The organism is Mixta mediterraneensis (assembly GCF_030283135.1).
Classification (GTDB): domain Bacteria; phylum Pseudomonadota; class Gammaproteobacteria; order Enterobacterales; family Enterobacteriaceae; genus Pantoea; species Pantoea mediterraneensis.
In genome coordinates this window covers 1-57,671 of sequence record NZ_JASUAZ010000021.1, presented here as the reverse complement: position 1 = coordinate 57,671, position 57,671 = coordinate 1, and the positions used below count along the sequence as shown (strand labels likewise).

Below are 57,671 nucleotides of genomic sequence, written 5' to 3'. Positions count from 1 at the left end.
TCAGATTAAATACCTGCGGTGCCGGATGATCATGTTCTGGCGCACCCACCAGCGTCATGTTGCCGTCGCGTTTTAGCAGGGCGATGAAGGGGTTCAGATCGTGCTGAGCCGCCACGGTGTTAAGGATAAAATCGAAACTGTTATTGTGCTGCGCCATTTGATCGGCATCTTTCGAGATCACCACTTCATCGGCACCTAAACGTTTACCATCTTCAATTTTTGACGGCGAGGTAGTGAACAGAACGACATGTGCCCCCATCGCGTGAGCTAATTTCACGCCCATATGACCTAAGCCGCCCAGCCCGACAATACCGACTTTTTTACCCGGACCGACATTCCAGTGACGCAGCGGTGAATACGTGGTAATGCCTGCACACAGTAACGGTGCGACTCCCGCCAGTTCCAGGTTTTCTGGAATGCGCAGCACAAAGTTTTCATCCACAACCATTGCGGTGGAGTAGCCACCATACGTGATAGCACCGGTTTCGCGATCTTCACCGTTATAGGTGCCGACAAAACCGTTTTCACAATACTGCTCCAGACCTTCCTGGCAGCCTAGACAGCTACGGCAGGAATCAACCATACAGCCAACGCCAACCAGATCACCTACTTTATATTTCTGAGTATGTGCACCGACTGCGGTGACGCGTCCGACAATTTCATGGCCTGGTACAACTGGAAAAATGGTATTTTTCCATTCGTTGCGCGCCTGATGCAAGTCAGAGTGGCAAACGCCACAATACAAAACGTCGAGTTGCACATCATGTGCACGGAGTTCGCGCGGTTTGTAATCGAACGGTGCAAGTTTGGATTTCGCATCCTGAGCAGCGTACGCATGCGTGATATTCATGGTGTCTCCAGTTTCGATGTGTCGTGAGTGTTTTGAAAGGCATGCAGCAGGACAAATCCGCTGCAAACAGAGCGACGCGAAGGGCGTGCCAAAGATGAACCGCTTAAGCATAGTCAGGGAAGCCTGGGGCGTATATGCCTATACATGTCTGAATCTTGCCTGATTCTGCATTTCTCTGGCTGATTGGGCAGCCAAAAAATAAGGCCCGCATAAAGCGGGCCGGACAGGATTATTTCTTCAACAAGGGCTTAAGGAAACGTGCGGTGTGGGATTTCTTACACTCAGCCACCGTTTCCGGTGTGCCGGCAACTAGAATTTCGCCACCACCACTGCCACCTTCTGGACCAAGATCGACTATCCAGTCTGCCGTTTTGATAACGTCCAGGTTGTGCTCAATCACCACGATGGTATTACCCTGATCGCGTAACTGATGTAGCACTTCCAGTAGCTGCTGAATATCGGCAAAGTGCAGGCCGGTGGTGGGTTCATCAAGGATATACAGCGTCTGGCCCGTACCACGTTTTGACAGCTCGCGCGCCAGCTTCACGCGCTGTGCCTCACCGCCGGAAAGCGTGGTCGCTGACTGTCCCAGGCGGATATATGACAGGCCAACATCCATCAGCGTTTGTAACTTACGCGCCAGCGCCGGAACAGCATCGAAGAATTTACGCGCTTCTTCAATGGTCATCTCCAGCACTTCGTGGATACTTTTGCCTTTGTATTTAATTTCCAGCGTTTCGCGGTTATAGCGTTTTCCTTTGCACTGGTCGCAGGGCACATAAATATCGGGCAGAAAGTGCATCTCAACCTTCAACACGCCATCGCCCTGGCAGGCTTCACAGCGACCGCCGCGTACGTTAAAACTGAACCGGCCCGGATTGTAGCCACGTGAACGTGATTCCGGCACGCCGGCAAACAGTTCACGTACCGGCGTAAAAATACCGGTATAGGTTGCCGGGTTAGAGCGTGGAGTACGCCCAATCGGGCTTTGATCAATATCGATAACTTTATCGAAATGCTCCAGACCGTTAACTTCACGATAAGGCGCTGGCTCGGCGATGGTTGCGCCGTTGAGCGCACGCTGGGCAATCGGGAACAGCGTATCGTTAATCAGCGTTGATTTACCTGAACCGGACACACCGGTAATACAGGTAAACAGACCGACCGGCAGCGTTAACGTCACGTCTTTCAGGTTATTACCGCGCGCACCGGTAACTTTCAGCACTCTGGCGGGATCGCCTTTTACCCGCTCTTGCGGTACGGAAATTTCACGCTTGCCGCTCAGAAACTGGCCGGTAAGAGATTTTTCCTCCGCCATGATTTCATCAACCGTACCCTCAGCCACTATCTGACCGCCATGCACGCCTGCGCCAGGACCAATATCGATCACGTGGTCAGCAGCACGAATCGCATCTTCATCATGCTCAACCACAATGACTGTATTACCAAGATCGCGCAGGTGGATCAGCGTACCGAGCAGGCGTTCATTATCACGCTGATGTAAACCGATGGATGGCTCATCCAGCACATACATCACGCCGACTAACCCGGCGCCAATCTGACTTGCCAGACGGATACGCTGTGCTTCACCACCGGACAGCGTTTCCGCTGAACGCGACATGGATAAATAATTCAGGCCGACATTTACCAAAAAACTCAGACGATCGCTGATCTCTTTCAGAACTTTTTCAGCGATTTTGGCGCGCTGGCCGCTTAGCTTCAGATTCTCGAAAAAAGACATGGCGTGGCCAATGCTCATTTCGGAGATGGTCGGCAGTGTGGTGTTTTCAACGTAAACGTGTCGGGCTTCGCGACGCAAACGCGTGCCCTCGCAGCTGGCGCAGGCACGATTGCTGATAAACTTCGCGAGTTCTTCACGCACTGCTGATGACTCGGTCTCTTTATAGCGGCGTTCCATATTATTCAGCACGCCTTCAAACGGATGACGGCGCACCGAGGTATCACCACGATCGTTGATATATTTGAATTCGATACTCTCTTTGCCAGAACCGTACAAAATGACTTTTTGCACGCTGTCTTTCAGGCTACTGAATGGCGCTTCAATGTCGAAACTGAGATGTTCGGCCAGTGAGCGCAGCATCTGGAAATAATAGAAGTTACGGCGATCCCAGCCGCGAATTGCCCCGCCTGCCAGCGACAGCTCGGCATTTTGTATCACCCGATCGGGATCAAAATACTGCTGTACGCCTAAGCCATCACAGGTTGGGCAAGCTCCGGCTGGGTTGTTAAAGGAGAACAGCCGTGGTTCCAGTTCACTCATGCTGTAACCACAAACCGGGCAGGCGAAGTTAGCCGAGAACAGCAGCTCTTCCGTTGCAATGTCATCCATATCGGCGACGATTGCGGTGCCGCCAGACAGCTCCAGCGCCGTTTCAAACGATTCTGCCAGACGTGTTGCCAGATCTTCACGCACTTTGAAGCGGTCAATGACCACTTCAATAGTGTGTTTTTTTTGCAGTTCAAGCTTCGGTGGATCGGAGAGATCGCACACTTCACCATCAATACGCGCACGGATATAACCCTGTGTCGCCAGGTTTTCCAGTGTTTTGTTATGCTCACCTTTACGATCTTTCACCACTGGTGCCAACAGCATCAGGCGGCGACCTTCAGGCTGGGCCAGCACCTGATCAACCATCTGACTGACTGTCTGTGCTGCCAGTGCAACGTCATGATCCGGGCAGCGGGGTTCGCCCACACGAGCAAACAGCAGGCGCAGATAATCATGAATTTCAGTGATCGTGCCGACGGTTGAGCGCGGGTTGTGTGACGTAGATTTCTGCTCAATAGAGATGGCTGGCGACAGCCCTTCTATATGATCGACGTCCGGTTTCTCCATTAAGGAAAGAAACTGGCGCGCATAGGCAGAGAGCGACTCCACATAGCGGCGTTGGCCTTCCGCATACAGCGTATCAAACGCCAAAGAGGATTTACCGGAACCTGAAAGGCCGGTTACCACAATGAGTTTGTCACGCGGGATGATCAGGTTGATGTTTTTCAAATTATGGGTGCGGGCACCACGAACTTCGATCTTATCCATTCACCTTTCCCGGATTAGAAGCACTCTCCGTGCCTTGCCGACACGGTCAGAATAAACGCATCATTATGGCACAAAAAATAGCCTGAATAAATATCCAGTACTTCTTTGCTTTTTGGCGAAGCAATGTTCAAAATTGGAAGCCTGCTCGAAAGTGGGAACAGCATTCAGGACGTGTTAGAATTAACCGTTTAGACTTTTAGCATTAACTCATCGGGAGACAGCAACATGGCCAGTCGTGGCGTTAACAAAGTGATTCTTGTCGGGAATCTGGGTCAGGATCCGGAAGTGCGTTATATGCCAAATGGTGGCGCTGTTGCCAACATTACGCTGGCTACGTCGGAAAGCTGGCGTGACAAACAAACCGGTGAAAACAAAGAAGTTACTGAATGGCATCGTGTCGTGCTGTTTGGCAAGCTGGCTGAAGTGGCCGGTGAATATCTGCGTAAAGGTTCGCAGGTTTATATTGAAGGTCAGTTGCGCACCCGTAAATGGCAGGATCAAGGCGGCCAGGATCGTTACACCACCGAAGTTGTCGTTAACGTTGGCGGCACCATGCAAATGCTGGGTGGACGCCAGGGCGGTAATGCAGGCGCACCAGCAGGGGGGGGCCAGCAGAACAACAATAACGGTTGGGGGCAACCTCAGCAGCCGCAGGGCGGCAATAATCAGTTCAGCGGCGGCGCGCAGTCACGTCCGCAACCGCAGAGCGCACCGGCAAGTAATAATAACGAGCCGCCAATGGATTTTGACGACGATATCCCGTTTTGATCCTTGTGTACGCATAGTCATTCCCTCTGCTAAAAGGCCCGGTCAGCCGGGCCTTTTCTGTTAATACCCTTCCGCCAAAATTCAGCAGCTCAGCACAGGTCGCTCGTCGCCGCATAATGCGTCAATGGCTGTTCTGTTTACCCTTCACCCTGTTGTTTGAACAACTCTTCAGCGCTGGTCCAGGTGCCGATGCCCATCGGCTGTTATGATCAGAGCTTGCCCCCAGATTTAACAGGGGTATCGACACAGTAAGCGGTTGCGCAAACATATATGGCAAACACAACGTAACGAAGAGGGACGACATGCAGGCGTTGCGGTCATTTCTCTGCGAAAACGATCGCGCCCAGTTTCAGCAATTAACGACATTACCGGCTGCAGGGCGCTATCAGGCCATCATTTCCCGCTATACGTTTGAATTGTATACTCCTAAATCACTTGATAATGGCGCTAATGAATCGGGCATGCAGCGCTGTCGCCATCTGCTACAGGCAATTCCTTCGTCATTTCGCCACACTGTGCGGGTTTCTCTATAAAGGAAGAAAAAATGTTTGCTGGCGTAATGTTTGCCCTTACCGCAGGTTTGATGTGGGGATTGATTTTTGTCGGCCCGCTGCTGGTGCCGGATTATCCCGGCACGCTTCAGTCTGCGGGGCGTTATGTGGCATTTGGCTTGATTGCATTGCCGCTGGCCTGGCACGATCGCCAACGCCTGCGCAAACTGGCCTCTGCCGATTGGCGTGAAGCGCTGAAACTCTCTCTGGTCGGAAATTTGCTCTATTACGCTTTTCTTGCCAGTGCGATCCAGCGTACCGGTGCGCCAGTATCAACCATGATTATCGGCACATTACCCGTGGTTATCGCAGTGACAGCCAACTGGCGTTACGGTCACCTTGAAGGGCGACTTTCCTGGCGACGCTTAATTCCTGCATTAATTGTTATCGCGGCGGGGTTGTTATGCGTAAACGTGGCAGAGTTACATGGAAAGGAAGCAGGCTTTGCATTCGGTCGCTACCTGACAGGCATTGCACTGGCGATCATGGCCGTCGTGTGCTGGACATGGTATCCGCTGCGTAATGCTCGCTGGTTGCGTACGCATCCACAGCTCAGGCCATCAACCTGGGCCACAGCGCAGGGTGTAGTCACATTGCCGCTGGCGTTAATCATGTATGGCTTCGTCAGTGTACAACTCACCTGGCAACGCCCCGACTTTGATTTACCTTTCGGCCCTCATCCCGGCGTATTTGTTCCACTGATGCTGACCATTGGCTTACTGTGCTCATGGCTGGGAACCTTATGCTGGAATGCTGCCAGTCAGCGTTTGCCAACCGTATTAATGGGGCCATTAATTGTCTTTGAAATCCTGTTTGGGCTGTTATGGACATTCCTTTGGCGCCAGAGCTGGCCGCCGTTGCTAACCATAACGGGCATTTTTTGTCTGATGGTGGGCGTGATTTGGGCCATGCGTATTAAGCCTGAAGCGCAGGTGGCTGAAATTAAGATCTGAGCATTCGCGCTGGCGTAATAAAACCTGACAGCGCGACTCGCTGATTTTGCTGAATTTTAAGAATTTACCGCCTCTCTTTTCCGCCTGTAGCGGCGAATTTTTCACCTTTTTTCTGTTCTTTATGCGGTTTCTTCATATTCTTCGCGCTGCGAAAACCTTTGCAGGGTGGGTTTTAAGCCTGTCTAAAATTTCTGTCGGGGATGTTTTGCAGCTGACAGGTGCTTTAAAACCTCTCTTTTAATCATTGGTAGGGTAAAAATTTAGCAGCCAGCAAGGCTGAATCCGCTCCCTTTGTCCCTGTTTAACTCTCGCTGCTGCCTTTTTACGGTTTTCTGAGCTTGATAAAACAGCGGGTTAAACCAGTTTTTATTTCAGTTAAAAGAGAATTACGTCAATAAACTGCCGCTTCGTTTTTAATTAAAGGTTAATTTCCAGAATCTGATGTGAATATTTTTAGCGCATAAATTCCGCTTAACGCATTAAAGTGATAAGCATCTATAAACTGTTCTTTTTGGATTATTCCTGGTGAAGTCTGTAACTTAACAGCTAGCGGTGGGTGAATTTTCGGCAATATAAAATTCGTGTAGATCCAGGCTAAACTGAGAAAAAACAAATGCTGTTTTTTTAACTTGTTTAAGTCAGCTTAACAGAATTGTCTGTGTTTAGTTCCGTTGATTAGCAGGGCTGATTAAATATTTAAGAAGCACCAATCTCATCGAAATGAGATTGGGCGGGGGGAAAGTTGCGTAGGAAGCGAGACTTTTGCTGTTGCGAATCAATTTTACCGCAAAAAAAGAAGCTTAACCGCAAAACCATTCATTAGTAATTAATGGTGCGGAAAGAGTAGCCACAAATGTCCTGTTAAATGATCTTCATCTCTTCTGGTAAGAACAAATCTCAGCTTTAAGTCCAGTAAAAGCGGTAGCATTGAGTTTAACGATTTTCTGTTCCTGACGGATAATGATAAACGCTACGGCTAATATCCAGTAAACGGCAGCTGCGGCGGGTTCCGATGTCAAAAGTACTCTGTAAAAAGTTGACGGCCTGACGCTTTTCATTGGTGGTAAAGAAGTTTTTCAATACGCTTTGTAGCATCTCCTTATCTGAGTGGAGCACCTGTAGTTCGCGGGTAAGATTCTGTAGTTTCTCTTCCAGCTCCTTGATCTTTCTTCCTTCTTTTGACGACAGCCCAGAAAACTTCTTCTTCCAGCTATAGAAGGTTGCTTCAGAGATGCCAAGCTCTTCACAAATCTCCCTGACTTTAACGCCTGATTCAGAAGCTTTAATGGCATTTGTGATTTGATCTTCGCTATATCGTGACTTTCTCATAAATGCGCTTACCTTTCTTATCGATTAATGGATGAGAATGACTTTAATAAATCCTGGCACTGCAAGTATTCTATTAATACAGTATTAAAGTGCTCGAATTGAATTGCGAAGGTTAAATTAAGATATTTGGAAGAAATATCATCATGGGATAAATCTTATTTTATTCCGATCGGCTTAGCACGCCTTCCTGGAGAAGGGATTTTGATATAGATTCATCACATCCCAAATACGAAAAAAATACTACGTACATTGGATATTTAGTATAACGAGCTTGATTAATATGCTGATTAAGTCTCTTAAAATACTGCGGTCATTTCAGCTTGAAATCGTTTCCACATCAAGTTATTCGCACCAAATATAATAAGAATTATCCTGAAATGATTCTCCGAAACATGCTCTTATTCTCATTTTTCGGACCAGTTTGGTTTGAAACTTTTAATTTTCGCCAGGTCCACTGAGCGCTTATTAATTCGTTACAGGGACGTTGTACCGAAGCGGTTGTAGTTCAGTAATGCTAAGGAAGAATCGATGAAATTGAGCGTAATGTCTAATGCCGCCTGGATGATGTCTGAGAAAATCATCTCTGTATTTGGCGTCATATTTGTGACTTCTTACGTGGCTAAATCATTTGGCCCAACAGTGTTTGGTCAAATGGCGTTCTCAACCTCTTTATTTGCAATGGTGCAAACCGTTGCGATATTCGGTACTGAAACCATTCTTTTTAAACGCGTCAGTAAAAACGCGTCTAAAGGGCTGCGCCTGATGACCATTGCGCGCACGCTGCGGATGGTTTTATTGCTTCTGACTTCCGTTCCCGTGCTGATCTGGGTCTGGTACAACATGCAGGAAAATTTCCTGGCATTTGCACTGGCCTCATTTGTTGCGTCCGTTTTCGTCACACAAGACACTTTTAGCGTTTATAACAATGCGCGCCTTGCCTCGCGGCTAAACACCATTGCTAATGCCGTTGGCATGTTGCTGAGCTTTACGATCAGTTTTGTTATCGCCTGGCTGCGTCTCAATCCGCTGTGGCTGACGCTGTCTATTGTGGCGGTAACGCTCGTGCCATACGTCATCAAGCGCTACAACTTTTATCGTGAGCATCAGGATCAGATGCCACCACGCGAAAAGCGTACCGCCTATCTGCGCTATTTAATGTACGCCGGCCTGCCATTAGCGATCTCCAGCATCTTTATTTCGGTGCAGGTTAAAAACGCACAAATGTTCCTGGCGGGCATTGCATCAGCACGTGATCTCGGCCTGTTCGCCGCTGCAAATACCATTTCGGCTTCGTGGATTTTCATCCCCGTAGCGCTGATTACGTCGTGCTTTAGCGAGATATTCAGAGAGCGCGGTGATGTCGCTATTAAGCTGGCAGCACGGCTGAACGGCTATGTCATGGGTGTGTCATTGATGATGCTGCTAATCATTTCGCTATTCGGCGAGCGGATCATCATTGCTTTATACGGTTCGGAATACACACAGTCAGGAAGTCTCATTACGTTGCTGTCGATTGCGACCAGCTTTTCGGCTATGGGGACTGTAGCCTATCGCTACATGGTAAAAGAAGGGGGTTTTAACTATTTGTTGAGGAAAATCATCTGTTTGATGGTCATCAGCGTGCCGCTTTCCTGGTGGTTAATCCAGGGCTACGGCATCATGGGGGCCGCGTGGAGCGTTTTCCTGTCAGAACTCTTGTCCCTTACCGTAATGAATTACTTCTTCAAGAACGGCGTCATTCAGAAGATTCAAGTTTCCTCACTCAACTACAAAACCTACAAATGAGGTCCGATATGCTCAAGTTGAAAGAAGAACTCAGAAGAAGTGTGCAGTATTTTATCAAGAAGATGCCCTGGTCTTATCAGGACCGCATCTACTACTTTCACAAGTTCAGAAAGCTGCCCAATCTTCGTCAGCCGAAGGTGTTCAACGAAAAGGTGCTTTACCGCAAATTTGTCTATGGCGATTACCAAAACTATGGTCGATTGTCAGATAAGTTTTGCGTACGCGAATTTATCGCTGAGAAGATTGGCAGTGAATACCTGATCCCGTTGGTACATGAAACCACTGATCCGACCACCCTGAACAGTTTGCCTTGCTGGAAGGGGACGGTGATCAAACCGAACCATGCGTCTAATATGGTGGAAATTCTGCTTGAGGAGCCGGACACGCTACGTAAGCAGCAGATCATTCATGACTGCTATCGCTGGTTAAAAACCGATTTTGCGAACGAAGCGCGTGAAATTCATTATCGCTACATCAAGCCGCGCATTCTGGTGGAGCAGTACATCGGTGATGGCAAAAGCGCGCCTGTTGACTACAAGTTCCACATGTTCAACAAGCGCGATGGCAAATTTGAATATGTGTTACAGGTTATCTACAACCGTTGCCAGCCGCTGCTGTCAATGAATTTCTATGTGAATAACCTGACTGAAGCCTTTCATACGATTCGCGATACCGGACTGGATATTTCCAGCGTTATGCCGTCGCTGCAACATGCGCTTGATATGAGCAAGAAGCTGGCCAGTGATTTCGATTATGTGCGCGTTGACTGGTATATCCATGAAGAGCATATTTATTTCGGCGAGCTGACGTTTACTCCTGGCGCAGGTTTGGTGACAGGCTTAGATCGGGGGCTAAATCAGATAATGGGAGATATGTGGATTCAGGACTGCCGCGGAACACAGAGACCGGGCGTCACAGTACAGGATGTTAATATCCCTGCCATGTTGAAGAAAATTTAAACGTACACAGCAATATAAAAAACCCCGCCTGGCGGGGTTTTTTATTGGAAATTTTTAGGGCATTGGCCAGTCAGCAGGTGCCTGGCTCATCACCTGAATAAAGGCATTCTTCGAGATTTCCATAAAATTGTGCACATTTTCCATGCTCAGAGTAATCCCCATCAGGCCGGTTACAAACCAGCAGGTCATACCTAAGCCGATGCCGCCACACATAAAGGCCATAACATGGTGACTGTCCTGACGGAGTTTGTTTTTCAGCGTGCTGGCAAAAAACATCATTACGGCGCTCAGCAATTCCCAACGCATTACAATAAGACTGGTAGTTAACGTAGCCATCGGCTCGACCTCAATAAATCAGTAATGATCCCTGACAATCTGCGGACATCACCGGCGGAGGAAAAGCATGCCAGGTAGTGCTTTTTCTCCGTCAACCCAAGGTCATAATGTGACTTGTATCACATTATATCATCCGATTTTAATTTTTGAACAAAATTTGTATCTGGTATGGTAGAAAAAACTGCTGGAAGATTGAGCGGAATGCGGCGGGTGAAAAAAGAGAAGGAAAACAAAAGACAAGGCGCGCCCATAAGGACGCACGGCTATTTAACGAACGGGGCAGCACTCACCGGTAGTGCGTTGGGTAAAACTGGCGATATTTTCGCTGCAATCAAAGCTTAGCAGACGGGGACGCGCAATAGTCTGACGGCGCATCGTATGACGATAGGCTGTCGGCGTTTGTGAAAACTGACGACGAAACACGCGTGAGAAGGTTTGCTGCGAGTCGTAACCATACTGCATCGCAATATCAAATACCGGACGTTGCGTCTGGCTCAGCGCTTCAGCGGCCAGCGTCAGGCGACGCTCGCGAATATATCCACCCAGCGTTTGTTTCGTCACAGTACGGAACATACGTTGCAGGTGCCATTTCGAATAACCCGATTTTGCTGCCACTTCATCAATGGACAAACTCTTGTCCAGATTTTGGTCAATCCAGTGCGTCAGGGTATGAATTATCTCTTCTTGCATCATGGTCTCATCCTTCTGGTGATGATTTTCCCCGTCGTGCTTCATGTCTTATGCCAGTAAGCGCGCTGCTTTCCTGAAATATGAACGCGTTGGGGAGAATGATGGATTCGTTGTTCTGATGGGGAACGAGTATAATTCCTCAAGTTAACTTGAGGTAAAGAGCCAAATGAAAAAAGATCGCAACTACCCAAAACCGGTTTTAACGCCGGGCGAAGTGGCGCGACGCAGTGGCGTCGCCGTATCCGCACTGCATTTCTATGAAACTAAAGGGCTTATTTTCAGTACGCGCAACGGAGGTAATCAGCGACGTTACAGCCGCGATGTGCTGCGACGTGTGGCGATCATCAAGATTGCACAACGCATTGGCATTCCGCTGGCTACGGTGAGCGACAGCCTGGAACACATTCCCGCCAATAAACGCATGTCAACTCACGAATGGGATGCGCTGACCCAGCACTGGCGTGAGGAGCTGGATAAACGTATCGAAACCCTGACTCGCTTGCGCAACGATTTAGATGGCTGCATTGGCTGTGGCTGTCTTTCAATGCGTGATTGTCCGTTACGCAATCCCGGTGACCGTCTGGGGCAACAAGGCTCAGGTGCGGTATTGCTCGACCCTGAACAGGGAGACAAGCTGCCCGAGCCTGAGTGACGTCTATAATTGGCTGACACAACCTAACAGGGCATCACGATGATTACCGTTCACCACCTTGAACATTCGCGCTCGCATCGCGTGCTGTGGCTACTGGAAGAGCTGGAAGTGCCTTATCAAATCAAGCGCTACCAGCGCGAATCCACCCTGCTGGCACCTGACGCATTAAAAAAAGTTCATCCTTTGGGCAAATCGCCGGTAATCACCGACGGAAACCGGGTTATTGCTGAATCGGGCGCGATCCTTGAGTACCTTGAGGGTAAATATGACGCAGAATATCGGCTGAAACTTTCTGACGAAGAGGAGATGCTGCAGTCTCGTTACTGGTTGCATTATGCTGAAGGATCGCTGATGCCTCTGCTGGTGATGAAACTGATTTTTGGCCGACTCGGGCAGGCACCGGTGCCCTGGCTGCTTCGTCCGGTTGGTGGCGCGCTGGGGAAAGGCATACAAAAATCCTGGCTGGATAAACAGCTAAAACCGCATACGCAGATGATTGAACAACATCTTGCTACGCATCAATGGTTTGCTGGAAAACGTTTTAGTATCGCTGATATTCAAATGAGTTTTCCGCTGCTGGCGTTAAACCAGCGCGCCGGATTACAGCATATGCCCGCCACGCAAAAATGGCTGGAAACCGTGAAGCAGCGTGCCGCCTGGCAGCGCGCCATCCAGCAGGGTGGCGATATTAACCTGCCTGGCTGAATCTTTTTTTGCGTTGCGCGACAATCGTTTCACACCGTTGCGCAACGCCTCCTCATGATAAGAAAAGTCTATTACTTCAAAGGCCAGGCGTTGCGTAGAGTTTGTTGCGCAACGGAGCACAGACGCTGGCGAAGCTCCCCGGTGAAATATTTATCCTGAACAATGCCCATCAGGCAGTTGAAAATATGCCAGCAAACGCCGGATAATCGTTTGCCTTTTTATTTGCTCATCTTCGAATGGTCAATTATCTGCGGTAAGGTAAACGTTTGCCTTCCGTTTGCGACCTGTTGGCGCAAACACTTTACCCAGGGAATTCAGGGCAGCGGTCGCAGGGCGATCCACACAACAAAAAACTCTTTGAGGCTCAATTATGTCAAATGAATCACGCCCGGCCAGTGGAAAACTGGACGCCTGGTTCTCCATCTCTGCGCGTGGCAGCAGTGTACGTCAGGAAACTCTGGCGGGACTGACCACTTTTCTGGCCATGGTCTATTCGGTGATCGTTGTGCCCGGCATGTTAGGCAAAGCCGGTTTCTCACCAACAGCGGTATTTGTCGCCACCTGTCTGGTTGCCAGCTTCGGCTCAATTATTATGGGATTATGGGCTAACCTGCCGATGGCCATTGGCTGCGCGATTTCATTAACGGCTTTTACTGCGTTCAGCCTGGTGCTCGGTCAGCAGATCAGCGTGCCGGTGGCACTCGGTGCGGTATTCCTGATGGGGGTATTATTCACCCTGATCTCAGTTACCGGCATCCGTTCATGGATCCTGCGTAATTTGCCGATGGGCGTAGCACATGGCACTGGCGTGGGAATTGGTTTGTTTTTGCTGCTGATTGCAGCAGATGGTGTGGGCCTGGTGGTAAAAAACCCGGTAGCGGGTTTGCCGGTCGCGCTGGGTCATTTCGACTCATTTCCAGTCATCATGTCGCTGCTGGGGCTGGCAGCTATCATTGGGCTTGAAAAGCGCCGCGTACCGGGTGGCATTTTGCTGACTATCATCGCTATTTCGCTACTGGGTTTGATTTTCGATCCGGCGGTTACCTATCGGGGATTATTCGCCCTGCCGAGCCTGAAGGATGCCAATGGTCAGTCGCTGGTATTCAGTCTTGATATTATGGGCGCATTACAGCCGGTTGTGCTGCCAAGCGTACTGGCACTGGTGATGACGGCGGTATTTGACGCCACCGGCACAATCCGTGCGGTAGCAGGACAGGCGAACCTGTTGGATAAAAACGGGCAGATTATTAATGGCGGCCGCGCATTGACCACCGATTCGGTCACCAGCCTGTTTGCCGGTTTGGTGGGCGCATCGCCTGCCGCGGTATATATCGAATCGGCAGCAGGCACAGCCGCAGGGGGAAAGACCGGTCTGACGGCGATTGTGGTTGGCTTGCTGTTTATGGTGATTCTGTTTATGTCGCCGTTAGCCTACCTGGTGCCAGCCTACGCAACCGCCCCTGCGTTAATGTACGTTGGGCTGCTGATGCTGAGCAATGTCGCTAAAATCGACTTTAATGATTTTGTTGATGCGATGTCTGGGCTGCTGACCGCGGTCATGATCGTCATGACCTGCAATATCGTGACCGGTATTATGCTCGGCTTTGCGGCGCTGGTGGTAGGACGCATTTTTGCCGGTGAATGGCGCAAGCTGAATACAGGCACAGTGGTGATTGCCGTTGCCCTGGTTGCGTTTTACGCGGGAGGTTGGGCGATCTGACTATTCAGCCGGGCGTGCAGCCGCACGCCCAATATTTTCTATTTTTTTATCTTTTGTCGCACGCGAGGCAATCTCCTGGTCTCGCGTTTGTTTTACACTTTAGCGCTCACGATATTGACTAAAAGACTTCAAGGCGTCTAAGGAAAGCATGGAAATCTTTTTTACTATTCTCATTATGACGCTAGTTGTGTCGCTTTCTGGCGTCGCTGCTCGCATTCTTCCTTTTCAAATCCCGTTGCCGTTAGTGCAGATCCTCGCGGGTGCGCTGCTCGCCTGGCCACACTTCGGTCTGCACGTCGATTTTGATCCTGAGCTGTTTTTAGTGCTGTTTATTCCGCCGTTGTTGTTTGCGGACGGCTGGAAAACGCCGATCAGCGAATTCCTGCATCATGGTCGTGAAATCATCGGATTAGCTCTGGTGCTGGTGTTAATTACAGTCGTCGGTATTGGCTATCTGATCTACTGGATGGTGCCGGGGATTCCGCTGATCCCTGCCTTTGCGCTGGCGGCCGTGCTGTCGCCGACCGATGCCGTAGCGCTTTCCGGTATTGTTGGCGAAGGGCGCATCCCGAAAAAAATTATGTCGATTGTACAGGGTGAGGCGCTGATGAATGACGCGTCTGGCCTGGTTTCACTCAAGTTTGCTGTCGCGGTAGCGATGGGAACCATGGTGTTTACCTGGGGCGGTGCCAGCATTGAATTCCTGAAAGTGGCCGTTGGCGGTTTGGTGGCTGGCGTGGCTGTTTGTTGGCTGTACGGTAAATCGCTGCGTTTGCTGAGCCGCTGGAGCGGTGATGATCCAGCGACACAAACGGTATTACTGCTGCTGCTGCCGTTTGCCTCTTATCTGATTGCTGAGCATTTAGGCGTCTCGGGTATCCTGGCTGCCGTGGCGGCGGGTATGACCATTACGCGGTCCGGCATTATTCGTCAGGCGCCGCTGGCGATGCGTTTACGCGCTAACAGCGTCTGGCAGATGCTGGAGTTCGTGTTTAACGGCATGGTATTCCTGATGCTCGGCCTGCAATTGCCAGATATTCTGCAAACCTCCATTGATCAGGCAACCGCCGATCCTAACGTGGAATTGTGGATGCTGTTCGCTGACATCGGGTTGGTGTATATCGCGCTGATGGTAGTGCGTTTCGGCTGGCTATGGATCATGCAGCGTTTCAGCAAGCGGCTGCTAAAGAAAAAGCCGCTGGAATTCTCCAGTTATTCCTTTAAGGAGCTGCTAATTGCTTCTTTTGCTGGCGTACGCGGTGCCATCACTCTGGCGGGTGTCTTGTCCATTCCGCTGTTTCTCAGCAGTGGCGAACCGTTCCCGGCCCGTTATGAACTGGTATTTATCGCTACCGGCGTGATCCTGTTTTCGCTGCTGATTGGTGTGATCATTCTGCCGATTCTGCTGCGTGGCTACGACGGTATTGATAAATCCAGCCATCGCCGCGAGCTGCAAAATGCCCGGGCGGTCATGGCGAGCGTGGCGATTGAAAGCCTGCAAAAGATGGAATCCCGGCTGGAAAATGAGACCGAAGAGAATATTGATCCTGAGCTGCTGAGAGAGGTGAGCTTGCGCGTGATTGGCAATCTGCGTCGTCGCGCCGAGGGCAAAAATGACATCGATCACGCCCTGTTTGCTGAAAATCTGGAGCGCCGTTTCCGTCTGACCGCGCTGCGTGCTGAGCGCGCCGAAGTGTATCACCTACGCGCCACGCAACAAATTTCGAACGAAACCATGCAGAAATTGCTGCACGATCTCGATCTGCTGGAAGCGTTACTGATCGAGAAAGAAGAGTAAGGCGTAACGCCGCGTCTTTAAACGGAAAGACGCGGCGCATCACCGGGCCAGTATTCGCGACAGCAGGCAATCCATGCTTGCGCGCTTCGCGACAGATAATGGCCTTCGCGCCAAATAAGTCCCAAATTCCACGTCAATTCTGATTCCAGCGGCAGCCATAACAAGGACTGTTTATCCAGCCGTTGGCAAATTGGCTCCGGCAAAACGGCTAAACCCATTTCCGCCTGGACCATCGCCGCCAGAAAATCCCATTGTCCGCTGCGTACCGCGATGTCTGGCGTTATGCCAAGCCGCTGGAACGCTTGCATTAACTGGCGATTCAGTGAGAACTCTTCATTGAAAATCAGCAGCGGGTGTTCAGCCAGTTCAGGCAAAGCGATATGGCTGCGACTCAGCCATTCAGCGTGGCGTGGCAACAATACGCACAGCGGATGACGCATCAGTGGCAGCGTGTTGAGCGGCAATTCGGCATCGACCGGTAGCGCGGTGAGCGCAATATCCAGGCTGCCGGCCAGCACCGCCTGCTGCACAGTTAAACCGCCGAACTCCGAGATTTTTAGCTGCACGCCAGGATACCGCCGACGAAACGCTGAGATCGAACCGGCTATCTGCATCCCCACCATTGGCGGAATGCCGAGCCGTAGTTCGCCGGTTTTAAGCTGGTTGATGTCGCCAATTTCCGCTTCCAGCTGATGAAATTCTTGCAAAATCATTAAGCCACGCTGATAAACCGCCTGACCGCTATCGGTAAGATGCAGACGCCGTCCATCGCGTAAAATCAAGGTACAACCCAGCTCTTCCTCCAGCTGGCGCAGCATTTTGCTGATCGTTGGCTGCGTGACAAACAGCTTCTGCGCCGCGCGGGTAAAACTTTGCTGGCGAACAACTTCGGTGAAGTAACGCAGGGCGCGGACGTCCATGAACTATTCCTTTTTGGCATGATTTTAATAATATTAATTCATTTTTTTCACCCTTTGTTCGCGATTTATACTGAGCACTAAAATTTACGGGGAGAAAAAATATGGCGTCAGCGCTCAGTCCGCGAAGAGCGGACATGCTGCAGCGACTCGGAGTACCGTTACAGCTGGTGCTGTACATCGGAGTATTTATGGGTTGCGATCGCCTGGTAAGCTGGCTGCATTTGCCGCTGCCTGCCAATATCATCGGCATGTTATTAATGCTGCTGCTAATCATAACGCGCATATTGCCGCTGAGCTGGGTCAAAGCCGGTTCGAACTGGCTGCTGGCGGAAATGCTTCTGTTCTTTATTCCGGCGGTGGTGGCGGTAGTTAATTATGGCGATCTGCTGCGCGTTGAAGGCTGGCGTATCTGTCTGGTGATCGTCATCAGTACGCTACTGGTACTGGCTTCCACCGCATGGGTCGTTGACCGGATCTATCGCTATGAAGTGGCGCGCGAAGCGCGTAAGCAGGACGATAATGCGTGATTTCACTCTTAGCCTGCTGTGTGTCGCGATTACGCTGCTGATCTACTACCTCAATAAACGACTTTATCGCCGCTGGCGCACGCTGCTGTTAATGCCGCTGGTCATGACGCCGCTGGTACTGGTGGCGCTGCTGCTGGTAACGCATATCAGTTGGCAGGATTACATTGCCGAAAATCACTGGCTGTTGTGGCTGCTGGGGCCCGCTACGCTGGCTTTTGCCGTGCCGGTGTATGAAAACATCGCGATTATTAAGCGTCACTGGCTGTCGCTGAGCGCAGGCGTATTGACCGCAACCGTGGTCGCCGTGTGCAGTTCGGTATGGCTGGCACGTTTGCTGACGCTACCGGAATCTATCCAGCGTAGCCTGGCCGTTCGCTCCATCACCACGCCGTTTGCCTTAGCGGCGGCCAAACCGATTGGCGGCCAGCCGGATTTAGTGGCGTTGTTTGTGGTCATCACCGGTGTGTTTGGCATGGCGGTAGGGGATATCCTGTTCTTGCGGATAGCGATCAAACAGGGCGTAGCGAAAGGCGCGGGTTTCGGTGCGGCATCGCATGGGGCTGGCACAGCCAGGGCTTATCAATTAGGCCAGCAGGAAGGCGTCGTATCAAGCCTGGTCATGATGCTTTCCGGCGTGGTTACCGTGGTGCTGGCTCCGCTGATCGCTCATCTGCTCTGGACGGTACAGTAGATTCCCGTCCTCTCTGCGATTGAGCGGCTTTTGTTTAAATAAGATAAAAACAGGGCAAAAAGTGCGCATAACGATTCACAGCGGCTGTTCCGGCCCCGTTGTCGCAGCTTTCTGCCATGACATGTCTGTTTACGTAAAGCTTTCCAAATTTAGTTGTCTCCACTTTTCAGGCTGTTACCCTTGCCGCCGAAATTATTGTCCTTCACGGAGTGGAATCATGTTAAAGCAACTTGTTACTGGAAGCGCACTGGGCCTCGTTTTGTTGAGCGGTGCTGCACAGGCAATCGAAGGAAGTGTTGATGTCGGTGAGCACAATACTAATCTGAATCTGGGACTCGGCACGACCTCGCCGGGGCTGTTTCTAAAAGGCAACTGGCTGCGCAGCGATCACGACGGCAGCACTTACGGTGTAGGTTTGGGCTACAACGTAGATGTGGGTCCGTTACGTTTAGCGCCGACCGCAAAAACGATCTTTACCCATCCAGAAGATGGAAAAGATGGCTTTGCGCTAGCGCTGGGAGCGGGTGCGGCTTATAGCTTTAACAGTATGTGGGGATTGTACGGCGAATATTACTATGCGCCTGAAGGGCTTACCGATCATCTCGACAGTTATCGGGAAGCTGCGGGAGGCCTGAGCTTTACACCAATTTCTATGCTGAATCTGCATGTTGGGTATCAGTACATTGAGCTGGACAACAAAGGTGGGCGCAAGGATAACGTGCTGGTAGATGGTCCCTACGTGGGCGCGTCACTGCGTTTCTAATCCGACAGAAAAAGAGAAGGGCGGCTTACCGTGGGTAGCCGCCCTTTTTTTAATGCGCCTTGCCTTGCTCGATTCCTGCACCGGTTTGTGAACGGATAAACTGCGCACGGAAGCGTCTGCGCTCCTCCGCGCCCTGTACCGAATTATCGGTGAGGGAGAATAACCAGGTGCCGACAAAGGCAATCAGCATTGAGAACAGCGCCGGATATTCATACGGGTAAATCGGCTCTGCGTGTCCTAAAACCTGGACCCAAACTGTTGGACCAAGAATCATCAGTACCACCGCCGTGATCAGACCCAGCCAGCCGCCAACCATGGCGCCACGCGTAGTCAGTTTTGACCAGTACATCGACAGCAGGATAATCGGGAAGTTACAACTGGCGGCAATCGAGAACGCCAGGCCGACCATGAAAGCGATATTCTGTTTTTCAAACAGAATCCCCAGACCAATTGCCACCACGCCAAGCACCAGCACGGTGATTTTTGATACTCGCAGCTCATCACGTTCGCTTGCCTGGCCTTTACGGTAAACGCTGGCGTAAAGATCGTGAGAAACCGCTGAGGCTCCGGCCAGCGTCAGACCGGCAACCACCGCCAGTATGGTGGCGAAGGCCACGGCGGAGATAAAACCGAGGAAAGTACTGCCGCCAACGGCATTCGCCAGATGTACCGCCGCCATATTGGTGCCGCCAATTAACGCACCGCTTGCGTCTTTAAAGGCTGGATTGGCGCCCACCAGCAGAATTGCGCCGAAGCCGATAATAAAAGTCAGGAAATAGAAGTAGCCCATAAAGCCGGTAGCCCAGAACACGCTTTTACGCGCTTCTTTGGCGTCCGCGACGGTGAAGAAGGGCAACCCCGCCGTACCAAACATCAGGCCAAGACCGAGTGACAGCGCCGATATGGGATCTTTCACCAGCCCGCCGGGTTGCATAATGGCTATTCCTTTAGGGTGCACTGCCATCGCTTCGGTAAACAGCGTATTGAAGCTGAAACCCGTGGCTTTCATCACCATTACGGCCATAAAGGTTGCGCCAAACAGCAACAAGACCGCTTTGATGATCTGCACCCAGGTCGTAGCGAGCATGCCGCCGAACAGCACATACATCACCATCAAAATCCCGACCAGCACTACCGCAATATGATAATCCAGGCCAAACAGCAGCTGGATCAATTTGCCCGCCCCGACCATCTGCGCAATCAAATACAGCGCCACGACGACCAGCGAACCGCAGGCCGATAAGGTACGAATCGGTTTCTGTTGCAGACGATAGGACGCCACATCGGCGAAGGTATAGCGGCCAAGATTACGCAAGCGCTCTGCAATTAAAAACAGGATCATTGGCCAGCCGACCAGGAAGCCGAGTGAGTAGATCAGTCCGTCGTAGCCCGAGGTATAAACCAGCGCGGAAATACCGAGAAATGAGGCCGCTGACATAAAGTCACCGGCCATCGCCAGACCATTTTGTAAGCCGGTAATATTACCGCCAGCGGTGTAATAGTCGCTGCGTGAACGGGTACGTTTCGACGCCCAATAGGTGATGCCGAGTGTGAAAGCGACGAACACCACAAACATAATAATCGCCTGGTAGTTAGTCGCCTGCTTTTGTACTTCGCCAGTCAGCGCATCAGCCATGGCAGCGCTGGGCAGCAGCGCTGCCAGTATCCATAACGTGAGATGCATCATGATTTCACCTCGCGAAGGATCTGCTTCGTCAGGCGATCAAACTCGCCGTTGGCGCGCCAGACGTAAATGCCGGTCAGCACAAACGAAACCACAATCAGGCCAATGCCGATGGGAATTCCGCGCGTCACGTTAGTGCCGGGATGAAGGGGAGTACCGAGCCAGGCGGGGGCGAAGGCAATCAGCAAAATAAAGCCGACATACAGCACCAGCATGATCAGTGACAGCAGCGTGGCGAAAGCCTGACGCTTATGAACCAGTTCATGAAAACGGGGGTTACGTTCGATCTGTTGGTAGATTGCATCCTGACTTGAAAGGGCGTCGTTCATCACAGTTTCTCCAGAGGATTTGCAGGCGTGAACCTCACGCAAGCGCGCGGTCAGGCCAAAATATTTTTATATGTGACTACAGAAACACACTACGTAGAGATTGAATGGCGGGAAGCGTGAACCTTCCAGCCGGATAACTTACGGCATTTTAATGGACTGTTTTTCCTCAAGTAATTCCTCAACTACGCCAGGATCGGCGAGCGTTGAGGTATCACCAAGATTGCTGGTATCGCCAGTAGCGATTTTGCGCAGAATACGGCGCATGATTTTGCCGGAGCGGGTTTTCGGCAGTGAATCGGTCCAGTGCAATACATCCGGCGTGGCGATCGGGCCAATCTCTTTTCGCACCCAATTGCGCACCTCGGTATACAACTCAGGGGAAGGTTCCTCGCCGTGATTCAGCGTGATGTAAGCATAAATCGCCTGGCCTTTGATGCTGTGCGGAATGCCCACCACCGCAGCTTCGGCAACTTTAGGGTGTGAAACCAGCGCCGATTCAATTTCCGCTGTACCCAGACGATGACCGGAGACGTTGAGCACATCATCTACACGCCCGGTGATCCAGTAATAGCCATCTTCATCGCGCCGCGCGCCATCGCCGCTGAAATAGGCGTTTTTAAAGGTGGAAAAATAGGTTTGTTCAAAGCGTTCATGATCGCCAAACAGCGTACGGGCCTGGCCCGGCCAGGAGTCGGTGATCACCAGATTCCCTTCACACGCACCTTGTTGTGGGTTGCCTTCGTTATCCACCAGCGCGGGTTGCACGCCAAAGAAGGGTTTGGTCGCTGAACCGGCTTTGAGTTCGGTTGCGCCTGGCAGCGGTGTGATCATGAAGCCCCCGGTTTCGGTTTGCCACCAGGTATCAACAATCGGACAGCGGCTGTTGCCGATCTTCTTGTAATACCACTCCCAGGCTTCAGGATTAATAGGTTCACCTACCGATCCCATAATACGCAGACTACTGCGGTCAGTGCCTTCAATGGCAGTATCGCCTTCGGCCATCAACGCACGGATCGCCGTTGGCGCGGTATACAGCAGCGTAACTTTATGTTTATCAACGACTTCAGCCATGCGCCGTGGCGTTGGCCAGTTTGGCACGCCTTCGAACATTAACGTGGTCGCGCCACAGGCCAGCGGGCCGTACAAAAGGTAGCTGTGACCGGTGACCCAGCCAACGTCGGCAGTACACCAATAGACGTCGTCTGGATGGTAATCAAACACATACTTAAAGGTCGTGGCGGCATACACCAGGTAACCGCCAGTGGTGTGCAGCACGCCTTTCGGCTTGCCGGTCGAGCCAGAGGTATAGAGGATGAAAAGCGGGTCTTCTGCTTGCATCTCGGCAGGGGAGTGAGTGTGGCTGGCATCTTTCATCAGGTCATGCCACCATAAATCGCGGCCTTCTTGCCAGCCAATGTCTTTGCCGGTGCGCTGAAGCACCACCACATTTGTGATGCTGGTGACATGGCTATTTTTTAGCGCATCATCAACATTCTTCTTCAGCGCAATACTGCGTCCCGCACGGATGCCTTCATCGGCGGTAATCATCAGTTTGGCGTTGGAATCAATGACGCGACCGGCTACTGCTTCAGGCGAGAAACCGCCAAAAATCACGGAATGCACCGCGCCAATACGCGCGCAGGCCAGCATCGCCACTGCCGCTTCTGGCACCATCGGCATGTAGATCGCCACGACGTCGCCTTTCCTGACACCAAGCTGTTCCAGCACATTGGCAAAGCGGCAAACATCAGCGTGAAGCTGACGAAAGGTAATGGTTTTGCTCTCGCTGGCGTCATCACCTTCCCAGATAATGGCAGGATGATCGCCGCGCGTCTGTAAATGTCGGTCAAGGCAGTTTGCCGCCAGGTTGAGCGTGCCATCTTCGTACCAGCGAATAGAAATGTTACCCGGCGCAAAAGAGGTGTTTTAACTTTGCTGTAAGGCTTCATCCAGTCAAGGATTTTTCCTTGTTCTCCCCAAAAGGCATCCGGATCGTCAACCGATTGCTGATACATCGTCTGATACTGCCCGGCAGTGATCAACGCGTTTGCTGCGATATTCTCTGGAACAGGATGTTTATATATTTGGCTCATGGCGGATCTCCTTGAAGAGGTTAATCATATGTCAATCAAAGGTTAATTGAAGCCTGCCCCAAAGCTTTGTTTCTTTTTTGCGCCATAGATCACGCACTAAACTTCAGGTGATATTGAGTGAATTTACCGAACGAAACAGGCTTAACCTCTTGCATAAAATAGAGAATTAAGTTGCAACATTTTGTGTCTTGCCTGTTTAAAAATTCAGCAAACGAACCAGGGGTATTTTTAGCCATTCCTGCATAGCTATGCGTAAACTTATCGTACTAATACTTTTCATAACAGCAGGTTAGGTTTTAAGTACTGAGTCAGCATATTATTCTGGGATTCTGGTGAAGATTTAAACGAAGTCACCAAGGGTTGCATTTACCTTAGTGAAAGTGGTACTTATCTCGCCCCTGTTGTTCAGGTATCAACTCAGACCGCGTCTGAAAATGGGTATGGGAATCATCGCATTTCCGTGCGAGGCGCTGTCTACAAACACCCTCTAATTTACCGGGCTTTTTGCTCACTTCCCTGTGTGTATTGTCTTCTGCACCTTCGCAGTAGAGAGAAACGGGTTTTGACTGAGGAAATTACGCGTTATGAAAGGTTTTAAAATTAGCCTGGCCTGGCAGATCCTGATTGCACTTGTGCTGGGTATCGTAGTCGGCACTGTGTTGCATAATCAGCCAGACGATCGTGAATGGTTAATCACTAATATTCTCAGCCCGGCAGGCGATATTTTTATTCATCTGATCAAGATGATTGTGGTGCCGATTGTGGTTTCATCGCTGGTAGTGGGAATTGCTGGTGTCGGCGATGCGAAAAAGCTGGGACGCATTGGCGTCAAAACCATCATCTATTTTGAAGTCATTACCACCCTTGCCATTGTGGTGGGCATTACGCTGGCCAATGTATTCCAGCCCGGCAGTGGCATTGATATGTCAACACTGGTGACGGTAGATATTTCTAAATACGAAGCCACGACCGAAGCGGTGCAACATGGACCACACAGTTTGGTTGCCACCATTCTGTCGCTGATCCCGCAGAACATCTTTGCCTCGTTGGTGAAAGGCGACATGCTACCTATCATCTTCTTCTCGGTGTTATTCGGCATGGGCCTGTCGGCGCTACCGTCAGAACAACGTGATCCGCTGGTCAATGTGTTCCGTGGCATCTCTGAAACCATGTTCAAAGTGACACACATGATCATGCGTTATGCGCCGGTGGGCGTGTTCGCCTTGATTGCTGTCACCATTGCTAACTTCGGTTTTGCTTCATTGTGGCCGCTGGCGAAGCTGGTATTGCTGGTGTACGCGGCGATCCTGTTCTTTGCTTTTGTAGTGCTGGGTGCGGTGGCGCGCTTCTGTAAGCTGCGTATTACCACGCTGATGCGTATTCTGAAGGATGAGCTGATCCTTGCTTACTCGACCTCAAGCTCTGAAACCGTATTGCCGCGCATCATGCAGAAGATGGAGGCCTACGGCGCGCCGAAAGCCATTACCAGCTTCGTGGTGCCGACGGGCTATTCGTTTAACCTGGATGGTTCAACGCTGTACCAGAGCATTGCCGCGATCTTTATCGCGCAGTTGTATGGCATTGATCTGTCGCTGTCTGACGAAATCATTCTGGTATTAACGTTGATGGTGACGTCGAAAGGCATTGCAGGCGTGCCTGGCGTGTCGTTTGTGGTGCTGCTGGCAACGCTGGGCAGTGTCGGTATTCCCCTGGAAGGACTGGCATTTATCGCTGGCGTCGACCGCATCATGGATATGGCGCGCACCGCACTGAACGTTATTGGTAATGCGCTGGCGGTGCTGGTTATTGCCCGCTGGGAAGACCAGTTCGATGCGAAACAGGCAGCAGAGTATGAACTAAAGCTGCGGACGCAGACCGCGAGTTAATTCCGGCTGAATGGTACAAATTTAAGGGCTCGACAGATGTTGAGCCCTTTTTCTTTTGTCGTATTTTCCGGCAGGAAACAGCGGATTCGAAAGCGCTAAACCTTCATCAACGCCTCTCTTTTAAGGCCCTCGCCGCATCAATAAAACAGGGATCTCACCTGATGAATTAACATGCTTTATGGTAAAAAACACAAAGAATAAATTATTCCTAAACGGAGCCTGTAATGAAAATCGATCTCAGCCAGATGATCACCGAAGGTCGCAATCCCGCCAGCCAGAACATTGATGAACTCTCTACCGAAGCGATGCTGCGCGTTATTAATGACGAAGACAAAAAGGTAGCGCTGGCCGTTGAAGCTATCGTGCCGCAAATTGCCGAAGTGGTTGAGGCGATTTGCGCGGCTTTTCAGGTCGGCGGACGGCTTATCTATTGTGGAGCAGGCACCTCAGGACGTTTAGGTATTCTGGATGCCAGCGAATGTCCGCCAACGTTTGGCACGCCACGCACCCAGGTTGTGGGGTTAATTGCAGGGGGACATACGGCAATTTTACAGGCAGTTGAGAACGCTGAGGATAACCGTGAGCAGGGCGCTCAGGATTTAAAAGACATCCATTTCAGCCATAAAGATATTCTGGTGGGCATCGCGGCCAGTGGGCGTACCCCTTATGTGCTTGGCGCACTGGAATATGCCAGTGCCTGCGGTGCCACCACTGCCGCGCTCACCTGTAATCCCAATAGTACAATGGCACAAGTCGCCCGCATGGCATTAACCCCGCTGGTAGGGCCAGAAATCCTCACCGGATCTTCACGCATGAAAGCCGGTACGGCGCAAAAGCTGGTGCTGAATATGCTCACTACCGGGGCCATGATCCGTAGTGGTAAAGTCTATGGCAACCTGATGGTTGACGTCGAAGCCACTAACCAGAAGCTGCTACAGCGTCAGATCAATATCGTTATGCAGGCGACCGACTGCGATGAAGCTACCGCCAGTGCGGCGTTAACGTCATGCTCTGGTCACTGTAAAACCGCCATTGTTATGGTGCTGGGTGGGCTGGAAGCGGATGAAGCGAAAGCCTTGCTCGCCAGGCATCAGGGCTTTATTCGTCAGGCGCTGCATAACGTGTGAGCTTCATAAGATTAATGGTTTATCTGCGATGCCGGGATGGGCATTTTTACCGGCAAGGTGGGATTCATGAAATTTGATGCTGAGCCAGGCCGGTAGTGGGGTTAGTCGAGGTGGTAGTACAGTAATGCGGTCTTTTTAAAATAAAAAATTATTCAGAATTGCTAAAGAGTGTGGGTAGTTTTGCCGAAAAGGTAAAAAACCTACACCGATTTTTATTTTTGGGCCGGCTTGCCTCAAGGACCTTACATGCGTAACAACCAACCCGTATCTCAGCATGAGTATGTGTTTGACGATCGCGCGACGCTCATGTCGACCACCGATCTCAACAGCTACATTACTTACGCCAACGATGCGTTTATTGAGGCCAGCGGGTTTTCTCCCGACGAAATCAATGGGCAGCCGCATAATATGGTGCGCCATCCAGATATGCCACCGGAAGCGTTTGCTGATATGTGGGCGACCCTGAAACAGGGCGAACCCTGGACCGCGCTCATCAAAAACCGCCGTAAAAATGGCGATTATTATTGGGTACGTGCCAACGCTATACCGGTCGTACGTGACGGCAAAGTGCAGGGCTACATGTCAGTACGCACCAAACCGGGCGCAGAAGAAGTACGCCAGTCCGAAAGGCTGTACCGCGATTTCCGCGAAGGCCGTGCAAAAGGCCGTCGCTTTCATAAAGGCCTGATTGTACGCAGCGGCTGGCGTCGTTTCAGTTCAGTTCTGAAAACGCTGCCGCTGCGCTGGCGTATTCGCAGCACGTTATTTGCGCTGCTGCCGCTGTCCGTTGTCGGCGTCTGGCTAACCGGCATGGCGCCTGTGGCGCTCGGTTGCTTTGCCGGCGGGATGGCGCTTTTACTGCTGCTGGCCAGTTTGTGGCTGGAGCAACAGATTTCCCGCCCCATCGAACGGATGTGCAGGCAAGCGTTGAGCGTGGCAACCGGTGCCAGCCATAAAGTTGAGCAGATGGATCGCGTCGATGAAATAGGCATGACTTTGCGTGCCATTGAGCAACTTGGTTTGATGTTCCGCTGGCTGGTGGGCGATGTTAGCGGCCAGGCGATTAACGTATTAAGCGCCAGCGATGCGATCGCCCGCAGCAACAATGAACTGAGCCGCCGCACCGAACAATCAGCCGCTAACGTGCAGCGAACTGCTGCCACCATGAACGAAATGGCTGCTACTGTGAAAAGCAACACGGAAACCGCCAGCGAAGTTAACGCGCTTTCTGCGGATACCAGCAGCGCGGCAATCAAAGGCGGCGAAGTGATGAAAGAGATGATGGAGATGATGGGCGAAATTGCTGACAGCTCTAAGCGTATCGCCAACATTACCAGCGTCATCGACGGCATTGCTTTCCAGACTAATATTCTGGCGCTGAACGCGGCGGTAGAAGCCGCGCGTGCTGGTGAGCAGGGTAAAGGTTTTGCGGTAGTGGCAGGTGAAGTACGCAATCTGGCGCAGCGCAGCGCCAAGGCCGCCAGTGAAATCAAAACGCTGGTAGAAACCAGCGCCAGCCGCGTGCGGTCCGGTAATGAACATGCTGATGCAGCAGGCCGGACCATGCAGGATATTGTGTCTCAGGTGCAGAACGTGACCTCATTGATCGCCCAGATTAGCGCCGCCACGGCTGAGCAATCTATCGCGCTGAGTGAAGTGAGCACCGCGGTAGAGGATCTGGATGATATTGCCCACCAAAATGCCGCCCGGGTGCAAGAAAGCGCTGAAGCATCGGGTCGTATGACACATCAGGCCAATCGCCTGGTGGAAGCGATCAGCGTGTTCCGTTAAGACGCGACAGCCTGCGTGCCGCCTTGCCCGGCACGTAGCGCACAAAACAATCAATAATAATTCTGTCCCTTTCTCTGCGAAATAATTATTATTCTCAAAAAAACTTTCATCAGCCGGTGTCAGGCTGTTTGCTTTATTTATCTGGTGGTAATGGTGAGCTTTCTTTCCGCTGCGTTTCGCGGTGGATTTACTATGGAGAAGTTATGAAAGCTTTAACGACTAAGCAATGGACGCTGCGTCCACTGCTGCTGGCAACAGCGCTGTTTACTGTTTCAGGCCTGGCAGCAGCCCAGGGCAATGATCTGACTCAACCGATTGGCAAAGGCGCTTATGAACTGGCGGTAAGTCAGAAAGATAACACGCTGTTTCTTGCCACTACCCACAGTCCTGACGGCCAGGGCGGCACGGTTTTTCGTCTTGATCCGCAGAATCTGGCGGTAAAGCAAGCTATTCCTACCGCGCTAAAACCGTTTGGCGCCGCGATTAATCCACAAACCAACATTCTCTATTTCGGCAATACCATCAATGGCGCGCTGACCGCGGTGGATGCCAGTAGCGGCAAGGTGCTGAACACACTGGTGCTGGATGGTCGCAAACGTAGCGAGCACGTCCGTCCGATGCAGCCGCGTGAAGTCGCGGTAGATGCAAAAACGGATCGCGTATATGTCACCGGCTTAGGCCCCGAAAGCGTGGTGTGGGTGGTGGAAGGCAAAACGCTACGGTTGATTAGCACCGTGCCGAATACCGGCAAAATGGGCACCGGTTTAGCCATCGATTCTGCTGCACAGAAAGTGTATGTGACGAATGGTGACGGTGAGCTGGTGACCATCGATGCGCGTACCAACGCGGTGGAAAGAAAGCAGAAGATTGATGCGGATAAACAGCACTTCTTCCTGAATATTTCGCTGGATACGCAGGGCCAGCGCGCTTTCCTCAGCGACTCAAAACAGCCGCATGTGCTGGTGGTTGATTTACGTGATCAGAAAGTTATCCACAAAATTGACGTGCCGGAATCGCTGGCCGTGCTGTTCAATGCCGATCGCGACGAACTGTACGTCACGCACCGTAAAGCGGGCGAGGTCAGTATTATTGATGCCAGCAGCTATAAAGTGAAACGTACGGTGAAAACGCCGGGTCTGCCGAATAGCCTGGCTCTGTCAGCGGATGGCAAAGCGTTGTTTGTCAGCGTGAAACAGCCGGGTTCGCGTAAAGAGCCGCCAAAAAATCCTGACAGCGTAATGCGTATCGCGCTGTAATCCAGGGCATACCGGCCCCCCGGTAATGGGGGCCGACACTTTTCTAAACGTCTTTTGACGCCTCGCGCATCATCTCTTCATGCGGAATATCCTGCAAAATCTGCTCGAAACTGCGCAGACGTTTGTAGATCGACATCAGCTCCACCAGCGTTGACCACGACGTAATCAGGTACTGAAATGAGCCGCGCACCTGATCAAAAACATTGGTGATCTGGTTCAGTAATCCCAGCGTTATCGTGCCCGCGACAATCGACGGAAACAGCAGAAACAGGCCAAATACGTTATCCACCTGCAGATAAAGGATGCGGGTGATATTGAAGTACAGATAGTGAAAATAGAGGCGGAAATAGTTAAAGCGCACACGGCCGAACAGCGCTTGCACCGTGGGTGGCGAGGCGCGTTCTGCATCATCTTCACCGTACACCAGCTCTTTACGATAGGCGGCTTCTACCCGCTGATTGCGGAACTCCAGCCCTGGCAATTTAATGCCCACCAGCGCCAGCAATCCAGTGCCAAACACTGACCACAGCACCGCAGCAATCACCAACGCGTAAGGCAGATTGCCGAGAACTGGCACGTTTTTTACGTGATGCGATAGCGTCACCAGCACGGGCAAAAAGGCCACCAGCGTCATAATTGCCTGAATGAAGCTCACGCCCCAGTCTTCAAGGGTGCTGGCAAAACGCATTGTGTCCTCCTGGACACGCTGCGCGGCGCCTTCCACCTGACGCAGACGCTGCCAGTTGTGCATGTAGTAGTTATTCATCGCGGTACGCCAGCGAAACACCCAGTGGCTGATAAAAAAGGAATTCATCACGCCAATGACTACCGCGATCAAAGCGATGCCGAGAAATGCTATGACTTCGGCGTAAAATTCCGCGATCTGTACCGATCCGGCCTTGGTTAACGCCTTCTGGATCAAATCGTAAAACGGCCCGTACCATGCGTTAACCGCTACGCCAACCTGCACGCCAAACCAGGTAACGAAGATAATCAGGGCTGAACCCCACACGGACCAGCGCTGCCAGGGATGGTTATCAACCATCCGCCAGGCAAGGGCGAAAACGGTCACCATGATCCAGTAATAGGCGTAAAACCAAAGCTGGCTGGCGGCGATAAAGCGCGCGGCTGTAGTCGGTAGCGGTTGTTTCATGGCGGCATCAAAGGCAGCCCATCGCTCAGGTAAATGATCGGCAAAACCGAACCAGGCAAAAATCGCCAGCAGGCTCCATATTGCCGCTGAGCTGAAAAACAGCGCTGGCCGGGGGAAAAAGGATTTAAACATAGGCTCTCCGCTGTTGTGTGCAGTCTGTTATATCGTTTTGGCCGTTATCTGTCTGTTGTGGGATGTTTCTGACAATGACAGCGCCCGGATAAATGTTAATGAAATTGTGCGATTTTGTTTCGACGCCCTAAATCTTTATCGCTTGTGGTGTTACACTAGCGCCCATTGTTACCGGTAACAAAAAGCTGTAACCCTAAACCCGTATATAAAAAATATTACAACGCAATCATTTATCCTTTTATGCCGCATTATATGCGGTACTGAGGCAATGTCATGTCAGAACAAAAAAAGGGTCATTCACGCAGGGATTTTTTGCTGAAGACCATCACCCTGGCGCCAGCTATGGCGGTGGGCAGCACCGCCATAGGCGCGTTAGCAACACCGCTGGCGACGCAGGCTGCAGATGCCGAACCAGCCGGCCCGCAACATGCTCGCGACTATCAACCCAACTGGTTTACTGCCGAAGAGTTCGCTTTTATCAAGGCGGCGGTAGCACGCCTGATCCCCAACGATGAACGCGGTCCCGGCGCGCTGGAAGCCGGTGTCCCTGAATTTATCGATCGTCAGATGAATACCCCTTACGCCACAGGGGCGAACTGGTATATGCAGGGCCCGTTTAACCCCGATCTGCCGAAAGAGCTGGGTTATCAGCTGCCGCTGGTGCCGCAGCAAATCTATCGTCTTGGCCTGGCCGACGCTGATGATTACAGCAAACAGCAGCACGGCAAGGTGTTCGCTGAACTCAATGGCGAGCAGCAAGATGCCCTGCTCCAGGCTATGGAAAGCGGTAAGGCCGAATTTAAGCAGCTGCCGGGCAAAACCTTTTTTGCATTTCTGATTCAAAACACCCGCGAAGGTTTCTTCAGCGATCCCATCCACGGCGGTAATCAGGGCATGGTGGGCTGGAAGCTGATTGGCTTCCCTGGCGTGCGTGCTGATTTTATGGACTGGGTAGAGCGCGGCGAACGTTATCCGTTCCCGTCAGTGTCGATTCGCGGGGAGAGAACGTAAGCATGGCCAATGAAAATAAAAAAGTAGATGCAGTAATTGTCGGGTTTGGCTGGGCTGGCGCGATCATGGCGAAAGAGCTGACCGAAGCCGGGCTTCACGTCCTGGCGCTGGAACGCGGTCCGCATCGCGATACGTATCCGGATGGATCCTATCCGCAATCAATCGATGAACTGACTTATAACATCCGCAAAAAGCTGTTTCAGGATCTGTCCAAAAGCACCGTGACGATTCGCCATAACGCGTCACAAACGGCGGTACCGTATCGTCAGCTGGCGGCATTTTTACCCGGCACTGGAACCGGCGGCGCCGGGTTGCACTGGTCTGGCGTGCACTTCCGGGTCGATCCAACCGAACTGCGGATGCGCAGCCATTACGAAGAGCGTTACGGTAAGAACTTTATCCCGGAAGGCATGACGATCCAGGATTTTGGCGTGACTTACGATGAGCTGGAACCCTTCTTCGATAAAGCTGAAAAGGTATTTGGCACCTCCGGCAGCGCGTGGAGCATCAAAGGCAAGGTGGTCGGTAAAGACAAAGGCGGTAACCCGTTTGCGCCAGATCGCTCGGATAACTTCCCGCTGCCTGCGCAAAAACGCACCTATTCGGCACAACTGTTTTCACAAGCGGCTGAATCGGTAGGCTATCATCCTTACGATCTGCCTTCAGCGAACACCTCTGGTCCTTATACCAATACCTACGGCGCGCAGATGGGGCCGTGCAACTTCTGCGGTTACTGCAGCGGTTACGCCTGCTACATGTACTCTAAAGCCTCACCGAATGTGAATATCCTCCCGGCGCTGCGTCAGGAACCGAAGTTTGAGCTACGCAATAACTCCTACGTACTGCGCGTTAACCTGACCGATGACAAAAAGCGCGCCACCGGCGTGACCTATGTTGATGGTCAGGGACGCGAAGTCGTACAGCCTGCGGACCTGGTGATCCTGTCTGCTTTCCAGTTCCACAACGTGCACCTGATGCTGCTATCCGGTATCGGCAAGCCGTACAATCCACTAACGAACGAAGGCACAGTTGGCCGCAACTTCGCCTACCAGAACATCTCTACGCTGAAAGCGCTGTTCGACAAAAACACCACGACTAACCCGTTTATTGGCGCGGGTGGCGCAGGTGTCGGCGTTGATGATTTTAATGCTGACAATTTTGACCACGGCCCGCACGGTTTCGTGGGTGGCTCGCCGTTCTGGGTCAACCAGGCAGGCACCAAGCCCATTTCTGGCCTGCCAACACCAACCGGCACGCCAAACTGGGGCAGTAAATGGAAAGCCGCCGTCGCTGATACCTACACGCATCACGTATCAATGGACGCTCACGGGGCGCACCAGTCATATCGCGCAAACTACCTCGATCTCGATCCTAACTACAAAGACGCTCACGGCCAGCCGCTGCTGCGTATGACCTTTGACTGGCAGGAGAACGACATCAAGATGGCGCAGTTTATGGTCAGCAAGATGCATAAAATTGCCGAAGCGATGAACCCTAAATTGATCATGGGCGCCGCTAAAAATGCAGACAGCCATTTCGATTCCACCGTATACCAAACCACCCATATGAATGGCGGGGCGGTTATGGGTGAGGATCCGAACACCAGCGCAGTAAACCGCTATTTGCAGAGCTGGGACGTGCCGAATGTGTTTGTACCGGGCGCATCAGCCTTCCCGCAGGGGCTGGGCTATAACCCGACGGGCATGGTGGCCGCGCTGGCTTACTGGTCAGCAAAAGCCATTCGCGAGCAGTACCTGAAAAATCCGGGTCCACTGGTGCAGGCATAAGGAAAACGGCGATGAAAAAAGGCATTTTGGCCCTGGTGCTGGGCACGATGACGTTTGCCGCGCTGGCGGACGACAGCAGCAGCGAATTGGTGAAGCGCGGCGAGTATCTGGCGCGTGCGGGTGACTGCGTAGCCTGTCATACCAGCAAAGACGGTAAACCTTTTGCTGGCGGTTTGCCGATGGCAACCCCGATTGGCACCCTCTATTCCACCAATATCACGCCGGACAAAGCGAGTGGGATTGGCGATTACACCTACGACGACTTCCAGAAAGCGGTGCGTCATGGCGTGGCGAAAAATGGCGACACGCTCTATCCGGCGATGCCATATCCCTCTTATGCGGTAGTCAGCGATGACGACATGAAGGCGCTATACGCTTACTTTATGCACGGCGTTGCACCGGTTAACCAGCCCAATAAAGAGAGTGACATCCCGTGGCCGCTGTCGATGCGCTGGCCGCTGGCGATTTGGCGCACGATGTTCGCACCGGATGTGAAAGCTTTCCAGCCCGCCAGCCAGGAAGATCCGACACTGGCGCGTGGACGGTATCTGGTTGAAGGTCTGGGGCACTGTGGCGCGTGTCACACGCCACGCAGTATCACCATGCAGGAAAAAGCCCTGAACAACAGCGAAGGTCATGATTATCTCTCCGGCAGTAGCGCACCGGTTGACGGCTGGACCGCCAGTAATCTACGCGGCGACAATCGTGACGGTTTAGGTCGCTGGAGCGAAGACGATCTGCGCCAGTTCCTGCGCTACGGCCGCAACGATCACACGGCAGCCTTTGGCGGCATGACTGACGTCATCGAGCATAGCCTGCAGCATTTGAGCAACGACGACATTACGGCAATCGCGCGTTATCTAAAATCGCTGGGCGCCAAAGATCCGCAACAAGCGGTGTTCAGCGCTGACGATGCGACGGCAAAAGCGCTGTGGAAAGGCGATGACAGCCAGACTGGCGCATCGGTATACGTTGACAGTTGTGCGGCATGCCACAAAACGGATGGCAGCGGGTATCAGCGCTTCTATCCGGCGCTGCGCGGCAATCCGGTGGTGTTGGCCGACGATCCTACTTCGTTGATCCACATCGTGCTGGCAGGTGGTGAATTGCCGGGTGTGAAAGGCGCGCCCTCAACCATTACCATGCCTGCGTTTGGCTGGCGTCTGAACGATCAGCAGGTGGCTGATGTGGTGAACTTTATTCGCACCAGCTGGGGAAATCAGTCTGACAAAAAAGTGACCGCGAAACACGTTTCTGAGCTGCGTAAAGACGTGAAAGATCGTCAGGGCAGCGCAGAAATTCACGTGCTGGAAGGAAAGTAAACGCCTCATCTCTGCCCCTCTCCCGTGAGAAGGGGCAGAAACTGCGTTCAGCGATCTGACTCAAATATTTTCTAAATCAATCCCGCGCGTTTTCGGCCCGTAAATGCCCACCGACAACATCACCATAAGCATACTCAACACGATAAAGACGATCACGCCCTGGCTACCTGCATACTGCAAAATCAAGCCAATCAGAATACTGCTGAACACCGTTGACAGGCGGCTAAACGAATAGCAAAACCCCACTGCGCGAGCACGTATATGCGTTGGGAAGATCTCGGTTTGATAAGCGTGATAGCTAAAGGTCAGCCAGGCGTTGGAATAGGTGATCAGGAAACCACAGATAATCAACAGCACCGGATTGTTCAGCAGAGCGAACAGCGTACCGAACACGACCGTCATCAGCGACGACATGACAATCTGCCACTTATTTTCGAACTTATCGGCGTAGCGGCTGCAAATCAGCGAACCCAGCGGATAGGCCAGCGTGATAAAAAATGCATACAGCAGGCTGTGCGTCACGGTGGTGCCTTTACCTGACAGCAACGCTGGCAACCAGTTACCAAAGCCGAAGAAACCAATCGCCTGGAAAAAGTTCATTACCACTAGCATCAGTGTACGTTTGCGATAGGCTGGCGCCCAGATTTCACTAAAACGCCCTTTTTTCGGTAGCTGCGCGGCGGCGTCATCCTGCGGGAAATCCGCGCCAGGCGTAATGCCGCAACGTTTTTCCATCGCTGATAATACCCGGTGTGCTTCCTGATGGCGGCCCTGCTGCGCTAGCCAGCGCGCTGATTCCGGCAGATTTTTACGAATAAACCAGATCACCAGCGAACATACCGCGCCCGCAATTACCACCCAACGCCAGCCCTCAAGGCTGAGAATGGTTTGCGGCACCAGCCACCACGACATCAGCGCCACTGCAGGCACCGACAGAAACTGAATAAAGAATGAAAAGGCAAAGGCCCGGCTGCGCAAATGGGTTGGCACCCATTCCGATAAATAGGTATCGATGGTGACCAGCTCAATTCCCAGCCCAATACCGACTAAAAAGCGGAACAGGATGATCGTTTCTGCGCTTTGCTGAAAAGCCATCAACAGTGAAAATATCCCATACCACATCAGGGCGCACATAAAAGTCAGGCGGCGACCAAAGCGATCGGCATAGGGTGCGAGCAGGCTTGCGCCAACGAACAGGCCGAGAAAGGTCGCGGAAGCGAAGGCGGCCTGATCGGCAATACCGAATACGCCCGCGCTACCGGTGTGGAAAATCCCGGCGGCCAGCAAGCCTGAACTGATGTAGCCGGTTTCGAACAGATCGTAGAGCTCAAAGAATCCGCCCAGCGCCAGAAGTGTAATAAAGCGCCATAAACCGGCGGAGGATGGCAGCGCATCAATGCGCCCCGCTAAGCTATTGTTGGCTGCCGACGAAGCATACGTCGGCGCCATCCCTGTTGTGCAGGCTGTTGTCATTTTTGGGTGAACCTCGGTGTGGCAGTGTTTGCAATTCTCGCCAGCGGCCTTGATTAGATTTAAAAATAATTAACCGTTAGCAAGCGAAGAGGTAGCAGGATAATAAATTCGCGATTCGTTGCCGAGAGGCAAGTTGGTGAGTTTTTAGCAACGTACGTTGCAATTTTCGCCGTCCATGGCGAAAACCATTAATGTAACTGCGGATAAACGCCCGGACCAATCGGCAATCCCAACGCATACCAGGCAAGAAGCAGCGCGATCCAGCTGATAAAAAACACCAGCGGATAAGGGAAAATCAACATGTAATAGGTGCCGAGCTGAGCATCTTTTTGGTAGCGCTGCAGGAAGGCGAGAAACAGCGGCAAAAATGGCGACATCGGGGCCAGCGGTAATACAGCAGAATCGGCGATGCGGAAAATCATCTGTGCAAAGGCAGGATGGAAGCCAAGCAGCATAAACATCGGCACAAATACTGGCGCGAGAATCGACCAGATTGCTGAACCGCTGGCAATGAACATGCAGAGGAACGCCGACAGGAACATCAGACCGAGGAAAGCCGGGACGCCGCTGATGCCTGCGCTCTCCAGCACGTCGGTCAGGCCAATCGCCATAAACTTGCCCATATTGCTCCAGTTAAAAAACGCCACGAACTGCGATAACGGAAACACCATGACAATAAAACCGGCCATATTCTTCATCGGATCGACCAGCAGTTGTGGAATATCATCCGGGCGGCGGAATTGTCTGGTCACCACGCCGTAAGCAATCGCCACGACGAAGAAGAACAGAATAATAACCGGCACAATGCCTTTGATAAACGGCGACGGAATAATCGAACCGGTTTGCGGATCGCGCAACGGCGCGTGTTCTGGCACCACCAGTAACGCCATCACACCAATAAACAGCAGCGCGGCAATACCCGCCACACGCAAAGCGCGGTTCTCCAGCGGTGTCAGAGGTGCAAGTTTTTCACCGTTTCCCTCTTTCCACTGCGGCAGACGCGGCTCAACAAATTTGTCGGTCAGTAGCGCACCGGCGATAGTCAGCACAAACACGGAGGAGGCCATAAAAAACCAGTTATCGATCACGCTGACATGTACGGTATCGCCCACGGCCTTCGCCGCTTCGGTACTGATGCCTGACAACAACACATCGGTGGTGACGATCAACAGATTGGCGGTAAAACCAGAGGCAACACCAGCAATCGCGGCCAGTAAACCGGCCACCGGATGGCGTCCAACGGCCAGAAAGATCAGCGCGCCGAGCGGCGGCATTACCACTAACGCCGCATCGGAAGAGATATGGCTAAAGAAGGCGATAAAAAGCACCATATAGCTGGCGTAACGGCGGCTGACGCGTGACGCCATTTTTACCATCAGGGATTGCAGCAGGCCGACCTTTTCTGCCAGACCTGCACCAATCACCAGCGCCAGAATCGAACCCAGCGGCGTAAAACTGCTGAAGTTCTTAATGCTATTCGGCAGGATCCACTGCAAACCGGTCACGCTGAGCAGGTTGTTCACCCGCACCCATTCGCCGTTGCTGGGATTTTTTACCGTTAAGCCCAGGCTGCTGATAATGGCTGTTGCCACCATCAACACCACAATTAAATAGACAAACAGTAAAAATGGATTGGGGACTTTGTTGCCAACGCGCTCAATCCAACTGAATATCTTTCCGGGGCTGCTGTTCTCCGATGCGGCTTCCATTCGTGCTTCCTCGTCTTGTGTTTGTCGTTTATTTTTATAGTGGTACGCGCCCGCAGGCGCGTCCGTGGCTCAATCGGCCAGTTTTGATGGCGTAACGCCTTTTGGTATCGGGCAATCGTAAGGTTGTGCCTGACGTATCTGCTGGAATTCAGCACGACAGCGCGTCAGCGCATCCTGATCCTCCAGCAGGCTTAACGCCGTCGCAGCCATCACTTTGCTCGCTAAGAACATGCCTTTATGCGCAATGCTGGTGCGGCCTTGCGCCACCAGCTGCCATGTATGCAGCGGGGTGCCAAAGGTAAAGCAGGGCGCAAAACATTGTGCAGTCGGTGTAACCCAACTGACGTCGCCAACGTCGGTTGATCCATACATCAGCTCACGCGTTACGGCATACGGCGCGACCTCATCCATAAACAGCTTATCGTTCAGCGTTTCAACCCATGCCTGGCCCGCTTCGCCGCCGGTACGCGCCGCGTTGAGTTTCGCATTGCGCAAATCATCTTTAGTCAGTGTGGCGCGGATTTCTGCCGCAAAAGCGCGCTCCTCGTCGCTGTAATCGGGTAAACCAAACTGATGCAAATAACGCTCCATTACTGCTTCCAGTGCGCGATTCGGCACGTAGTTGGAGCAGGCTTTGTCGAAACGCACGGTCATTTGCGTATCGGTCATCAGCGCCGCCCCTTTGGCGATATTAATGACGCGTTGATAAATGTCCTGAGCCTGTTGCAATTCGGGCGCGCGGACCAGGTAAAGCACTTCAGCATCGGCCTGCACAACGTTGGGCGAGACGCCGCCGCTGTTAGTTACCGCATAATGCAGACGCGCTTCCTGCACAATGTGTTCGCGCAGGAAATTTGCCCCGGTGTTCATCAGGGTTACTGCATCCAGTGCGCTGCGCCCCAAATGCGGTGAGTTAGCGGCATGCGCCGCCACGCCTTTGAAGTGAAACGCCGCCTGAATATTGGCGAGGGTGCTGAGATTGAACATGCCGCTAAAACTTTCGGGATGCCACGTCACTGCCGCATCTACATCGTCGAACAGACCTTCGCGCACCATAAAGGTTTTGCCGGAGCCACCTTCTTCGCCAGGGCAGCCGTAAAAGCGCACCGTACCGCGGGTTTGATGCTGCTGCATCCACGCTTTGACGGCAAAAGCTGCGGCCAGCCCGGCGGTGCCAAGCAGATTGTGGCCGCACCCGTGTCCATTGCCATTTTCCACCAGCGGTTTAGGTTGCGCGCAACCGGCTTGCTGGCTAAGACCAGCCAGCGCATCGAACTCGCCGAGGATAGCGATAACGGGCTTACCATTGCCAAAGCTGGCGATAAATGCGGTATCGATGCCGCCGACGCCGCGCTCAACTTCAAAACCTTCTTCCGCCAGTGCATCTGCCAGCAGGGCGGAAGAGCGGGTTTCGGCAAAGCGGGTTTCCGGGGTGTCCCAGATGGTGTCGCTGAGTGCGCTAAAGCGCGCCTGGTGCCGATCGATATAATCAGCGATAAATGAGGTGATCATTGGGCACCGCCAAACTGCGCCTGATTCAGCGCCAGCGTTGATAACAGGGTGACGGCGGTCGCCATGATCTGCTCGTCAAAATCGAATTTCGCGTTGTGGTGGCCTGCTGCCAGCTCGCAGCCAAAGATGGCGTAAGACGCCTGGCCGCCGCGCTGCTTGACGCGCTCCATCATGCAGGTGGCATCTTCCGAACCTGCGGCCTGCTGTTTGTGGTCTACCACCGAATGAAACAGGCCAAGCGCCTCGGCCTGCTGGTGAATAAAATCGACCCACGGCTGAGTGGGTGTGCAGCTGCGCGCTTCGCCCATTAACGTTACTGCGTATTCGACGCCGTACATCGTGGCGGCGCCCGCGATCACCCGCAGTGCCTGTTGATAAACATCATCGTTAACCTGATTACTCACGCCCCGTGTTTCAACTTTCATCAGCGCGCAGTCGGCAACGACATTACGACCGGTTCCGGCCTGCAACACACCAACATTGACGCGCGCCACGCCGCCGCTGTGCTGAGTTAAACTATGCAATGCCAGGGTGGCTTGCGCTGCGGCTAACAGCGCGTTACGGCCATCTTCGGGACGCCCGCCGGCGTGTGCTCCCACGCCGGTAAAATTCACATCCAGCTTGGTGGTAGCAAGAAAGTTGTCGCTACCGCATACCAGCTCGCCTGCCGGTACGCCGGTGCCGAGATGAATGGCGGTGAACAGATCAACGTCATCGACCACGCCCGCTTCGACCATCGCTTTTGCGCCGCGCACGCCTTCTTCAGCAGGCTGGAAGATCAGTTTGATCGTGCCGCTTAGCTGATCTTTCATTGCCATCAACACCGTCGCGACACCCAGGCCGATGGTGGTGTGTCCGTCATGACCGCACGCGTGCATCATGCCTGGATTACAGGAAGCAAAACCTTCACGCTGTGGCAGATGATCTACAGCCTGGCTTTCATTTAAATCCAGCGCATCCATATCGACACGGAAACCCATCACCGGGCCGGGGCGGCCGGTATCGAGCGTGGCAACAATGCCGCAAAATCCGCCCGAAAAGTGCGATAACCATTGAGGCAGCGCACCTTGTTCCAGCGCCCGCGCTTCCTGCTGCTGTAAAACTCCGGCCGACGGCAGACCCATACGCGCATCGGCATGGATGACCTCGCGGCCGAGCTGCAACGAATACCCCAGATTGTGCAGCACTTCAGCCACCAGTGTGGCGGTGCGAAATTCCAGCCAACCTGATTCAGCAAACTGATGGAAGTCGCGTCGCCAGCTTTTCAGCTGCGGAATCAACGCATTGACATGGTCGGAAAGGGTGTTCATCGGCAATTTCCTTACTGCTGGTTTTTTATGCATTGATTCGAATCTACACAATAGCAAATGCTCACATAAGATGCGAATATCTTGCCTCTGATAAATAACGGTTATCACAAAAAATATGCCTGCTAACCTCAAACTTCATCAACTGCGCGCTTTTGTGGACGTTGCGCGCCAGGGCAGTATCCGCGCGGCGAGCCGTCTGTCCGGCATTTCGCAGCCTGCGTTAACCAAAGCGATTCAGGAACTGGAACTGGTTTTGGGAGCCAGATTGTTTATCCGCCGCCAGCAGGGTGTGGTATTGACTGACATTGGTGATAACTTTTTTCATCATGCCAGCCTGGTGCTGGAAGAGCTGCGGGTAGCGCAGGAGGACATTCAGCAGCGTCAGGGACTTGGCGGTGGGCAGGTCAATATTGGTGTAGGAGGAAGCGTGGCGCGCACCATCATGCCGCTGGTGATCAATCAGTTTCACCGTGAATACCCTCTGGTGAAGGTGCGCATTGTCGAAGGGCAGCTCGTTTCGATGGTGCATGAGCTGCGGCAAGGCGCGCTGGATTTCACCATTAATACTTACGATCAAACCCATCTCGATCAGGAACTGATGTATGAAAGAATGATGGAGCGTGAATATAAAGTGGTTGTACGCAAGGAGCATCCGCTGGAGAAAGCGCGTTCGCTGGCTGAGTTGCAGCAGTGTGACTGGACCATGCCGACGCCAAAAGGCAGCTATTACCGCCTGTTGCATGACCTGTTTGGCGATCGTGGCATGGCGCCCAAAATTGTTGTGACCTGCGAGACGTTTATGGCCTGTACCAGCCTGGTGGCGCAAAGCGATTTTGTCAGTATTTTATCGGTGGATGTGATCGCTGATCCTATTCTCGGGCGGCAACTGGTGGCGCTGGAACTGGATGAACCGCTGCCAAAAGCGACCTTTTATTTGATACAGCGAAAGGACACGGCTTTGACGCCAATGAGCAGTTATATGGCGCAGCTTTTCCGCCGCTACTGTCAATAAAAGTCAGGATGCGGCCTGGCTCGCAGGCTAAATTTTGCCGCACACTACACTGACAGAGGGCAGCATCTTTTATCAGGAGTGGATCATGCAAATCACACCTTACTTATTTTTCAACGGCAATTGCGAACAGGCGATTGCGTTTTATCTGCAAGCGACCGATGGCGAACTGTTGTTCAAAATGACCTTTGGCGATATGCCGGAAGAGGACAGCCAGGCGGCGTGTTCCTCTGGCCTGACCTTTGCACCCGAGCAGATTATGCACGCTCATCTGCGTATCGGGCAGGGCGAAATCATGATGAGCGATGGCCGTCCCGATGGACAACACGGCGGTTATGCGGTGAGTTTATCCACCCCGGACGAAGCGCAGGGTAAGCGCTGGTTTGATAATCTGTCAGAAGGCGGGACGATAACCAAAGCGTGGGAACCGACGTTTTGGGCCAGAGGTTTTGGTAAGTTTACGGATAAGTTCGGTATTCCGTGGATGGTGAATGCTTATAAACCACAGATTTAAATGACTGCACGGCCTGCTGGCCGTGCAGATTAATCAGGGTTTAGAAGTTATAACCCACCACTAGGTAGTATCCCCATCCGGTTGATTTTACTTCAAAATCCCCGTTACCGAAGTTCAGCTCGCGCCCGTCTGCCCATTGTCCACCGTTGTGGAAGTAACGCGCCACCGCAGAGAAGTGCCAGTGGTCATAACCCAGAGACAGGATATGACTGGAAGCGATTGAGTTGCTGGTACGTGAAGAACCGCCTTTCTCGTTCAGGTCTGAACCCCAGTCAAAGTTAGTAAAGCCAACGTAGCCGAGATTACCGCCCCACAGCGTGGTGATGGGCACAAAATATTTAATCTTGAAGCGGTAGCCATCCCAGCTGTTTTCGTTTGCTGCGCCATAGTTTTCCCACTGATACTTGGCGTAGACGTTCAACGACAGGCCGATGTCGCTGTGCGTATCAATATCCGTCCCTAAACCCATGTACCAGGTGTTCTGGCGATTAGCCTTGTTGTGGCCCATGTCATAAATGTAGTTGTTGGCGAAATACCACTCTTTGAACGGGCCAAACGCCAGGCTGGTACCGGTCAGTTTGTCGATGGAGAAGCGCGGTTCGATCTCCATGAACATCGGTGAACCATGGTCAAAAATGCCGTTGGCATTGCTGTTGCCCACGCCGAAGAAGTTAGTCAGGTCGAGATAGCCATAAAAATCGAACCAGTCTTTTTTAGCGAAAGCTTCATATTCCAGGTAGACATCGTTATTAAACTGCGGCCCGAAACGCGTGTGATAGCTGCCCACTACGTTTACACTTTGATGCCACCAGTCAGAGAGGTATTGTGGATCGCTTTCGGCAGCTTGCGCAGCGCCGGTCCATGAACATGCCAGCAAGGCACCCGCTACCAACGTTTTAAATTTCATTATCATTAACCACATGCTTTTGATCGCTGCACGCGCGGCGCGATCAGAGTGAAATTAATCCCTTAATGGGCAGTAAGTTGTTCAATGCGTATAAGACGTTTTTAAGCCCGCGTAGCGTGCCTGCAATCACTCGATAGAAAATAGATTTTGTTCACGTTTGTCAAAATGTGTTGCATTACAATTCAACTGAAATGTGATCTAAATCACATAAACAATCCTCTGCGAAGGGAACCCGACCCGTGTTTGCGTTGTCGTGGGGTCGGGCTTCAGGCGGGTGTGACAGATCAGGGAAGGGTAACGCGAACCTGTAAGCCGCAAATTGTTCCCTGCGGATTAAAACAGTTAGAAAGCGCAACGTGGATACGGTGTTTTTCCGCTACGCTGCGTACAATCGATAACCCCAGGCCGCTGCCCTGGGCTTGCACATCGGGTGAGCGCGTAAAGCGATCAAAAGCACGATCGATAAAGGATTCTGGTATGCCTGGTCCGTTATCGACAATGTCCACCACCGTATGACCGGCAACGCGGTGCAGTAACACATCCACCAGACTGCCTTCTGGCGTATGTAACATGGCATTACCAATCAGGTTGTCGAACAGGCTGCGCAATTCGGAGCGGCTGGCCTGCAAGCGATAGTGCGTCGAACCATTGAATCCAATGTCGATACCACGTTTATCCGCGACCACCATGAGCTGTTCAATGCTCTCTTTCAGTAACGCTTCCAGCTCGATATTTTCAACGCTGGCTACCACGGTTTGGTCTTCCTGACGCGAGATATTCAGCAGCTGTGTCACCAGGTGGCGGGTACGTGTCACCCCCGCTTCCAGCTGATCGAACTGGCGGCTGGCTTCGCCCGGCTGAATATGCTGGCGCAAATTCTCCAGTTGCAGCGTGACTGCAGTCACAGGGGTACGCAATTCATGAGCAGCATCTTCAAGAAACTGGCGCTGCGCCGACCAGGCGGCACGTAATTTATCAAGCAGCGAGTTATAAGCAGCGACCAGCGGCAGGATTTCATCCGGTAAGCCGTCGGGTGAAACGCTGTGGGGATGATGCGTATCCTGCGCGGTGATCTCCCGAGATGCCACCCGTAGATCGCGCGTGATCTTGCGTACCACCAGCCAGATCACCAGCAGCGAAAGCGGCATCATCAGGATCAAAGGGATAATCGCCGACAGCGCTCGTTTTACCATTAACCCCTTCATATAACTTAAGTTATGCATCACCTGAATGGTTTTGATATCACTGCCAGGCTGGCCAGGGCGGGTATAAATACGCCATTCGCAGTCGTGGCAGTCACCAATATCGGCATCGTGATAACCCTTTTTCGCCAGCAGCGGAGCGTGCAATTCTGGCCACGAACTGGCGCGTAGCTTGCCTTCACTGTCCCAAAGCTGAACCACAAAAGCACTTTTCAGTTTGTCGGCTGGCATCATGAGTGGCATTAGCGCAGGGATCTGTTTGTTAGTCGCCCAGGCATCAGCAATTTTGGCGAGCTGCTCGTCCTTCATGGTGCCGATCATGTCGCCATAGCAGCTAAAGAAATACCAGCTCACGCCGCCAATCATCAACAGATGGATAACCAACAGCGTGCTGAGTAATTTGTTACGCAGCGAGCGCATAAAAGTGAAAGGTCTCATATTGCAGGCACTCGCCATCCCAGCCCGCGCACGTTGCGGATCGCGTCGTTGTCTAATTTGCGGCGCATACCATGAATCAACACATCCACCGCATTACTGGTGACTTCCTCTCCCCAACCATAGATCCGATTTTCCAGCTGCTCGCGTGACAAAATGGCGCCCGGACGCTCCAGCAGCGCATACAATAAAGCATATTCGCGTGCGGTAAGCTGCTCGCGCTGGCCTTTGTACATGACTTCGCGTGTCATCATATCCAGCTGAACATCGCCGCTGCCGAGCACGGAGTCCGCAGCACCATGACGGCGCCGGGTAATTGCTCGCATTCGTGCCAGTACTTCTTGCAAATCGAAAGGTTTAAGAAGGTAATCATCAGCACCGCTGTCCAGGCCCTGCACGCGCTGCGCCACGCTATCGCGTGCAGTGAGAATCAATACGGGCGTGGCATCGCCACGGCTACGCGCACGACGCAGCACATGTAAGCCATCATCGCGTGGCAATCCAAGATCAAGCAATACGCAGCTGTAGCCGCCCTCAGCCCAGGCATTATGCGCAAAAATGCCATCGCGAACCCAGTCAACCGACCAGCCCGCAGACTCCAGCGCCTGCCGCAAATTCGCGCCAATCATTTCATCATCTTCAACCAACAAGACACGCATGGATGATGTCCTCCAGAAAGTTGCTGGCAGTGTAGCGCTGGATAATTAGCGCAGAATTATACCCGTCATACTTCGCGCCGCAGGTGCGTTGGCTGCATTTTTTCGTGCCAGTCAGCGGATTAAATGCACTTGCTAATTCTGCGCTAATTTTCCGCTAATTAAGGGATAAATTTAACGCGCTACAGTGGGTTCACTGCACATCAGGCCATATCAGGAGGAACCCATGAATCAGCGCGAGTTTATCCGTAGTTTGCTGGAATGGATTGAAAGCAATTTAGGACACGATCTGCATCTGGATGAGGTGGCGCGTCGTTCCGGCTACTCTCGCTGGCATCTACAGCGACTCTTCCGGCAACATACCGGATTTTCGCTGGCAGAATATATTCGTCAGCGGCGTTTAACCGAATCCGCTCTGACCTTGCTCAGCAGCAACGACGCTATTTTACAGGTAGCGATGAATTACGGTTTTGATACCCAACAGGCGTATACCCGTACCTTTAAAAATTATTTTATGATAACGCCCGGCCAGTTGCGTCGCCAAAAGCGAGTCGAGCCGGATCGGCTACTGTTTCCGCTGGCAATGGCGAGCTGAAAAATTGCATGACACTCTGATTATAAAACGCCAGTCAGAATGTCATGCATAGCGCTTAATATTTTTGGTGAGCACGTCTGATGTTGCGCTTAATTTAATTATCCCTCTTTATCCCTGCCTGAATACCCGCCGTCATTTTTTCCTTGAACGTATATTCCAGTGGATCGCCCGCAACGTTTTCTGCTATTGAGGAACGTCAGTCAATTTATTGTGCGACATCGTACTGAATTAACTGGCTGCTGCCTGGAGGTTGCTTACCGGCAACAGAACGGGCTGGAGAAGAATTATCTCAGCGTAACGGCAGTTTAAGGGCCGCGCTTGTTAGCCTGCTATTCTGAACATTATTGGAACATTTGCTATGGAACAGAGTTCGGTTGCGCCAGAGTTTCAGCACTGGAAACGTAATTTATGGGTTTGTGTGCTGGGATCATTCAGCACTATTGTGGCGATGACGCTGCTGCTACCGTTTTTGCCGCTGTATGTGCAGCAGCTGGGAGTAGAAGAGCCTGCTGCAATCGCCCGGTGGTCTGGCATCGCATATGGCGCAACGTTTTTTAGTGCCGCACTGACCGCGCCGCTGTGGGGTAAGCTGGCGGATCGCTATGGACGCAAGCTGATGCTCATTCGCGCCAGCCTCGGCATGGCGGTTGCGATGTCGTTAATTGGCATGGCGACGGCACCGTGGCAACTGGTCGCACTGCGTCTGCTGGCAGGTTTACTGGGCGGTTATGCCTCCGGCTCGACCATCCTTGTCGCCTCACAAACGCCAAAAGCGCAAACCGGCTGGGCGCTTGGCGTGTTGTCGTCCGGGATTATGGCTGGCAATGTGGTTGGTCCGCTGCTGGGAGGGCTGCTGCCACCGCTGATTGGCATTCGCCAGACATTCTGGTTAACGGGCGCGGTGATTTTTCTCGCTTTTCTGGCGACTACGTTTTTATTAAAAGAAGTGCCAAAACAAAAAGTTAAAAACAAAACCAGCGCAGCCTTGGTTCAGTCAGCGCAACCTGTTAACCACACCGTAGTGCGCCTTATGTGGCTGTCCGGCATGCTGCTGATTTTTGCTAACATGTCGATTGAGCCGATTATTACGCTGTATATCGGTCAGTTCGTACAGGGCGAACATGCAATCACGCTAATGGCTGGGTTAGTGATGTCTGCCGCCGCGCTGGGCAGTATTCTCTCCGCACCCAGGCTGGGTAAACTGGCGGATCGTAACGGCCACTGGCGTGTGTTAACGGGCGGATTGCTGCTGTGTGCGCTGTTGTTGATTCCGCAGGCGTTTATTTCCGCAGCATGGCAACTGGTGGTGTTGAGATTTTTCATGGGAATGGCGCTGGGTGGCTTGTTGCCATGTATTACGGCGATTATTCGCCATAATGTGCCAGAAGCGCAGGTCGGACGAATGCTGGGGTATTCAACCTCCGCGCAATATATCGGTCAGGTCAGCGGCCCGCTGTTTGGCGGGTTCGTTGGTGGTGCGTTTGGTATGCGCCCGGTATTTTTAGCGACTTGCGTAGTGATGGCGCTCTGTGGCTGGCTGAACTGGCGACAAAGCCGCTAAGCGAGCCGCAATAAAAAAGGCGGACCGAAGTCCGCCCTGGATCATTAAGGCAAATTACTTCGCGTCGGGTAACGCATAAGCAATCACATAATCACCCAACTTCGTACCAAACGAACCGTGACCGCCAGCGGCGATGACAACATACTGTTTGCCATTCGCTTCATAGGTCATTGGCGTCGCCTGGCCACCAGCTGGCAAACGTGCCTGCCATAGCAGCTCGCCCGTATCAGTGCTGAATGCGCGCAGATAATTATCTGCGGTTGCACCGATAAAGAACACTTTACCAGCGGTAGTGATGGGGCCACCCAGCATTGGCATACCCATTTTAAACGGTAACGGAACCGGGGCGCTGTCGCGCACGGTACCGATACGTTTTTTCCACACGACGTTGTTGGTTTTCAGATCAACAGCAGAAACGTAGCCCCATGCTGGTTGCTTACAAGGCAGACCAAATGGTGACAGGAACGGATTCAGCTCAACGCCGTAAGGCACGCCATACTGCGGCTGGATACCTGTTTCTGTACCGGAACCGCCTTTAGCATCTTCTGACGGTTCGATCGGGTTGCCCGGACCGCGTGGGATCAGCTTCGAGACAAACGGCAGCGCCATCGGGTTGGCAATGGCGATCTGGCGATGAGGATCGACCGCAATACCGCCCCACTCGAACATACCCAGGTTACCAGGGAACACCAGCGTACCTTGCTCTGATGGCGGAGTGAACGGCCCTTCATAGCGCAGACGCTTAAAGATTACGCGGCACACCAGCTGGTCATACAGGGTAGCGCCCCACATGTCCTTGTCTGTCAGATTCTGTTTCGGACGGAAGGTCAATCCAGAGTACGGCTGCGTTGCAGAGACGTGATCGCCTTTCGCTGCACCCTGTGGCACGGGTGTTTCTGGTGCCGGAACCACTGGCTTACCGGTACGGCGATCCAGCACAAAGATGTTACCGATTTTTGCTGGTGCATAAATCACCGGAACGGTGTTGCCATCTTTATCGGTGATGTCGGCCAGCGTAGGTTGAGACGGCAGATCCATATCCCACAAATCGTGGTGAACGGTCTGATACGACCATACCAGCTTACCGGTGGTGGCGTTCAGCGCCAGCACGCTGCTCGCGTAGCGCTCCTGCTCTGGCGTGCGGTTGCCGCCCCAAATATCAGGCGTAGTCACACCCATTGGTAGGTAAACGGTATCCAGTTTCGGATCGTAGACCGCTGGCGCCCATGAGTTTGGCGAGTTCATGGTGAAGGTGTGTTCATCAGCCGGAATCGCATTAGGATCTTTCGCACCCGGATCAAACACCCACTGCAACTTACCGGTGTTCACATCAAAGCCACGAATGGCGCCGGACGGTTCACGGGTCGAGTAGTTATCGGTGACCGCACCAGCAATGACGATAGTGGTATCCGTGATAACCGGTGGAGAGGTTGGCTCATACTGGCCGGATGTCTTCACTGGCTGACTGTGTTGCAGATCCAGCTCGCCGTTGTTAGCGAATGACGGACAACGCTTACCGGTTTCGGCATCCAGCGCAAACAGGCGACCATCGTTGACAGGCAGATAGATGCGGCGTGAGCACAGCGCAGGCTGGCTATTTGCGGCGTCGGCTGCTGTCGGCATTTCATGGTAAGAGACGCCACGGCAGGTTACATGCTGGAAGGTTGGATTCGGTTTCAGGCCCGGATCAAACTTCCACTTTTGCTTACCGGTTGTCGCATCCAGCGCAAACAGAATCTGGTGGGGTGAGCAAAGATAAAGCGTGTCGCGGATTTTAATCGGCGTTACTTCATCGGTGATTTCACCTGGATCGTTTGCGGTTTTCAAATCGCCGGTCTGGAACTGCCAGGCAACCTGAAGTTCTTTGACGTTTTGATTATTGATCTGCTTCAGCGGAGAGAAACGCGTACCTTGCTGATCGCGGGCATAAGCCGGCCAGTCAGCATCAGCAATGTTGCTCAGCGGTTGGGCTGGCGGTGCATTATCGGCAGTAGCGGGTACTGAACCGTTAATCGCCTGCGGATCGTTAAAAGCGGAGTAGGCCAGAACGACAACGCTGGCAATCAGCGCGATACCCATGGCGCTTAATGCCCCTTTACCGATGCTGTTAAAGCCACGGTAAACAAACGGCAGGATCAGCCAGATACCGAAGATCACCAGCACATCGGTACGTGGTGCCAGCGCCCAGAAATCCGTGCCGAATTCCCAGATACCCCATACCAGCGTGGCGAGTAGCAGCAAAGCATAAATGACCAGCGCTGCGCTATTGCGACGCCAAATCAGGAAAGCGGTGAGCAGCATCACTGCACCACCGATGATGTAATACCAGGAACCACCAATGGCGGCTAACCAAATACCGCCAATCAGCATAAATGCGCCTGTCAGCGCGGCGAACAGCACTGTCAGAAAGCGAATTACACCAAAAGATGAGGAGTTTTTCCCCATAATATCGACCTCGTTTCGTTGCCATAAAACACAAGAAAACAACCAGATAAGCTGTTTTCAGTCATAAAGTACGGATGGTTTAGGGTGTTCTTAAATGACTCTTCCACTAAGTCAGGCTATCCCTGTGAAGTAAATGTTATAGCAAAATTAGTATAAGGTTTGATTTTTTTAGCGTGATGCTCTTGATGTTATCTGTAATACGACATTTTATGGGGTTATCTGGTAGGTAAGTATGCGGCTATATGCTCTTAAGGCAACCATGCAAAATATACCGTTACATTTGCAGTCATGCTGCCGCAGAGCATTGTTGTGGCTTATCGCTGGCTATTCAGTACAGTGGACTGCTCAGCCGATAAGCGATGCCCTTGTCAACGAAGAATGTCCTTATTTTTTCTATGGTAAAAGTCGGTCAGAAAATCAGAGAACGTGAAGGTTGAGTAACGATCATTAAAAATTTCGCCCAGCATAATGGCCGTGAACGGAAAAATGACCGCCAATGCCAGTCTGCCCCTGGTGGCGCAAAAACATAAAAGCCAAAGCGGAATGCTTCTGTCTATGCTGGCAGTGCAACGGAATATGCTTTAACCGTATAACTATTCCCCCTTTGCGCACGTTTATTTTACCCACGAGAAAAAGACGCGGGCATATTTAATATCATTCCTGATATTATTTTCTCGCACGGGAAGAGGATTACTTCTGCCTCAGTCGGGAATTGATTACGCAGAAAAATCATTAACTATGCCTGACTTCTTCCACCTTGCATGGGACCAGGGCGCGCTACAGACGTGCCTGTATCAGTACAGTTTATAAGATGGATGGGTTCGGTAACGTATGAAATTTATAAAGGGTTTTCCCGTCTCTGGATAAAAATGAATTCATTATTGATAGGATCAATTTCACCACAAAAAACAGGGCTAAATAGAAAAATTCTCTAAGCCAACCCCGCCGTTTATTCGCTGAAATAACCTTAATCCAGGCAATGATCAGAATTATTTCCTCACATTCTGATGATTGTTTAAATAGATTCAACCTGCAGAGTAAACAGATGAGAATAATAAATTTCGAATGGCATCACATAAGTGAGTGAATGTTAAGTGTCCGCACGCACTGCCGTTGCCTGACAGCATAATTTCCCGCATTCTGACGCGTTGTGAAAACAGGGTAAGACGTTAACACGTCGCTGATAATACCGCGCAACGACGCGGAACAGGCCGCTTCGGCCAATTAAGAGATGGGATGGAAGTATGAGATTTATGGCATCGGCAGCGGAAGATTCGCTGCTGCGACATCGTGCGTTTGTTGCTTTCTGGCTGGCGCGAACCTGCTCGTCGTTTGGTTTTCAGATGTTTTCAGTCGCCATTAGCTGGCAAATCTACGCGCTAACTCACAACGCGCTGGCGCTGGGAATGATCGGTTTGATGCAATTTTTGCCGTCAGTTTTGCTGGCGCTACCTGCCGGGCATTTAGCCGATCAGTTTGATCGCCGTCGTATCGTACTGCTGGGTCAGATCATTGAGTTCGCTGCGCTGATTGTCCTGGTTCTGCTGACGTTGTTTAACGGGGCCGATAAAACCGCACTGTGGGGACTGGTCTTTATGATCTCGGTAGCAAAAGCGCTGGAATGGCCGGCGATGTCGTCCATGCTGCCTGCGCTAGTGCCTCCGTCAATGTTAGCCCGCGCGATGGCGACAAATGCGGTAGGCGGCCAGGCTGCGGTGATAGTCGGCCCTACGTTAGGCGGCTTGCTGTATGTCGCTGGCCCGGATGTGGTGTATGGCGTTTCCGGGCTGTTTTATTTCATCTCGCTGGTGCTGGTTAGCCGCTTGCATTATGAACGTCCGCCGCAAACGCGATTGCCGATGAATATGAAAAACCTGTTTGCCGGTATCCATTTTATCCGTGAGCGAAAAGAGGTTCTGGGGGTGATTTCACTCGATCTGTTTGCGGTGCTGCTCGGTGGCGCAACGGCGCTACTGCCGATTTTCGCAAAAGACATTTTGCATACCGGCCCTTGGGGACTGGGGATGTTGCGCGGCGCGCCTTCCGTCGGTGCATTACTGGTGGGGCTGTGGCTGAGTCGCAACAAGCTGGAGAAGAACGTCGGGATGGTGATGTTTGGATCAGTGGCGGGTTTTGGTGTCGCCACGCTGGTGTTTGCGCTTTCCAGCCAGCTCTGGCTGTCACTGATTGCGTTGGCGGCGCTTGGCGGTTTCGACATGATCAGTATGGTGATCCGCGGTTCGCTGGTGCAGCTGGATACGCCGGATGATATGCGCGGGCGCGTGAATGCCGTCAATGCCATCTTTATCAATACCTCCAATCAGCTGGGCGAATTTGAATCTGGTTTGCTTGCCGCCTGGCTGGGGGCCGCGCCCGCCGCAGCCATTGGCGGCATCGGTACGCTGATTGTGGTGGCGCTGTGGATGAAGTTATTCCCGCATCTGCGTAAACGGCAAAAGCTGGAAAATGAAGGGTAACCCTAAAAAACCAGCCCGCAGGCCGATTAACGGCGCTTGTTAGTCATTACCGCGATAACAATCTGAGGTGTGAAGGGGAAGCGCGCGTCGGGCTTTGCTGGTCTGGTGTCATATGCAGTCCGGTTCGCCGCAAATGCACTGCGGCGGCTAATGTTGTCCGTGACGGCAAACTTAACATCAATATTGAGCTGTGAGGTTTGCGGAAGATGTTTGAATTAACCTTACTGTTTTTTAAGTTACGCCGCTGCTTTTGCCATCGTTATGGGCTGTTGTGATTTACCTTTTTTTCGCCTATCGTTCGCGCTTCATTAATGAAACACGGCTAAAAGTGGCGAAGGCGGGGGAAACAGGTGCAATCACATTATCTTCTCGGCATTGATGGCGGCGGCACCCGCTGTCGTGCACGGTTAACCCTGAACGGCACGGTGCTGGCAGAAACCACTGGCGGTCCCGCCAACGTCTGGTCAGATTACAACGCAGCATTACAAAACGTTGAACAGCTTACAGTCCAGGTAATGGCGCAAGCAGGATTACCGCCGCAGACGCTGGCTCAAACTATTCTGGTCGCAGGGCTGGCAGGCGCGAATATCGCGTCGGTAAAAGCACGGCTGGCGAGTTGGCAGCCGCCGTGCGTTGCAGTGCAGGTGGTCAGCGATGTCGAGATAGCCTGCATCGGCGCACATGCAGGCGAACCTGGCGCGGTATTTATTACCGGCACTGGTAGCCAGGGCGCAGCCTGGAACGGCGAATATTTTACCCTGCTTGGAGGCTGGGGTTTTGCGCTTTCTGATCAGGGTTCTGGCGCCGAATTAGGACGCCGTGCGTTACGGCTGGCGCTGTTGGCGCATGAAGATATTATTGAAAAAACGGATTTTAGCACCCGCTTAATGGCGCAATTTGATGACAGCCCGGAAACCATGTTGCTGTGGTCGCGAGACGCTACACCGGCTGACTGGGCGCGCGTAGTGCCGCAAATCGTCGCGGCGGCTCAGACCGGCGATCGCCATGCCTATGCGTTACTGCAACAAACCGCTGAGGATATTGGTTTGATGGTGCGCCGGTTAACCCGGTTAAGCGCTGGACGTTTAGCGCTGATGGGGGGACTAGCTGAGCCGATTCAGCCTTGGCTGGCGGCCGATACTCAGGCCCGGCTGGTGGCTCCTCAATATGATGCGCTGGCAGGTGCTTTAATACTGGCACAACGCATTAACCAATAAATTCAGCAGGTTATGGACATCGCGTATTCGTCATACTGATCTAACCGCTCGCCGTAGCTTGATGCTATTGCAGGTTATCCATCGTTAGCGGATGCAGGAATAAGGCTTACGCCTTCAGGCAGATAAAGCGCCGTTTCGCTGATTATCCGCCTGTACGCCTTTGGGCTATTAATGTAGTCGCTGTCCTTGCCCATCAAACTATACGGACGTAAAGCGGATCGTCAGCTGTGAGCCTGGCCATTGAACGGCCTGCGCCGTTGCCGCCAGGCTTTTATACGGCAAGCGTCGTGATAGTAAACTCAGAGCGCGCTGGCGATAGCGGTACCCAGTTCTTCAGTGCTGGCACTGCCGCCGAGATCGCGCGTTAAATGCTGGCCAGCCGCCAGCGTACGCTCAATGGCATCCAGTACCGCATCACCTGCCTCTTTATAGCCAAGATGTTCCAGCATCATTGCACCACACCAAATCTGCCCAATCGGATTGGCAATGCCTTTGCCAGCAATATCCGGTGCGGAACCGTGAACGGGCTCGAACAGACCAGGGAATTTTCCTTCGGGATTGATGTTAGCCGAGGGGGCAATACCAATGGTGCCGGTGCAGGCCGGGCCGAGATCCGACAAAATATCACCGAACAGGTTGCTGGCAACGACCACGTCAAACCAGTCAGGGTGCAGCACGAAGTTAGCCGTTAAAATATCAATGTGATACTTATCCACCTTCACGTCGGGGTAGCGCTCGCCCATCGCTTCGACGCGGCTGTCCCAGTAGGGCATGGTGATGGCAATACCGTTGGATTTGGTCGCGGAGGTCAGATGTTTTTTCGGACGACGCTGTGCCAGTTCGTAGGCAAATTTCAGGACGCGATCGACACCAGTCCGCGTCATAACCGTTTCCTGGATCACGACTTCACGATCGGTGCCGGGGAACATCGTGCCGCCGACGCTGGAGTATTCACCTTCAGTATTTTCACGCACCACATAAAAGTCGATGTCGCCGGGCTGACGGTTCGCCAGCGGCGCTTTCACGCCCGGCATCAGGCGCACCGGACGCAGGTTAACGTACTGATCAAACTCGCGGCGAAATTGCAGTAGCGATCCCCACAGCGAGACATGGTCCGGTACGACATCCGGCCAGCCGACGGCACCAAAATAAATCGCATCGAACGTTTTCAGTTGCGGAAACCAGTCATCCGGCAGCATTTTTCCATGCTGTTGCCAGTATTCGGCACTGGCGTAATCAAACCATTCCCAGCGTAGCGTAATGTTGAACTTTTCTGCCGCCGCGTTCATTACGCGAATGCCTTCCGGCATCACTTCTTTGCCAATACCGTCGCCGGGAATAACCGCAATCCGATGAATTTTCTCTGACACAGGGCACCTCGCAGGTAGATATTTGAACTATTTCGCCATCATACTGTAAGCCGCAGGTGCGCTGGCTGCATGCACAAATTTCAGACGGTTACCGGAGTAACCGCCTAAAAATTTATAAGCCTGCTGTCCTGACAGATTTACTCTTGCGCCGTTTGCTGGCGGCGCTGCTGCATAGGGTAGAAATCACCGGCTTTCAGCGAGGTTTCAATTTCTTCAAGCGTTCGTCCTTTAGTTTCTGGCATCAGGAAGAAGACGAACAGGAAACCCAGCAAATTGAGCAGTGCGTAGAACCACATTGCGCCACCGATACCTAATAAATTCACCATTGACAGCGCGGTGGCAGTCAGCAGCAGGTTTGAGCCCCACAGCATGCCCGCGTGCAGGCTGGTGGCTTTTCACGGATCCCCAGCGGATAGAGTTCAGCACCCATCAGCCAGCCAATCACCTGAATCCCACCTGAATTAAACACCATAAAGCCAAACAGGCACGCCACGATCAGCCAGCTATGCCCGCCACCGTGTGCGTTCATTTTGAACACCGCACCCAGCAGAATCAGGCTCACAATCGCGCCCGGTACCATCCACAACGTCAGCGCGCGGCGGCCAACGTGATCAACGATAAGCTTGCCAATTACCGTCAGCGTCAGATAAATCGCGGCGACACCCAGCGCGGAATACAGCGCCGCATCATGGCTAAATCCCGCGTTAGTCAGAAAAGTCGGGGTGTAGTAAATCATCATTTCGATGCCGGAAAGCTGGGTAAAGGCGGCAATGCCTAAACCCACCAGCAGTGCCGGGCGCAACCACGGTTGCTTCAGATCACGCCAGCCCATGCTGGGTTTGCGCTCAACTTTGTCATGTACGCGCTGAATTTCGCGGATTTCCTGACGAACCTGCTTTTCCGTATCGCGTACCGCATCCAGCGCAATATGCGCTTCCTTCAGGCGCTTTTGTCCTACTAACCAGCGTGGGCTTTCTGGCAGCGGCAGCATGCTAAGGAATAAAATCACCGCAGGGATAGCGGCAACCGCAAACATGGTACGCCAGCTCCAGATATCCTGCATAAAGGTGCCGACCAACGCGGCGGTGAGAATGCCAATGCCAATCGAAATATTGAAGAAAGTGACCAGTCGGCCTCGCTTAGCGGGCGGAGCCAGTTCGGCAATATAGACCGGCACAATCTGCGATGCCCCACCAACCGCAAACCCCAGCACCAGGCGGGCAATGCCAAGCCATAAGGCATTTGGCGATAAACCGGAGCCAATCACACCCAGAGCAAAGATAGCTGCCACGATCATTACCGTATAGCGGCGACCAAGCTGGGTGGACAGTTTGCCGCAGGTTAAGGCGCCAGTCACGGCACCTACCAGAATCGCGCTGGTCACTAATTCCTGTTGATGAGAGGACAACGAAAAATCATGGCTGATTTGTAGCAGTGCGCCGGAAATAATACCGGTGTCATAGCCATAGAGAAAACCTGCAATGGCGGCGATGGCCGTTGCTGTCAATAAAAAGGCATCAGCGCTCAGGAAAGTATTATTTTCACTGCTCGCAGGGGCGGATAACTTTTCATTGTCAGCCGGTTTTTGTCTGTCCGAATGTTTATAGGGTGAGGATGTATTATCTGATACTGGCATAATTTTCCTTGCTCGGTTAAATGATTTTTTTGCCGGGTACGGAGATGCCTTAATTAGCGTCAATGGCTTTGTGTCTTATTTTTTTGAATTAAAAGGTATATCACAGGTTGTGATTAGTGTCACATTTTGAGGGGTGGAGTAGAGCGTTTACCCTGAATTACAGATGGTTTTATCGCTTATTTTTATTTGTATATAATTGTTTTTAAAGGATTTATATCGATGTGTATTTATAATGTTCTGAATTTAATCTAAACCGAAAAAATGAGGGTAATTGCCGGTTGAGACAGACATAAAATACTTATAATTATCTCCTCGGTATGGCGTGATATTCAGATTTACGGCAATAACAGAACGCCTGTGGCCTGCTTTTGGCTGGCAATGTTTTCTGTCACCAGCGCATTGCTGAAATACTAAAAATTGAGCGGCCAGGGCTGGAAGCGTTCCCAGGTGCTGTCATCGACCTGAATTTATTGTTTAGCACGTTGCGCAATTACGCTAATTCTCTCTGTCGCTGATTAAGCTTGTTATATAACACGGTGCAGGCAACTAAAGCGCTGCTGGATAAACAGAAAGCTGCCGTTTATAACGGGATACCTTATAAAACTATCATGAAGGCTAATTACGCTGAATTTGTTGCGGCGAATCAAAAATAAAGTGCTGCACTCCTGAGGCTTAACGCGAGCTGCTCATTTTAGTGGGTGACTCGCACAACGGCAGCAAGCGATGCTGAATTACACCAGGCAAAGGGGCAACAGTGATAACAATCGGTGGTTATTTGCCCACCGTTCACGGATCACTTCAGCGACCGCATTGCGTTTACATCTTTTTTACTAATGCGTATGATTCTCATTCTTTTTATAATTCCCGCCGTGCTGCGGCCTGACGGGAGCCGTTCATGGTTAGGAAACTGAATCGATCCCTTTTGGTTTTCCTAACCATGAATGGTAGCGAGAAAAAGCCGCATGTGGTGGGGACTGTTGTGTTGTAATGCGTAAAAATGCCAGTTTTGCCGTGTTT

At 52.2% G+C, this 57,671-nt stretch carries 43 protein-coding genes and 2 pseudogenes (1 of these 45 running past the window's edge); 25 read left to right on the top strand and 20 right to left on the bottom strand.

Going from position 1 to position 57,671, the window contains the following annotated elements; all coding sequences use genetic code 11:
* Window positions 1-850, bottom strand: partial view of an NAD(P)-dependent alcohol dehydrogenase gene (locus QRY16_RS13500; RefSeq protein WP_289776946.1) — the 5' portion only. Its footprint begins 215 nt before the window's first position; 850 of the gene's 1,065 nt are visible here — the first part of the coding sequence; its start codon is at window positions 848-850; its stop codon lies beyond the left edge, outside the window.
* 229 nt (window positions 851-1,079) lie between these two features.
* Window positions 1,080-3,908, bottom strand: coding sequence for an excinuclease ABC subunit UvrA (uvrA, locus tag QRY16_RS13495; protein ID WP_193405835.1), 2,829 nt, complete (start codon window positions 3,906-3,908; stop codon window positions 1,080-1,082).
* Between the two features lie 225 nt (window positions 3,909-4,133).
* Between uvrA and ssb1 the strand changes: the two genes are divergently transcribed.
* From ssb1 to QRY16_RS13480, 3 genes are all read left to right on the top strand, one after another.
* Complete coding sequence (gene ssb1 / locus QRY16_RS13490; RefSeq protein ID WP_193405836.1) at window positions 4,134-4,676, top strand: single-stranded DNA-binding protein SSB1; 543 nt, start codon at window positions 4,134-4,136, stop codon at window positions 4,674-4,676.
* A 302-nt stretch (window positions 4,677-4,978) separates the two neighbouring features.
* Window positions 4,979-5,209, top strand: a complete 231-nt coding sequence (locus QRY16_RS13485; RefSeq protein WP_289776945.1) for a hypothetical protein — start codon at window positions 4,979-4,981, stop codon at window positions 5,207-5,209.
* Window positions 5,210-5,220: 11 nt separating this feature from the next.
* Window positions 5,221-6,180, top strand: a complete 960-nt coding sequence (locus QRY16_RS13480) for a DMT family transporter (protein ID WP_193405837.1) — start codon at window positions 5,221-5,223, stop codon at window positions 6,178-6,180.
* 933 nt (window positions 6,181-7,113) lie between these two features.
* Here QRY16_RS13480 and QRY16_RS13475 read toward each other — a convergent pair.
* Window positions 7,114-7,509 (bottom strand): transposase, encoded by a 396-nt coding sequence (locus tag QRY16_RS13475; protein ID WP_193405838.1) that lies wholly within the window; start codon window positions 7,507-7,509, stop codon window positions 7,114-7,116.
* A 528-nt stretch (window positions 7,510-8,037) separates the two neighbouring features.
* Here QRY16_RS13475 and QRY16_RS13470 point away from each other — a divergent pair.
* Both QRY16_RS13470 and QRY16_RS13465 read left to right on the top strand, forming a co-directional pair.
* Window positions 8,038-9,294, top strand: coding sequence for an oligosaccharide flippase family protein (locus QRY16_RS13470; protein WP_289776944.1), 1,257 nt, complete (start codon window positions 8,038-8,040; stop codon window positions 9,292-9,294).
* An 8-nt stretch (window positions 9,295-9,302) separates the two neighbouring features.
* Complete coding sequence (locus tag QRY16_RS13465) at window positions 9,303-10,253, top strand: ATP-grasp fold amidoligase family protein (RefSeq protein ID WP_193405840.1); 951 nt, start codon at window positions 9,303-9,305, stop codon at window positions 10,251-10,253.
* Window positions 10,254-10,307: 54 nt separating this feature from the next.
* Here the strand turns inward: QRY16_RS13465 and QRY16_RS13460 are convergent, their stop codons facing one another.
* Window positions 10,308-10,589, bottom strand: coding sequence for a YjcB family protein (locus QRY16_RS13460; RefSeq protein ID WP_193405841.1), 282 nt, complete (start codon window positions 10,587-10,589; stop codon window positions 10,308-10,310).
* A 267-nt stretch (window positions 10,590-10,856) separates the two neighbouring features.
* Complete coding sequence (gene soxS, locus QRY16_RS13455) at window positions 10,857-11,282, bottom strand: superoxide response transcriptional regulator SoxS (RefSeq protein WP_193405842.1); 426 nt, start codon at window positions 11,280-11,282, stop codon at window positions 10,857-10,859.
* A 163-nt stretch (window positions 11,283-11,445) separates the two neighbouring features.
* Between soxS and soxR the strand changes: the two genes are divergently transcribed.
* From soxR to QRY16_RS13435, 4 genes are all read left to right on the top strand, one after another.
* On the top strand, window positions 11,446-11,931 hold the full coding sequence (gene soxR / locus QRY16_RS13450; protein WP_289776943.1) for a redox-sensitive transcriptional activator SoxR: 486 nt from the start codon (window positions 11,446-11,448) through the stop codon (window positions 11,929-11,931).
* 39 nt (window positions 11,932-11,970) lie between these two features.
* A complete protein-coding gene (locus QRY16_RS13445; protein ID WP_193405844.1) occupies window positions 11,971-12,636 on the top strand; it encodes a glutathione S-transferase family protein in 666 nt (221 codons plus the stop codon).
* Window positions 12,637-13,006: 370 nt separating this feature from the next.
* Window positions 13,007-14,356, top strand: a complete 1,350-nt coding sequence (locus tag QRY16_RS13440; RefSeq protein ID WP_193405845.1) for an NCS2 family permease — start codon at window positions 13,007-13,009, stop codon at window positions 14,354-14,356.
* Window positions 14,357-14,504: 148 nt separating this feature from the next.
* On the top strand, window positions 14,505-16,154 hold the full coding sequence (locus QRY16_RS13435; protein ID WP_193405846.1) for a Na+/H+ antiporter: 1,650 nt from the start codon (window positions 14,505-14,507) through the stop codon (window positions 16,152-16,154).
* Between the two features lie 17 nt (window positions 16,155-16,171).
* On the opposite strand, the gene QRY16_RS13430 is transcribed toward QRY16_RS13435, so the two are convergent.
* Window positions 16,172-17,074 (bottom strand): LysR family transcriptional regulator, encoded by a 903-nt coding sequence (locus QRY16_RS13430; protein ID WP_289776942.1) that lies wholly within the window; start codon window positions 17,072-17,074, stop codon window positions 16,172-16,174.
* 101 nt (window positions 17,075-17,175) lie between these two features.
* On the opposite strand from QRY16_RS13430, the gene QRY16_RS13425 reads away from it, so the two are divergent.
* The 3 genes from QRY16_RS13425 to QRY16_RS13415 all read left to right on the top strand — a co-directional run bounded on the left by QRY16_RS13425 (window position 17,176) and on the right by QRY16_RS13415 (window position 19,055).
* Window positions 17,176-17,601 (top strand): CidA/LrgA family protein, encoded by a 426-nt coding sequence (locus QRY16_RS13425; protein ID WP_289776941.1) that lies wholly within the window; start codon window positions 17,176-17,178, stop codon window positions 17,599-17,601.
* Window positions 17,594-18,292 carry an LrgB family protein gene (locus QRY16_RS13420; RefSeq protein ID WP_289776940.1) on the top strand — a complete coding sequence of 233 codons (699 nt, stop codon included), beginning with the start codon at window positions 17,594-17,596 and terminating at the stop codon, window positions 18,290-18,292. The genes QRY16_RS13425 and QRY16_RS13420 overlap by 8 nt, the downstream gene beginning before the upstream one ends.
* Window positions 18,293-18,509: 217 nt before the next feature.
* On the top strand, window positions 18,510-19,055 hold the full coding sequence (locus QRY16_RS13415) for a YfaZ family outer membrane protein (protein WP_289776939.1): 546 nt from the start codon (window positions 18,510-18,512) through the stop codon (window positions 19,053-19,055).
* 49 nt (window positions 19,056-19,104) lie between these two features.
* Here the strand turns inward: QRY16_RS13415 and QRY16_RS13410 are convergent, their stop codons facing one another.
* From QRY16_RS13410 to acs, 3 genes and pseudogenes are all read right to left on the bottom strand, one after another.
* Complete coding sequence (locus QRY16_RS13410; RefSeq protein WP_289776938.1) at window positions 19,105-20,742, bottom strand: cation acetate symporter; 1,638 nt, start codon at window positions 20,740-20,742, stop codon at window positions 19,105-19,107.
* The gene (locus QRY16_RS13405) at window positions 20,739-21,068 is read right to left on the bottom strand and encodes a DUF485 domain-containing protein (RefSeq protein WP_193405852.1); all 330 of its coding nucleotides are present in this window, start codon (window positions 21,066-21,068) and stop codon (window positions 20,739-20,741) included. Before QRY16_RS13405 ends, QRY16_RS13410 begins: the two co-directional genes overlap by 4 nt.
* 138 nt (window positions 21,069-21,206) lie before the next feature.
* Window positions 21,207-23,161 (bottom strand): annotated as a pseudogene (acs, locus tag QRY16_RS13400) (acetate--CoA ligase).
* Window positions 23,162-23,745: 584 nt separating this feature from the next.
* Between acs and gltP the strand changes: the two are divergent.
* The 4 genes from gltP to yncE all read left to right on the top strand — a co-directional run bounded on the left by gltP (window position 23,746) and on the right by yncE (window position 29,221).
* Entirely contained in the window at window positions 23,746-25,047 is a 1,302-nt protein-coding gene (gltP, locus tag QRY16_RS13395; protein WP_193405854.1) for a glutamate/aspartate:proton symporter GltP, read from the top strand.
* Window positions 25,048-25,271: 224 nt separating this feature from the next.
* Window positions 25,272-26,174, top strand: a complete 903-nt coding sequence (gene murQ / locus QRY16_RS13390; protein WP_289776937.1) for an N-acetylmuramic acid 6-phosphate etherase — start codon at window positions 25,272-25,274, stop codon at window positions 26,172-26,174.
* A gap of 246 nt (window positions 26,175-26,420) precedes the next feature.
* Window positions 26,421-27,965, top strand: coding sequence for a methyl-accepting chemotaxis protein (locus tag QRY16_RS13385; protein ID WP_289776936.1), 1,545 nt, complete (start codon window positions 26,421-26,423; stop codon window positions 27,963-27,965).
* Between the two features lie 203 nt (window positions 27,966-28,168).
* On the top strand, window positions 28,169-29,221 hold the full coding sequence (gene yncE / locus QRY16_RS13380) for a 7-bladed beta-propeller protein YncE (RefSeq protein ID WP_289776935.1): 1,053 nt from the start codon (window positions 28,169-28,171) through the stop codon (window positions 29,219-29,221).
* Between the two features lie 43 nt (window positions 29,222-29,264).
* Here the strand turns inward: yncE and sbmA are convergent, their stop codons facing one another.
* The gene (sbmA, locus tag QRY16_RS13375) at window positions 29,265-30,506 is read right to left on the bottom strand and encodes a peptide antibiotic transporter SbmA (RefSeq protein WP_289776934.1); all 1,242 of its coding nucleotides are present in this window, start codon (window positions 30,504-30,506) and stop codon (window positions 29,265-29,267) included.
* A 273-nt stretch (window positions 30,507-30,779) separates the two neighbouring features.
* Between sbmA and QRY16_RS13370 the strand changes: the two genes are divergently transcribed.
* Genes QRY16_RS13370 through QRY16_RS13360 form a run of 3 tightly spaced genes read left to right on the top strand, consistent with a single transcriptional unit; the run spans window position 30,780 to window position 34,626 of the window.
* Complete coding sequence (locus QRY16_RS13370) at window positions 30,780-31,517, top strand: gluconate 2-dehydrogenase subunit 3 family protein (RefSeq protein WP_289776933.1); 738 nt, start codon at window positions 30,780-30,782, stop codon at window positions 31,515-31,517.
* A gap of 2 nt (window positions 31,518-31,519) precedes the next feature.
* Entirely contained in the window at window positions 31,520-33,304 is a 1,785-nt protein-coding gene (locus QRY16_RS13365) for a GMC family oxidoreductase (protein ID WP_289776932.1), read from the top strand.
* Window positions 33,305-33,315: 11 nt separating this feature from the next.
* Window positions 33,316-34,626: a c-type cytochrome gene (locus QRY16_RS13360; RefSeq protein WP_289776931.1), complete on the top strand. Its 1,311-nt coding sequence runs from the start codon at window positions 33,316-33,318 to the stop codon at window positions 34,624-34,626.
* A 60-nt stretch (window positions 34,627-34,686) separates the two neighbouring features.
* Here QRY16_RS13360 and QRY16_RS13355 read toward each other — a convergent pair whose 3' ends face one another.
* From QRY16_RS13355 to QRY16_RS13340, 4 genes are all read right to left on the bottom strand, one after another.
* Window positions 34,687-36,099 carry an MFS transporter gene (locus QRY16_RS13355; RefSeq protein ID WP_289776930.1) on the bottom strand — a complete coding sequence of 471 codons (1,413 nt, stop codon included), beginning with the start codon at window positions 36,097-36,099 and terminating at the stop codon, window positions 34,687-34,689.
* Between the two features lie 188 nt (window positions 36,100-36,287).
* Complete coding sequence (gene abgT / locus QRY16_RS13350; protein WP_289776929.1) at window positions 36,288-37,808, bottom strand: p-aminobenzoyl-glutamate transporter; 1,521 nt, start codon at window positions 37,806-37,808, stop codon at window positions 36,288-36,290.
* A gap of 69 nt (window positions 37,809-37,877) precedes the next feature.
* Complete coding sequence (locus QRY16_RS13345; protein WP_289776928.1) at window positions 37,878-39,320, bottom strand: M20 family metallopeptidase; 1,443 nt, start codon at window positions 39,318-39,320, stop codon at window positions 37,878-37,880.
* Window positions 39,317-40,630: an amidohydrolase gene (locus tag QRY16_RS13340; protein ID WP_289776927.1), complete on the bottom strand. Its 1,314-nt coding sequence runs from the start codon at window positions 40,628-40,630 to the stop codon at window positions 39,317-39,319. Before QRY16_RS13340 ends, QRY16_RS13345 begins: the two co-directional genes overlap by 4 nt.
* 115 nt (window positions 40,631-40,745) lie before the next feature.
* Here QRY16_RS13340 and QRY16_RS13335 point away from each other — a divergent pair, with 115 nt between their 5' ends.
* Both QRY16_RS13335 and yjdN read left to right on the top strand, forming a co-directional pair.
* Entirely contained in the window at window positions 40,746-41,642 is an 897-nt protein-coding gene (locus QRY16_RS13335) for a LysR family transcriptional regulator (RefSeq protein WP_289776926.1), read from the top strand.
* 85 nt (window positions 41,643-41,727) lie between these two features.
* On the top strand, window positions 41,728-42,153 hold the full coding sequence (yjdN, locus tag QRY16_RS13330) for a VOC family metalloprotein YjdN (protein WP_289776925.1): 426 nt from the start codon (window positions 41,728-41,730) through the stop codon (window positions 42,151-42,153).
* A gap of 40 nt (window positions 42,154-42,193) precedes the next feature.
* Here yjdN and QRY16_RS13325 read toward each other — a convergent pair whose 3' ends face one another.
* The 3 genes from QRY16_RS13325 to QRY16_RS13315 form a co-directional block, all read right to left on the bottom strand.
* Window positions 42,194-43,060, bottom strand: coding sequence for a nucleoside-specific channel-forming protein Tsx (locus QRY16_RS13325; protein ID WP_289776924.1), 867 nt, complete (start codon window positions 43,058-43,060; stop codon window positions 42,194-42,196).
* A 284-nt stretch (window positions 43,061-43,344) separates the two neighbouring features.
* Window positions 43,345-44,700, bottom strand: coding sequence for a sensor histidine kinase (locus tag QRY16_RS13320; protein WP_289776923.1), 1,356 nt, complete (start codon window positions 44,698-44,700; stop codon window positions 43,345-43,347).
* On the bottom strand, window positions 44,697-45,356 hold the full coding sequence (locus QRY16_RS13315) for a response regulator (protein ID WP_289776922.1): 660 nt from the start codon (window positions 45,354-45,356) through the stop codon (window positions 44,697-44,699). Before QRY16_RS13315 ends, QRY16_RS13320 begins: the two co-directional genes overlap by 4 nt.
* Before the next feature lie 223 nt (window positions 45,357-45,579).
* Here QRY16_RS13315 and QRY16_RS13310 point away from each other — a divergent pair, with 223 nt between their 5' ends.
* On the top strand, window positions 45,580-45,948 hold the full coding sequence (locus QRY16_RS13310) for a helix-turn-helix domain-containing protein (RefSeq protein WP_289776921.1): 369 nt from the start codon (window positions 45,580-45,582) through the stop codon (window positions 45,946-45,948).
* A 358-nt stretch (window positions 45,949-46,306) separates the two neighbouring features.
* Window positions 46,307-47,509 (top strand): MFS transporter, encoded by a 1,203-nt coding sequence (locus QRY16_RS13305; protein ID WP_289776920.1) that lies wholly within the window; start codon window positions 46,307-46,309, stop codon window positions 47,507-47,509.
* Between the two features lie 54 nt (window positions 47,510-47,563).
* On the opposite strand, the gene QRY16_RS13300 is transcribed toward QRY16_RS13305, so the two are convergent.
* The gene (locus tag QRY16_RS13300) at window positions 47,564-49,954 is read right to left on the bottom strand and encodes a glucose/quinate/shikimate family membrane-bound PQQ-dependent dehydrogenase (protein WP_289776919.1); all 2,391 of its coding nucleotides are present in this window, start codon (window positions 49,952-49,954) and stop codon (window positions 47,564-47,566) included.
* A gap of 1,244 nt (window positions 49,955-51,198) precedes the next feature.
* On the opposite strand from QRY16_RS13300, the gene QRY16_RS13295 reads away from it, so the two are divergent.
* Both QRY16_RS13295 and QRY16_RS13290 read left to right on the top strand, forming a co-directional pair.
* On the top strand, window positions 51,199-52,431 hold the full coding sequence (locus QRY16_RS13295; protein ID WP_289776918.1) for an MFS transporter: 1,233 nt from the start codon (window positions 51,199-51,201) through the stop codon (window positions 52,429-52,431).
* Between the two features lie 350 nt (window positions 52,432-52,781).
* Window positions 52,782-53,648, top strand: a complete 867-nt coding sequence (locus tag QRY16_RS13290; RefSeq protein ID WP_289776917.1) for a glucosamine kinase nucleotide-binding domain-containing protein — start codon at window positions 52,782-52,784, stop codon at window positions 53,646-53,648.
* A gap of 299 nt (window positions 53,649-53,947) precedes the next feature.
* Here QRY16_RS13290 and QRY16_RS13285 read toward each other — a convergent pair whose 3' ends face one another.
* Together QRY16_RS13285 and QRY16_RS13280 are read right to left on the bottom strand one after the other, a co-directional pair.
* Window positions 53,948-55,018, bottom strand: coding sequence for a tartrate dehydrogenase (locus QRY16_RS13285; protein ID WP_289776916.1), 1,071 nt, complete (start codon window positions 55,016-55,018; stop codon window positions 53,948-53,950).
* A 137-nt stretch (window positions 55,019-55,155) separates the two neighbouring features.
* Window positions 55,156-56,654: pseudogene (locus QRY16_RS13280) on the bottom strand (sugar porter family MFS transporter).
* Between the last annotated feature and the right edge of the window lie 1,017 nt (window positions 56,655-57,671).

Excerpts from the sequence above, each read along its gene's own strand:
- QRY16_RS13385 (WP_289776936.1), top strand. The coding sequence starts at position 26,421 with ATGCGTAACAACCAACCCGTATCTCAGCATGAGTATGTGTTTGACGAT.
- QRY16_RS13480 (WP_193405837.1), top strand. The coding sequence starts at position 5,221 with ATGTTTGCTGGCGTAATGTTTGCCCTTACCGCAGGTTTGATGTGGGGA.
- QRY16_RS13485 (WP_289776945.1), top strand. The coding sequence starts at position 4,979 with ATGCAGGCGTTGCGGTCATTTCTCTGCGAAAACGATCGCGCCCAGTTT.
- QRY16_RS13420 (WP_289776940.1), top strand. The coding sequence starts at position 17,594 with ATGCGTGATTTCACTCTTAGCCTGCTGTGTGTCGCGATTACGCTGCTG.
- QRY16_RS13305 (WP_289776920.1), top strand. The coding sequence starts at position 46,307 with ATGGAACAGAGTTCGGTTGCGCCAGAGTTTCAGCACTGGAAACGTAAT.
- QRY16_RS13410 (WP_289776938.1), bottom strand. The coding sequence starts at position 20,742 with ATGATGCATCTCACGTTATGGATACTGGCAGCGCTGCTGCCCAGCGCT.
- QRY16_RS13370 (WP_289776933.1), top strand. The coding sequence starts at position 30,780 with ATGTCAGAACAAAAAAAGGGTCATTCACGCAGGGATTTTTTGCTGAAG.
- murQ (WP_289776937.1), top strand. The coding sequence starts at position 25,272 with ATGAAAATCGATCTCAGCCAGATGATCACCGAAGGTCGCAATCCCGCC.
- gltP (WP_193405854.1), top strand. The coding sequence starts at position 23,746 with ATGAAAGGTTTTAAAATTAGCCTGGCCTGGCAGATCCTGATTGCACTT.
- QRY16_RS13345 (WP_289776928.1), bottom strand. The coding sequence starts at position 39,320 with ATGATCACCTCATTTATCGCTGATTATATCGATCGGCACCAGGCGCGC.
- ssb1 (WP_193405836.1), top strand. The coding sequence starts at position 4,134 with ATGGCCAGTCGTGGCGTTAACAAAGTGATTCTTGTCGGGAATCTGGGT.
- QRY16_RS13465 (WP_193405840.1), top strand. The coding sequence starts at position 9,303 with ATGCTCAAGTTGAAAGAAGAACTCAGAAGAAGTGTGCAGTATTTTATC.
- QRY16_RS13440 (WP_193405845.1), top strand. The coding sequence starts at position 13,007 with ATGTCAAATGAATCACGCCCGGCCAGTGGAAAACTGGACGCCTGGTTC.
- QRY16_RS13460 (WP_193405841.1), bottom strand. The coding sequence starts at position 10,589 with ATGGCTACGTTAACTACCAGTCTTATTGTAATGCGTTGGGAATTGCTG.
- QRY16_RS13325 (WP_289776924.1), bottom strand. The coding sequence starts at position 43,060 with ATGAAATTTAAAACGTTGGTAGCGGGTGCCTTGCTGGCATGTTCATGG.
- sbmA (WP_289776934.1), bottom strand. The coding sequence starts at position 30,506 with ATGTTTAAATCCTTTTTCCCCCGGCCAGCGCTGTTTTTCAGCTCAGCG.
- QRY16_RS13360 (WP_289776931.1), top strand. The coding sequence starts at position 33,316 with ATGAAAAAAGGCATTTTGGCCCTGGTGCTGGGCACGATGACGTTTGCC.
- QRY16_RS13435 (WP_193405846.1), top strand. The coding sequence starts at position 14,505 with ATGGAAATCTTTTTTACTATTCTCATTATGACGCTAGTTGTGTCGCTT.
- QRY16_RS13300 (WP_289776919.1), bottom strand. The coding sequence starts at position 49,954 with ATGGGGAAAAACTCCTCATCTTTTGGTGTAATTCGCTTTCTGACAGTG.
- QRY16_RS13335 (WP_289776926.1), top strand. The coding sequence starts at position 40,746 with ATGCCTGCTAACCTCAAACTTCATCAACTGCGCGCTTTTGTGGACGTT.
- yncE (WP_289776935.1), top strand. The coding sequence starts at position 28,169 with ATGAAAGCTTTAACGACTAAGCAATGGACGCTGCGTCCACTGCTGCTG.
- QRY16_RS13315 (WP_289776922.1), bottom strand. The coding sequence starts at position 45,356 with ATGCGTGTCTTGTTGGTTGAAGATGATGAAATGATTGGCGCGAATTTG.
- QRY16_RS13425 (WP_289776941.1), top strand. The coding sequence starts at position 17,176 with ATGGCGTCAGCGCTCAGTCCGCGAAGAGCGGACATGCTGCAGCGACTC.
- soxR (WP_289776943.1), top strand. The coding sequence starts at position 11,446 with ATGAAAAAAGATCGCAACTACCCAAAACCGGTTTTAACGCCGGGCGAA.
- soxS (WP_193405842.1), bottom strand. The coding sequence starts at position 11,282 with ATGATGCAAGAAGAGATAATTCATACCCTGACGCACTGGATTGACCAA.
- QRY16_RS13355 (WP_289776930.1), bottom strand. The coding sequence starts at position 36,099 with ATGACAACAGCCTGCACAACAGGGATGGCGCCGACGTATGCTTCGTCG.
- QRY16_RS13470 (WP_289776944.1), top strand. The coding sequence starts at position 8,038 with ATGAAATTGAGCGTAATGTCTAATGCCGCCTGGATGATGTCTGAGAAA.
- QRY16_RS13405 (WP_193405852.1), bottom strand. The coding sequence starts at position 21,068 with ATGAACGACGCCCTTTCAAGTCAGGATGCAATCTACCAACAGATCGAA.
- QRY16_RS13320 (WP_289776923.1), bottom strand. The coding sequence starts at position 44,700 with ATGAGACCTTTCACTTTTATGCGCTCGCTGCGTAACAAATTACTCAGC.
- abgT (WP_289776929.1), bottom strand. The coding sequence starts at position 37,808 with ATGGAAGCCGCATCGGAGAACAGCAGCCCCGGAAAGATATTCAGTTGG.
- QRY16_RS13365 (WP_289776932.1), top strand. The coding sequence starts at position 31,520 with ATGGCCAATGAAAATAAAAAAGTAGATGCAGTAATTGTCGGGTTTGGC.
- QRY16_RS13310 (WP_289776921.1), top strand. The coding sequence starts at position 45,580 with ATGAATCAGCGCGAGTTTATCCGTAGTTTGCTGGAATGGATTGAAAGC.
- yjdN (WP_289776925.1), top strand. The coding sequence starts at position 41,728 with ATGCAAATCACACCTTACTTATTTTTCAACGGCAATTGCGAACAGGCG.
- QRY16_RS13430 (WP_289776942.1), bottom strand. The coding sequence starts at position 17,074 with ATGGACGTCCGCGCCCTGCGTTACTTCACCGAAGTTGTTCGCCAGCAA.
- QRY16_RS13340 (WP_289776927.1), bottom strand. The coding sequence starts at position 40,630 with ATGAACACCCTTTCCGACCATGTCAATGCGTTGATTCCGCAGCTGAAA.
- QRY16_RS13295 (WP_289776918.1), top strand. The coding sequence starts at position 51,199 with ATGAGATTTATGGCATCGGCAGCGGAAGATTCGCTGCTGCGACATCGT.
- QRY16_RS13445 (WP_193405844.1), top strand. The coding sequence starts at position 11,971 with ATGATTACCGTTCACCACCTTGAACATTCGCGCTCGCATCGCGTGCTG.
- QRY16_RS13475 (WP_193405838.1), bottom strand. The coding sequence starts at position 7,509 with ATGAGAAAGTCACGATATAGCGAAGATCAAATCACAAATGCCATTAAA.
- QRY16_RS13415 (WP_289776939.1), top strand. The coding sequence starts at position 18,510 with ATGTTAAAGCAACTTGTTACTGGAAGCGCACTGGGCCTCGTTTTGTTG.
- uvrA (WP_193405835.1), bottom strand. The coding sequence starts at position 3,908 with ATGGATAAGATCGAAGTTCGTGGTGCCCGCACCCATAATTTGAAAAAC.